This window comes from uncultured Streptomyces sp., assembly GCF_947488945.1.
GTDB lineage: Bacteria > Actinomycetota > Actinomycetes > Streptomycetales > Streptomycetaceae > Streptomyces.
The window spans coordinates 1-57,671 of record NZ_CANLBS010000030.1; the positions used below are offsets into that span (position 1 = coordinate 1).

At 71.6% G+C, this 57,671-nt stretch carries 44 protein-coding genes and 1 pseudogene (1 of these 45 running past the window's edge); 22 read left to right on the plus strand and 23 right to left on the minus strand.

The window, feature by feature from the left end:
- Positions 1–120: 120 nt before the first annotated feature.
- Positions 121–825: pseudogene (locus Q0994_RS30975) on the plus strand (IS5 family transposase); the annotation flags it as partial.
- 82 nt (positions 826–907) lie between these two features.
- Here Q0994_RS30975 and Q0994_RS30980 read toward each other — a convergent pair.
- Positions 908–1,612, minus strand: coding sequence for a hypothetical protein (locus Q0994_RS30980; RefSeq protein ID WP_299541431.1), 705 nt, complete (start codon positions 1,610–1,612; stop codon positions 908–910).
- A 304-nt stretch (positions 1,613–1,916) separates the two neighbouring features.
- On the opposite strand from Q0994_RS30980, the gene Q0994_RS30985 reads away from it, so the two are divergent.
- The 3 genes from Q0994_RS30985 (at position 1,917) to Q0994_RS30995 (ending at position 7,080) form a co-directional block, all read left to right on the plus strand.
- The gene (locus Q0994_RS30985) at positions 1,917–3,770 is read left to right on the plus strand and encodes a sensor histidine kinase (protein ID WP_299541433.1); all 1,854 of its coding nucleotides are present in this window, start codon (positions 1,917–1,919) and stop codon (positions 3,768–3,770) included.
- A 104-nt stretch (positions 3,771–3,874) separates the two neighbouring features.
- Complete coding sequence (locus tag Q0994_RS30990; protein WP_299541435.1) at positions 3,875–4,552, plus strand: response regulator transcription factor; 678 nt, start codon at positions 3,875–3,877, stop codon at positions 4,550–4,552.
- Between the two features lie 1,256 nt (positions 4,553–5,808).
- On the plus strand, positions 5,809–7,080 hold the full coding sequence (locus Q0994_RS30995; RefSeq protein ID WP_299541437.1) for a prolyl oligopeptidase family serine peptidase: 1,272 nt from the start codon (positions 5,809–5,811) through the stop codon (positions 7,078–7,080).
- Positions 7,081–7,423: 343 nt separating this feature from the next.
- Here the strand turns inward: Q0994_RS30995 and Q0994_RS31000 are convergent, their stop codons facing one another.
- The 10 genes from Q0994_RS31000 to Q0994_RS31045 form a co-directional block, all read right to left on the minus strand.
- Positions 7,424–8,215 carry an alpha/beta fold hydrolase gene (locus tag Q0994_RS31000; RefSeq protein ID WP_299541439.1) on the minus strand — a complete coding sequence of 264 codons (792 nt, stop codon included), beginning with the start codon at positions 8,213–8,215 and terminating at the stop codon, positions 7,424–7,426.
- Between the two features lie 328 nt (positions 8,216–8,543).
- Entirely contained in the window at positions 8,544–9,557 is a 1,014-nt protein-coding gene (gene dmpG, locus Q0994_RS31005) for a 4-hydroxy-2-oxovalerate aldolase (protein WP_299541441.1), read from the minus strand.
- Positions 9,554–10,498: an acetaldehyde dehydrogenase (acetylating) gene (locus Q0994_RS31010; RefSeq protein WP_299541443.1), complete on the minus strand. Its 945-nt coding sequence runs from the start codon at positions 10,496–10,498 to the stop codon at positions 9,554–9,556. Before Q0994_RS31010 ends, dmpG begins: the two co-directional genes overlap by 4 nt.
- On the minus strand, positions 10,495–11,301 hold the full coding sequence (locus Q0994_RS31015) for a 2-keto-4-pentenoate hydratase (protein WP_299541445.1): 807 nt from the start codon (positions 11,299–11,301) through the stop codon (positions 10,495–10,497). Before Q0994_RS31015 ends, Q0994_RS31010 begins: the two co-directional genes overlap by 4 nt.
- Entirely contained in the window at positions 11,298–11,618 is a 321-nt protein-coding gene (fdxA, locus tag Q0994_RS31020) for a ferredoxin (RefSeq protein WP_299541447.1), read from the minus strand. Before fdxA ends, Q0994_RS31015 begins: the two co-directional genes overlap by 4 nt.
- A gap of 7 nt (positions 11,619–11,625) precedes the next feature.
- Positions 11,626–12,630, minus strand: a complete 1,005-nt coding sequence (locus tag Q0994_RS31025) for an NAD(P)/FAD-dependent oxidoreductase (RefSeq protein WP_299541449.1) — start codon at positions 12,628–12,630, stop codon at positions 11,626–11,628.
- A gap of 176 nt (positions 12,631–12,806) precedes the next feature.
- The gene (locus Q0994_RS31030; RefSeq protein WP_299541451.1) at positions 12,807–13,532 is read right to left on the minus strand and encodes an IclR family transcriptional regulator; all 726 of its coding nucleotides are present in this window, start codon (positions 13,530–13,532) and stop codon (positions 12,807–12,809) included.
- 140 nt (positions 13,533–13,672) lie between these two features.
- Positions 13,673–14,632, minus strand: a complete 960-nt coding sequence (locus Q0994_RS31035) for a catechol 1,2-dioxygenase (protein WP_299541453.1) — start codon at positions 14,630–14,632, stop codon at positions 13,673–13,675.
- Positions 14,629–16,014 (minus strand): M20 family metallopeptidase, encoded by a 1,386-nt coding sequence (locus Q0994_RS31040; RefSeq protein WP_299541455.1) that lies wholly within the window; start codon positions 16,012–16,014, stop codon positions 14,629–14,631. Before Q0994_RS31040 ends, Q0994_RS31035 begins: the two co-directional genes overlap by 4 nt.
- 115 nt (positions 16,015–16,129) lie before the next feature.
- The gene (locus Q0994_RS31045; RefSeq protein ID WP_299541457.1) at positions 16,130–17,377 is read right to left on the minus strand and encodes a Rieske 2Fe-2S domain-containing protein; all 1,248 of its coding nucleotides are present in this window, start codon (positions 17,375–17,377) and stop codon (positions 16,130–16,132) included.
- Positions 17,378–17,538: 161 nt separating this feature from the next.
- On the opposite strand from Q0994_RS31045, the gene Q0994_RS31050 reads away from it, so the two are divergent.
- Entirely contained in the window at positions 17,539–19,032 is a 1,494-nt protein-coding gene (locus Q0994_RS31050; protein ID WP_299541459.1) for an AMP-binding protein, read from the plus strand.
- A gap of 105 nt (positions 19,033–19,137) precedes the next feature.
- On the opposite strand, the gene Q0994_RS31055 is transcribed toward Q0994_RS31050, so the two are convergent.
- The 8 genes from Q0994_RS31055 to Q0994_RS31090 form a co-directional block, all read right to left on the minus strand.
- Positions 19,138–20,085, minus strand: coding sequence for an alcohol dehydrogenase catalytic domain-containing protein (locus Q0994_RS31055; protein ID WP_299541461.1), 948 nt, complete (start codon positions 20,083–20,085; stop codon positions 19,138–19,140).
- Complete coding sequence (locus Q0994_RS31060; protein ID WP_299541463.1) at positions 20,085–20,939, minus strand: alpha/beta fold hydrolase; 855 nt, start codon at positions 20,937–20,939, stop codon at positions 20,085–20,087. Before Q0994_RS31060 ends, Q0994_RS31055 begins: the two co-directional genes overlap by 1 nt.
- A gap of 38 nt (positions 20,940–20,977) precedes the next feature.
- Positions 20,978–21,826 (minus strand): alpha/beta fold hydrolase, encoded by an 849-nt coding sequence (locus tag Q0994_RS31065; protein ID WP_299541465.1) that lies wholly within the window; start codon positions 21,824–21,826, stop codon positions 20,978–20,980.
- Positions 21,827–21,933: 107 nt separating this feature from the next.
- Positions 21,934–22,713, minus strand: a complete 780-nt coding sequence (locus tag Q0994_RS31070) for an SDR family NAD(P)-dependent oxidoreductase (protein ID WP_299541467.1) — start codon at positions 22,711–22,713, stop codon at positions 21,934–21,936.
- Positions 22,714–22,791: 78 nt separating this feature from the next.
- A complete protein-coding gene (locus tag Q0994_RS31075) occupies positions 22,792–23,589 on the minus strand; it encodes an enoyl-CoA hydratase/isomerase family protein (RefSeq protein WP_299541469.1) in 798 nt (265 codons plus the stop codon).
- Entirely contained in the window at positions 23,586–25,901 is a 2,316-nt protein-coding gene (locus Q0994_RS31080) for a CoA transferase (protein ID WP_299541471.1), read from the minus strand. The genes Q0994_RS31075 and Q0994_RS31080 overlap by 4 nt, the downstream gene beginning before the upstream one ends.
- 112 nt (positions 25,902–26,013) lie before the next feature.
- On the minus strand, positions 26,014–26,853 hold the full coding sequence (locus tag Q0994_RS31085) for an IclR family transcriptional regulator (RefSeq protein ID WP_299541473.1): 840 nt from the start codon (positions 26,851–26,853) through the stop codon (positions 26,014–26,016).
- An 87-nt stretch (positions 26,854–26,940) separates the two neighbouring features.
- Entirely contained in the window at positions 26,941–28,290 is a 1,350-nt protein-coding gene (locus Q0994_RS31090; RefSeq protein ID WP_299541475.1) for an MFS transporter, read from the minus strand.
- 164 nt (positions 28,291–28,454) lie between these two features.
- Between Q0994_RS31090 and Q0994_RS31095 the strand changes: the two genes are divergently transcribed.
- The 5 genes from Q0994_RS31095 (at position 28,455) to Q0994_RS31115 (ending at position 33,352) form a co-directional block, all read left to right on the plus strand.
- Complete coding sequence (locus Q0994_RS31095) at positions 28,455–29,432, plus strand: ABC transporter substrate-binding protein (RefSeq protein ID WP_299541477.1); 978 nt, start codon at positions 28,455–28,457, stop codon at positions 29,430–29,432.
- Between the two features lie 143 nt (positions 29,433–29,575).
- A complete protein-coding gene (locus Q0994_RS31100) occupies positions 29,576–30,589 on the plus strand; it encodes an ABC transporter substrate-binding protein (protein WP_299541479.1) in 1,014 nt (337 codons plus the stop codon).
- A complete protein-coding gene (locus tag Q0994_RS31105; protein WP_299541481.1) occupies positions 30,586–31,491 on the plus strand; it encodes an ABC transporter ATP-binding protein in 906 nt (301 codons plus the stop codon). Before Q0994_RS31100 ends, Q0994_RS31105 begins: the two co-directional genes overlap by 4 nt.
- A complete protein-coding gene (locus tag Q0994_RS31110; RefSeq protein ID WP_299541483.1) occupies positions 31,488–32,315 on the plus strand; it encodes an ABC transporter permease in 828 nt (275 codons plus the stop codon). The genes Q0994_RS31105 and Q0994_RS31110 overlap by 4 nt, the downstream gene beginning before the upstream one ends.
- Before the next feature lie 65 nt (positions 32,316–32,380).
- Entirely contained in the window at positions 32,381–33,352 is a 972-nt protein-coding gene (locus Q0994_RS31115) for a zinc-binding alcohol dehydrogenase family protein (protein WP_299541485.1), read from the plus strand.
- A 693-nt stretch (positions 33,353–34,045) separates the two neighbouring features.
- Here Q0994_RS31115 and Q0994_RS31120 read toward each other — a convergent pair.
- From Q0994_RS31120 to Q0994_RS31135, 4 genes are all read right to left on the minus strand, one after another.
- Positions 34,046–35,680, minus strand: coding sequence for a carboxylesterase/lipase family protein (locus Q0994_RS31120; RefSeq protein WP_299541487.1), 1,635 nt, complete (start codon positions 35,678–35,680; stop codon positions 34,046–34,048).
- Between the two features lie 506 nt (positions 35,681–36,186).
- The gene (locus Q0994_RS31125) at positions 36,187–37,716 is read right to left on the minus strand and encodes a UDP-N-acetylglucosamine 1-carboxyvinyltransferase (RefSeq protein WP_299541489.1); all 1,530 of its coding nucleotides are present in this window, start codon (positions 37,714–37,716) and stop codon (positions 36,187–36,189) included.
- Positions 37,717–37,862: 146 nt separating this feature from the next.
- Positions 37,863–38,060 (minus strand): DUF4236 domain-containing protein, encoded by a 198-nt coding sequence (locus Q0994_RS31130; RefSeq protein ID WP_299541491.1) that lies wholly within the window; start codon positions 38,058–38,060, stop codon positions 37,863–37,865.
- Positions 38,061–38,302: 242 nt separating this feature from the next.
- Positions 38,303–39,949, minus strand: a complete 1,647-nt coding sequence (locus tag Q0994_RS31135) for a PucR family transcriptional regulator (RefSeq protein ID WP_299541493.1) — start codon at positions 39,947–39,949, stop codon at positions 38,303–38,305.
- Positions 39,950–40,344: 395 nt separating this feature from the next.
- Here Q0994_RS31135 and Q0994_RS31140 point away from each other — a divergent pair, with 395 nt between their 5' ends.
- The 12 genes from Q0994_RS31140 to Q0994_RS31195 all read left to right on the plus strand — a co-directional run.
- Complete coding sequence (locus Q0994_RS31140; RefSeq protein ID WP_299541495.1) at positions 40,345–41,769, plus strand: cytosine permease; 1,425 nt, start codon at positions 40,345–40,347, stop codon at positions 41,767–41,769.
- 303 nt (positions 41,770–42,072) lie between these two features.
- Positions 42,073–42,582, plus strand: coding sequence for a nucleoside deaminase (locus Q0994_RS31145; RefSeq protein ID WP_299541497.1), 510 nt, complete (start codon positions 42,073–42,075; stop codon positions 42,580–42,582).
- A complete protein-coding gene (locus Q0994_RS31150; RefSeq protein WP_299541499.1) occupies positions 42,579–43,922 on the plus strand; it encodes an amidohydrolase in 1,344 nt (447 codons plus the stop codon). The genes Q0994_RS31145 and Q0994_RS31150 overlap by 4 nt, the downstream gene beginning before the upstream one ends.
- A 445-nt stretch (positions 43,923–44,367) precedes the next feature.
- Positions 44,368–47,112 (plus strand): aconitate hydratase AcnA, encoded by a 2,745-nt coding sequence (gene acnA / locus Q0994_RS31155; RefSeq protein ID WP_299541501.1) that lies wholly within the window; start codon positions 44,368–44,370, stop codon positions 47,110–47,112.
- A 117-nt stretch (positions 47,113–47,229) separates the two neighbouring features.
- Positions 47,230–48,459, plus strand: a complete 1,230-nt coding sequence (locus Q0994_RS31160) for an ROK family protein (protein WP_299541503.1) — start codon at positions 47,230–47,232, stop codon at positions 48,457–48,459.
- Between the two features lie 312 nt (positions 48,460–48,771).
- Complete coding sequence (locus Q0994_RS31165; protein ID WP_299541505.1) at positions 48,772–49,572, plus strand: CoA transferase subunit A; 801 nt, start codon at positions 48,772–48,774, stop codon at positions 49,570–49,572.
- Positions 49,556–50,209, plus strand: coding sequence for a CoA transferase subunit B (locus Q0994_RS31170; protein WP_299541507.1), 654 nt, complete (start codon positions 49,556–49,558; stop codon positions 50,207–50,209). Before Q0994_RS31165 ends, Q0994_RS31170 begins: the two co-directional genes overlap by 17 nt.
- Positions 50,210–50,509: 300 nt before the next feature.
- Complete coding sequence (locus Q0994_RS31175) at positions 50,510–51,928, plus strand: PHB depolymerase family esterase (protein ID WP_363325592.1); 1,419 nt, start codon at positions 50,510–50,512, stop codon at positions 51,926–51,928.
- 319 nt (positions 51,929–52,247) lie between these two features.
- The gene (locus Q0994_RS31180) at positions 52,248–53,597 is read left to right on the plus strand and encodes a tannase/feruloyl esterase family alpha/beta hydrolase (RefSeq protein WP_299541523.1); all 1,350 of its coding nucleotides are present in this window, start codon (positions 52,248–52,250) and stop codon (positions 53,595–53,597) included.
- 153 nt (positions 53,598–53,750) lie between these two features.
- Entirely contained in the window at positions 53,751–54,548 is a 798-nt protein-coding gene (locus tag Q0994_RS31185; RefSeq protein WP_299541509.1) for a 3-hydroxybutyrate dehydrogenase, read from the plus strand.
- Between the two features lie 82 nt (positions 54,549–54,630).
- Positions 54,631–56,019 (plus strand): MFS transporter, encoded by a 1,389-nt coding sequence (locus Q0994_RS31190; protein ID WP_299541511.1) that lies wholly within the window; start codon positions 54,631–54,633, stop codon positions 56,017–56,019.
- 171 nt (positions 56,020–56,190) lie between these two features.
- On the plus strand, positions 56,191–57,671 hold the 5' portion of the coding sequence (locus Q0994_RS31195; protein WP_299541525.1) for a GAF domain-containing protein. The gene runs 436 nt beyond the window's last position; the window shows 1,481 of its 1,917 coding nt (coding positions 1–1,481); it begins with the start codon at positions 56,191–56,193; the stop codon falls past the right edge of the window.

Genomic DNA, 57,671 nt, shown 5'->3' on the forward strand with positions numbered 1-57,671 from the left:
CTCGATCCGCGCCCACTGCGCGTCAGTCAACGGCACAACCAGACCAACGATCGGATGATCTGAACGAAACGGCCTAGTCGTGTCTTCGATTGAGCTTGAGTGGTGGTTCATGGGCGCTTGATACGTCGCCATGAACTGTCCGATGAGGAAGAGGAGTTCGTCCGGCCGCTGCTGCCTGCGTCCTTGCGGGGGCGGAAGCCGTGGGACGATCGAAGGGTGCTCAACGGGATCGTGTGCAAGTTCCGCACAGGCACGGCCTTGCCGGACGTGCCTGAGCGGTATGGGCCGTGGTAGACGCTGCCACCCGGTTTCGCCGGTGGGCCCTGGACGGCCCCTTCGAGCGGATGCTCCGGGCCGCGCAGGCCCGGGTGGACGCGGCCGGGGACGCCGCAGCCCATGCCTCGGACGCTCGCGGGGTGGCCTGACCAGCAAGATTCACCTGGCCTGTGACGCTTTCGGGCGTCCGCTCGCCTTCGCTCTCACGGGCGGGAACACCAACGACTGCACGCAGTTCACCGCCGTGATGGAAGCGATCCGGGTGCCCCGCCCCGGGCCGGGGCGGCCCCGGGTGCGGCCGGCTCACGTGCTGGGCGACAAGGGCTACAGCTCCCGTGGGATACGAACCTGGCTCAGGCGTCGCTGCATCGGCCATACCGTCCCCGAGCGGGCCGACCAGGTCCGCAACCGGCTCCGGCGCGGCAGCCGGGGCGGACGCCCGCCAAGCTTCGACAAGCAGCTCCACAAGCGGCGCGACGTCGTGGAACGGTGCTTCAACCGGCTCAAGCAGTGGCGCGGCATCGCGACCCGCTACAAGACCGCCGAGCCCGTGGCGTGTCGGCAACACGACGCGCAACGGCTGTCCGTGGCGTACCTGACTTGTATCGCCGTAGCGGGAGTGATGTACGTGTCAGTCCACTTCCAGGGCGTCCAGAGCCAGCGTGTGGGCTATGGCGAGGCGGCGGTCGATGTCGGGCGCGAGGATCTCAAGTACGTACCGGGTGTGCAGCCCCAGCTTCTTGGTGACGGTCATCAGCGGCTTGCCGCTCTCGGTGTACTCGAAGCGGTACGGCCACATGAACGGTACGTATTCGAGATACGGCACGAACTCCCAGATGAACCGGACGAAGGCCACCACCCGGCTGTGCTCGCGGCCGGTCAGTTTCATCGTCCCCGGCTGGCGCACCTGCCATGTCCTGCGGAGGAAGGACGCGCCCGCGTCCTCGTAGAACGACCCCAAGGACTGGCCCGAAGCGTCCCGCACGTCGTACATGTAGCCCACTTCGTGGTCGCGGCCCTTGAAGGCGGCGAGAACGGACTTCCTGGACGCGTCCGTATAGACGGTCACCTGTCCCCTGAGCGACAGCCGCTTCTCGCGTGCGTATGCGACGGGCTGGCCCTCGGAGCCGTCCGGCCGGGCCACGCTCACCACGTACTCGCCGGCCGTGAGGCTCAGTGTCTTCTTGATGACGAAGGTGTCGTGGGACTGGATGTCCGGTGCTTCCGCAGTGGTGGGGGCCGGGACTGGGGCGGGGGTGGCCTTGGTGAGGCTGGCGGCGGCCCTGTCCTTCTCCGCGCCCGTTCCTGCACTCGACTCCGTGCCCGTGCTGTCCATGTGGCGTCTCCCGTTGTCCGCGTGGCCCCGATTCGGTCCGTCCATCGTCGGCCGCACGACCGGCCCGGCGCAGTCTCCGGAAGTCGCGATCCTGGGCGACGAAAGGTGTCAACTTTCGTCGTACGGTGGCACGACGCTCGGCCGATGCACGCGTTCTTCCGGGGGTCCTACCGTCGGTCCGGTGTATGCGGACAGGGAAGTGGATGTGGATGTGGATGTGAGGGCAGGTACGGATGTGGGAGATCGACGGGTACGTTCCGCCGGGCTCGCCGTTCGCGGCCTCCGGCGGCGGTTGAGCGGCGGTGTGCTCTGGAGCCCCGCCCGTATCGTCGGGGAGGCGGTGCTCGCCGTCACCCTCGCCGGGCTCGCCACGGGCATCGGCGCGTGGGTGGACACGCTCGACGCGCGGACCGTCCCCCTCGCCGGGGCGATGGCCCTGCTGGCGCCCGCGCGCCACGCGCTGCCCGCGACCGTCCTCATCCTCTCCGCCCCGCTGGCCGGGGGGTGGAGCGTCATGGCCTCCGTGCTGCTGGTCTGCGCCGCCTGGTCGGCGGGGCGGCGGATCACGGAACCCTGGCGGGTGGCCGCCGCGTTCGGGGCCGCGTGTGTGCTCCACACCGTCCCGGGCGTGTACCACGACATCACCTCGGGGGCCGCGCCCGTGCTGCCCGTCACCCTCGGGTGGAACGTCGTGACATTCCTGACCCTGGCCGTGGTGCCGGCCCTCGTCGGCCGCTACCGGGACCAACGGCGGCGACTGCTCGACGCGTTGTGGCAGAACAATCAGCAACTCAGGCGCGAGCAGGCGATGGTGGCCCGTGAGGCGCGGTTGCTGGAGCGCAACCGCATCGCCCATGACATGCACGACAGCCTCGGCCATCAGCTCGCCCTGATCTCCGTGCACGCGGGCGCCCTCCAGGTCGACCCGGAGCTGACCGGGAACCAGCGGGAGGCCGTACGGATCCTCCGGGGCGCCTCCGTCACCGCGATGGCGGAGTTGCGGGCGGCGGTGGGGGTGCTCCACGACGAGGCGGAGTATGGGGAGCAACAGAACGAGCAGCAGTACCAGGGGCATCAGTCTCACCAGGGGAACCAGGGGGAGATTTCCTACCGGGAGTACGGGGAGCACCGGGAACACCAGGGGCGCCAGCGGCAGCCGGTGGGCGACGGCGCCTCGGTGCCGTACGCGCCCCGTACCACCGCCGCCATCGACGGCCTGGTCGAGTCGTCCAGGGGCGCGGGCACGGCGGTGTCGCTGGACCGGAGCGGTGTCCGGAGGCCGTTGGCGCCCGCCGCTGACCACGAGGCGTACCGCATCGTCCAGGAGGGGCTGACCAACGCTCACAAGCACGCGCCGGGTGCGCCGATACGCCTTGCCCTGCGGTACGAACCGGACAGCCTGGTCGTGGAGGTCACCAACGGGCCCGTGCCGGGCGGAGCGCCCGAGGTGCCGCCGGAGATCAGCGGCGGCCAAGGGCTGAAAGGGCTGCACGAGCGGGTCGGCCGGGTCGGCGGCATGGTGCACACCGGGCCCACCGAGGACGGCGGCTTCCGGATCGCGGGGATGCTGCCGTACGGGGAGGAGAGCAGGGCGGGAAGCGGGGCGGAGGGCCGGGCGGGGCACCTCGGGGGACACGGGGCGGGGAACGGTGCCCGGGCCGCGGGGCCGTACGGCGCGACCTCCGTCGTACCGGCTCGCGACGTTCGAGGGCAGCTGGGTCCGGGGGCGGTGGACGACGGTGGAACGGTCATCAACGGGGCCGATCCACAGAGGGAGTTCACCGCCATTATGAGTACCAGGAAGAGCGTCGCCATCGGCTGCGCCGTCACCGCCGTCGTCCTCGTCGCGGGCGTCATCGGCCTGGGCGTCTGGGGGATCGGCGTCATGACGGAAGAGGTGAAGAAGGCGGACATCTCGCCGGGCGTCTACGAGGAAGCGAAGGTCGGGGACGCCGAGGCGGACATCCGGGCCAGGCTCCCCGAAGAGGACTCGTGGCTCACCTCGGACCTGGCGGACCAGGGGCCCAGGCTGCCCGACGGAGCGACATGCCGACACTTCACCTCCGAGGACGACCAGGGGGTCGACTTCCTCACCGTCTTCCGGTTCTGCTTCCAGGACGGGAAGTTGGTCTCCAAGGAGACGTACAAGGCGACGTGATGCGGGGCTCCGTGCGGCGGGTCGGCCCGTACAGGGCATGATGGCGGGGCCACTCCGTCCGTTCTCCTTGACCATGTCATGATCGGCACCGCGCAGGAGGTTGTGTGATCCGGGTCCTCGTCGCCGACGACGAGCCGCTCATCAGGGCCGGCATCAGAATGATCCTCACCTCGGCCGACGACATCGACGTGGTCGCCGAGGCCGGGGACGGCCGCGAGGCGGTGGAGAAGGCCCGGGGCGGCGGGGTCAACGTGGCGCTGCTGGACATCCAGATGCCGGTGATGGACGGGCTGACGGCGCTGGTCGAGCTCGGCCGCGCCGCGCCGAAGGTACGGGTCCTGATCCTCACCACCTTCGGCGAGCGGGACAACGTACTGCGGACGCTCGGCCACGGCGGTGCGGGGTTCCTGCTGAAGGACTCCGCGCCCGACGAGCTGATCCAGGCGGTGCGGGCCGCGGCGGCGGGCAACGCGTATCTCTCACCCGCGGCCACCCGGCATGTGGCGGACGTGCTCTCCGCCACTGGGGCCACCACGCGCGGGGAGGCCGCGCGGCGCCGGCTCGACGGGCTCACCACCCGGGAGCGCGAGGTGCTGGCGCTGCTCGGGGAGGGGCTCTCCAACGCGGACGCGGGGCGGCGGCTGCATATGAGCGAGGCCACGGTGAAGACGTACGTCAGCCGCATCCTCGCCAAGCTCGACTGCGACAACCGCGTCCAGGCCGCCCTCTTCGCCCGCGACGCCGGGCTTCAGCCGGGGGGACTTCAGCCGGGCGGGCACTGACCGGGCGGAGCGTCACTTCCGTACGGCCTGACCTCTGTACGGGGGCGCGGCGTCCGTACGTGCCCCTTCCGGCCCGGTGGGCCGAGACACGCGGATCCGCCCGACCGTATCCGTACGGTCGTATCGCACCGCCAGGCCTGAGCGGTCGGGTCCCCGCTCGTCGGAGCCTCCCCCGAGGACACGAGGGAGAGCTCTTCCGGACGGACCGAAACGGGCCTCTGCCCCCTGACCGTGCTGCTCCGGTTCAGGGCCGACTTCTACGACTGCCGGACACGCCCCGGGGGGCGAAGCTCGCAGGCCCGTGTCCTCGGACACATCGTGATGCGCGTCGCGATGGTCCTCCAGTGGTGGCGCGTCACTGGACGCCGGTTCCGAGGCGGCTGGGCGAATGTTCGCCCGGTACGTGTAGAGGTCCGGGCCGAAACTGGTCGAAGTCGACTCCGACTTGCAGGAACGCCAGTGGCAGCGTCGGTGCGGGCCTTGCGAGGCCCCTCCGGCGAGCACTGTCCGTGAAAGGTGACGGGCTATCGGGCGTTCCTGATACGTCGTCACCCATTGGAGATCATCTTGCACACGCGTTGCACAAGGTGATGAAGAACAGCGGTGATCAATGGAAGGCCGAGAAGGGTATAGCCACCGGTCGTCGCGTGTTGAGGGGTGCCGTGCCCCGTGTCCCCAAGGGGCACGACACCCCGCCCCTCAGATGTCCCGGAAGAGACCAGTCGCTCAGCTGACCTGCGGGAACGTTCGACCACTAGCCTTTGACCTGGGGAAATGACCTTTCGGTTGTTTCACGCCTGTGCCCCTTGATGCGGCTGAAAGTCCCAGGAAAGTCCCAGAGGGCTCCCAAGGAGACCAGGCGTTCTTTCCAGGTCATGCGGGCTGTGCCGCGCGGCGTCTGCCGGCGTGGCGGGCGCAGCAGACAGCGGCGGCAGGAAGACCTGCCGGAGATTCGTTTTTCCCGCGCCGCGGTCCGCTGAGCGGAACACAAGCGTCGCGCCCCTGTCGAGCGAGTCACATGATGACTCCCTCGTCGCTCCGGCCTCTCAGGAAGTTCAGCACGATCCGCTGTCGGGCAGCGCATTTCCTGCCTGACGAACCCTGGTTCGAGCACCCCTCTGTCAGCTGCTCCCGCTTGAGCTGTTCTCGCCTCAGCTCCGGGCGGACGAGGCCGACCCTTCTCCCACTCGACGGCGGCCGCGCTCGGTTCGGCACACAGGCCGCGACAGAGCCTTCGCACCCCTTGAGGAGTTCGCATGGCAACACACATCAGCCGTCGCACCATCCTGGCCGCCGGCGCCGGTGCCGGCATGCTGTCTTTGCCCGGCGTCGCCGCGTACGCCGTCGACCGTGCGCCCACCAGCGTGAGATTCACCCTGAACGCCCAGGTGCTCGATGGTGGCGAACAAGTCACCTCGATCACCCTCGAGACCGCCCGGCTCGGCCCGATCGACCCGGCCGGTCTGACCACCGGCACGTTCGGCGTGCACGCCAAGGCCACCCGCCCGTTCGCCCTCACCCCCGACGACAGCAGGCTCGCGTACGACCTCGACCGCACGGTGACCGCTGTGCGGCTCGACCGCGAGGGCAACCTCGTGCTCGAACTGGCTCATGGCGAAGGCCAGTCAGGGGCGAGCACGCTCGGCTACCTCGCGAGCGAGGGCCGCAACGTGATGCTCGACCTCGTCTACACCCTCACGCAGCGGGCCCCGATCGCCCTGCGCAATCACCGGTCGATCACCATCGGCACCTTCGTGCAGAACCCTCAGCTCTCGGACCCCGAAGTGGACGCGTTCAGCTCCCACATATCCGGCTCGGGGATGAAGTACCGGCTGTACTCGCCCGCCGATTCCCGCTACTCGCGACGCGGCAAGCGCCCGCTGATCGTCTGGCTGCACGGCGGGGGTGAGGGCGCCTCACTGCCGAACAACTACTACGACAACGAAGTCACGCTGCGAGCCAACCGCGGCGCCCTGGGCTTCGCCACCCCCGAGGCGCAGCGCATTTTCGAGGGCGCCTATGTCGTGGCCCCGCAAAGCACCTCCTATTGGATGGAGGACGGCCCCCGCTTCGCCCCTCTCATTCACGAGATCATCAGCGACGTCACGCGCGCGAACCACATCGACCGCGACCGGATCTACGTAGCCGGCTGCAGCAACGGTGGCTACATGAGCATGAAAATGACCACCGTCCATCCCCATCTGTTCGCCGCCTCCGTGCCGATCTGCGGCATCGTCACGTCCTTCCCGCCCGGGAGCGCCCCGCTGCTCCCCGACAGCGAGCTGGCGCAGATCACCACGCCCAGCTGGCTTGTCGCCTCCAACGACGACCTCACCGTGGACCCGCAGGCCAACACCGCCCACGCGCACCATGTGATCCCCGGCTCGCTGATGACGCTCTACGACCACGTCGACTGGAACGGCTACCGGTTCGTCGGCCACTGGTCGTGGATCTATGTCGCCCGCAATGACCCCAGTACCGAGGGAACCCACATCTGGCAGTGGATGGCCGCCCAGCGTCGGCACTGAAGGCGGACCTCCCCGGGCAGAACCACCGCCGGCCGGCACCATTCATGGAGGTATTGATGAGCGAAGTAGATGATCCGGTTACTTTCCGGGCGTTATTGTCGCGGGATCCTCGCTCTCTGCGGGCGTCGCCGGATCGGCGCTGCTGATCACCCCGGAACTGCTCGCGACGCCGGCCGCCGCGGCCACGGAGCCCTGAGGGCCCACGGCACGGCTTCCCTCGCTCCTTCGCGAACGCGTCGCTCGTGCTCCGGGGCCGCCGCCGTGGTGGCGACGACCCTCGCGATCAGCAGGCCTGCGGGGAAATGCGGCGTCCCCTCCGCTGGGGCGCGCTCGTCCTGCCAGGTCAGCCGCGGCCGGCCCACTCCAGGACGGTAGCGGCGAACTCCTGCGGCACCTGCTCCGGTGCCGCCGCGTGTCCGGCGGACAGCACTCGGGTCGGACAGCCGATCGCCGCCGCGAACTTCGCCAGGGATGGCATGGAGTATTCGTCGTCGGGGGCGCAGACCGCGAGCGTGCGCGCGGTGATCTTCGGCAGGCGGGGTTCCATGGCGTAGCGGCGTACCGCCTGGTGGCCCTCCTCGACACGGTCGAGGACGGTCAGCGCGTCGATGACGTACCGGCCCAGGGCCGCCTCCTCGCCCGGCTGGTAGAAGCCGCGCCGGTTGTCCCACAGCTGCCGCAGGTGCGTGCCGTCCGGCGCGGGGTCGACGTGGTCGACGCGCCCGCCGGAGCCCCGCTTCTCGTCGTCGACGAACGACGTCGCCGAAAGGAGGAGGCTTGCCACGCGGTCCTGGAATCGGGCTGCCACCTCGACGGCGACCACCCCGCCGGTGTGGTGCCCGACCAGGTGGAAGTGGTGCAGGCCGAGCGCCTCGATCAGGTCGCCGACGCCGTCCGCGAAGCGTTCGATGGTGTGCTGCCCCTCGGGCTTCGCGGACGCCCCGTAGCCCAGGGTGTCCATCGCGATCGCCCGGTACCGGGCACCGACCAGGGGGAGCACGTCGAGGTACTCCGTCCAGGAGCGGGGCGTCTGGTGGAGCAGCAGTACGGGCTCGCCGTCGCCGGTCTCCGCGTAGTGCAACTGGCCGAATCGGCTGGGCACATAGCCCTTCCGCAGCGTGTTCGTTTCCGTCATGCGGGAGTCGCTTTCGTCACAGGACCGGCAGCACCGAGGCGCCGACGGATTCGATGAGGTCGGTGGGCGGGGCGTACGAGCGACGTGCTGCAGGAACACCCCCTGCACGCACGCCGTCGGCGTGCAGGGGGACGGTCCGCTCCCGGCTGCGCGACCCGCAGCCCGCGGTGCCGCTGCACATGGTGGTGAGCGGGCCACGCAATCTCCGGCTCGCCGGTGAGGCTGTCGAATCCGAGTGTCTCCGCCCTGCGCACCGTCGCCACGATCCGGTCGGCGCGGTCGCAGGGCGGGATACGGACGCCGGCCTTCAACCGGGTTGCCGAGTAGCTCACTTGGCTTCTCGCGCCGTCAGGTCGAGCGCGATGTCCGTGATCATGTCCTCCTGGCCGCCCACCATGCCGCGGCGGCCGACCTCGACGAGGATGGTGCGGGTGTCCAGGCCGTAGCGGGCGGCTGCCGCCTCCGCGTGGCGCAGGAAGCTGGAGTAGACGCCCGCGTAGCCGAGGCTCAGCGTCTCCCGGTCCACGCGCACTTCGCGGTCCTGGAGGGGGCGGACGAGGTCGTCTGCGGCGTCCATCAGCGGGAAGAGGTCGCAGTGGTGCTTCCAGCCAAGGAGGTCCGCGACCGCGACGAAGGCTTCGAGGGGGCAGTTGCCCGCGCCCGCGCCCTGGCCGGCGAGGGAGGCGTCGACGCGGGTGACGCCCTCCTCCACGGCCACGACCGTGTTGGCGACACCGAGGGCGAGATTGTGGTGGGCGTGAATGCCCAGCTCGGTTGCGGGATCGAGGACTTCGCGGTAGGCGCGGAACCGGTCGCGTACACCGTCCATGGTGAGGCGGCCGCCGGAGTCGGTGACGTAGACGCAGTGCGCGCCGTAGGACTCCATCAGCTTGGCCTGGCGGGCGAGCTCGGTGGGCTCGGCCATGTGGGACATCATCAGGAATCCGGCGACGTCCATGCCCAGCTCCCGCGCGGCGGCGATGTGCTGGGCGGCGATGTCGGCCTCGGTGCAGTGCGTGGCGACGCGCACCGAGCGGATGCCGAGCGCGTGGGCCTGCTTGAGGTCGTGGATGGTGCCGATGCCGGGGAGGAGGAGCGTGGTGGGGACGGCCGTGGTGGTGGCGTCGACGACGGCCTCGATCCACTCCCAGTCGGTGTGCGCGCCGACGCCGTAGTTGACGCTGGAGCCCGCGAGGCCGTCGCCGTGCGCGATCTCGACGGCGGCGACCCCGGCGGCGTCGAGGGCGGCCGCGATGGAGCGTGCCTGGTCGGTGGTGTAGCGGTGGCGGACGGCGTGCATGCCGTCCCGCAGGGTGACGTCCTGGACGTAGAGACTGGTCACTTGGCGGCCTCCGTCGCGTGGTGCGCGGCCATGCGCTCGGCGGTGCGCAGCGCGGCCGAGGTCATGATGTCGAGGTTCCCGGCGTAGGCGGGCAAGTAGTGCGCGGCGCCCTTGACTTCGAGGAAGACGGACACCTTCAGCGCCTCGCCGGTGCCGGAGGGGGCGAGGGAATGCAGTGGGTCACCGGGGCGGACCGTCTCGTACTGCACTTTCTGCTTGAGGCGGTAGCCGGGTACGTATGCCTGGACGCGGCCGACCATCTCCTCGACCGACGCCGTGACGGCCTCCTCGGCGCAGGCGGAGACGACACAGTGCACGGTGTCCCGCATGATCAACGGGGGCTCGGCCGGGTTGAGGACGATGATCGCCTTGCCGCGGGCGGCGCCGCCGACCTGTTCGATGGCGGAGGAGGTCGTCTCCGTGAACTCGTCGATGTTGGCGCGGGTGCCGGGGCCGGCCGAGCGCGAGGAGATCGAGGCGACGATCTCGCCGTAGTGGACCGTGGTGACCGCGTCGACCGCGGCGACGATCGGGATGGTGGCCTGGCCGCCGCAGGTGACCATGTTGACGTTCGGGGCAGCCAGGTGGGCGTCGCCGTTCACCGGTGGGACGACGTACGGGCCGAAGGCCGCCGGGGTCAGGTCGATGAGGGTGCGGCCGAGGGGGCGGAGAACGTCCTCGTGGTGGCGGTGGGCTCCGGCGGAGGTCGCGTCGAAGACGTACTCCACGTCCGCGAACTCCGCCATCTTCATGAGGCCCTCGACGCCCTCGTGGGTGGTGGCGACCTTCAGACGGCGGGCGCGGGCCAGACCGTCGGAGTCCGGGTCGATGCCGGCCATCGCCGCGATCTCCAGCGTCTCGGACAGCCGGAGGATCTTGATCATCAGGTCGGTTCCGATGTTTCCGGAGCCGATGACGGCGACCTTGGTGCGGGTACTCATGCGGTGTGTCCCTCCTTTGCGAGCTGCACGCTGATACGGCCCAGTTGACTGATCCGGGCCTCGAAACGGTCGCCGGGCGAGGCGGCGGCCATCGGGCCGAGCGCCCCGGTGAGCACCACGTCACCGGCCCGCAGCGGGTCGCCCGCCGCGGCCAGCGTCGAGGCGAGCCAGGCGGCGGCGTTGAGCGGGGAGCCGAGGCAGTCCGCGCCCGTGCCCGTGGAGACCGGTTCCGCGGCACCCTCGCGCGTCATCGTCATCCGTACGGCGCGCAGGTCCAGGCCCGACAGCGGCACGGGGGTGCCGCCGAGCACGTACAGGCCGCTGGAGGCGTTGTCAGCGACGGTGTCGACGATGGTGATGTCCCAGTCGGCGTTGCGGCTGTCGACGATCTCCAAGGCGGCGAGTGCGAAGTCGGTCGCCCGGATCACGTCCGCCACCGTGCACTCCCGGTGCGGCAGGTCTGATTTGAGTACGAGAGCGACCTCCGCCTCGACCTTGGGCTGGATGAGTCGCCCGGCCGCGACGGTGCCGCCGTCGGGTACGGCCATGTCGGCGAAGAGCGTTCCGAAGTCCGGCTGGTCCACACCGAGCTGTGCCTGCACGGCGGGGGAGGTCAGTCCGATCTTGCGACCGGCGATGCGGCGACCCGCTGACAGGCCGCGCTCGACGTTGAGGCGCTGAACTCTGTAGGCAGTGTCGATGTCGCTCTCGGGGAGCAGGGACCGTACGGGGGGACAGGGCTCACCCGCACGCTCGGCCGTCAACAGCGCGTCGGCTGCCTTCGCCACGTCCGCGGCGCTCACCGGGCGCTCACCAGCGGTGTGTCGACGCCGACCGGGCCGAGCGGCGTCGCTCCGCCGGGGGAGCCGAGGGCGGTGTCGCGGCCGGGGAGGATATCCGTGAAGAAGCGCCTGTTGTCCTCGCGGAAGTCGGGATCGGCCTTGCGGTCCACCGTGATCGCCTGCTCGGGGCAGGCGACTTCGCAGGCGCCGCAGTCGATGCACTCCACCGGGTTGATGTAGAGCTTGCGCTCGCCCTCGTAGATGCAGTCGACCGGGCACTCCTCCATGCAGGACCGGTCCATGATGTCGACGCAGGATGCGCCGATGACGTACGCCATGGTGTGTTCAGTGCTCCTTCTCGGTGGAGTGCCCGGGGAACAGGGCCGCCTCCGGATCGATGACGGTGGCAGCGTTGTTGACGGCGGTGGCCGCCTCGCCGAAGCCGACCGAGATGAGACGGACCTTGCCCGGGTAGTCGGTGATGTCGCCCGCCGCGAAGACCCGCGGCAGATTGGTCGCCATACGGGTGTCGACGGCGATCTTCCGCGCCCGGAGGTCCATTCCCCAGTGCTGCAGGGGGCCGAGGTCGGCGAGGAAGCCGAGCGAGGCGACGACGGTGCCGGCCGGGACGAGGCGGATCTCCTTGGTCGTGCGGTGCCGGATCTCGGCCTGCTCCACCCGGTCGGCGCCGGTGAGCCGGCTCACCTCGCTGTCGGTGACGATCTCCACGCCGAGGGTGCGGACCTTCCCGACGGACGCCGCGTGGGCGCGGAAGCGGGCGGTGCGGTGCACGAGGGTGACCGAGCGGGCGATCGGCGCGAGGAGGGCCGCCCAGTCGAAGGCGCTGTCACCGCCGCCCACGACCACCACATCCTGGTCCGCGTGCACGGACGGGTCCGGCACGAAGTACTCCAGTCCGCGCCCGAGGAACTCCTCTCCGGCGGGCAGCGCCCGCGGCGTGAACGTCCCCACGCCGCCCGTGATGACGACGGCCCCGGCCCGCACCGTCGCCCTTTGGTCGCTGCGGACGACCGGCATGCCGTCGGCGTCGTGCGTCAGCTTCGCGGCCCGGTGGCCGAGGAGATAGCGCGGGGAGTACGGCTCGGCCTGGGCGACGAGACCGTCCACCAGGTCGCGGCCTCGCACGGACAGGAAGCCGGCGATGTCGAAGATCGGCTTCTCGGGGTACATCGCGCTGATCTGCCCGCCGAGCTGCGGCAGAGCGTCCATGACGGTGACGGTCAGGCCGCGGAACCCGGCGCAGTACGCGCCGTAGAGGCCCGCCGGACCGGCGCCGATGATCAGGACGTCGGTGGTGAGGACGTCGGTGTCGTCGGTGAGTTGGCTCATGGGGTGAGCGTAGGAACGAAGGGGCGGTTCCCCCTACGGATCCGTTCCGGTGAGCAGGACGGCCGCTTGGAACGGTGTGGGGCAGGGAGTGCGCTCACGTGACACGGCGAGGGGCCCGCCGTCAGACGGACCCCTTCGTGAACCCGAGGGCCGGCGAGCGCACATCCCGGGTGCGCTCAGGCCAGTGAACGGCCGATGCCCAGCGCAGCGGTCCGTAGTGCGGTCGCGTGCCCGGCCGCGTCCATCCGGTAGGTGGGGGCCGTGATGGACAGCGCGCCCACCAGTGTGGTGCCCCCGGCGAACACCGGCACGGCCAGGCTCGCGTATCCGAGTCTGATCTCCTCGGACTCCAGGGCGATGCCCTGATCCCGGATCTGGTCCAGCTGGGCGCGGAGTCGCCCCGGTGAGATCACCGTGTGCCGGGTGAGCGGCTTGAGACCGTTGCGGACCACGTCGACGAAGAGTGACGGCGGCGAGTGCGCGAGGATCGCCTTGCCGGTGCCCGTGCAGTACAGCGGCAGCCGCCCTGCGACCCGGGACTCGGCATTCAGTCCCCGGTGCGGGAAGATCTTGTCCAGGTAGACGACGTCCAGGCTGTCGTGGATGGCGAAGTGGATGGTCTCCCGGGTGATCAGCAGCAGGTCCTCCATGTACGGCTGCACGGCCTCGCGCAGGATCCGCTGTCGATGGACCCGTTGCCCGAGCTCGAACAGACGCAGGCCGAGCCGGTAGTCGCACCCTTCCCGTTCCAGAAGCCCCCAGGTGACGAGTTCCTGGGCCAGCCGGTGCACGGTGGCCTTGGCCGCTCCCGACCGGCGCACCAGCTCGGCGAGCGAGAGCGCGGCGTCGTCGGAGGTGAAGGCCTCCAGGATCGGACGGACCTTGCCCAGTACGGAGTTCATGGGGTCGGTACCGACCGACTCGGCTTCCTCCGTATCGGTCGCGGATCTCGACGCCGCGTGGTGCGCCGACAACGAGCAATCGTCGGGCGTTGGGCCGGCGGGGGAGTGGTTACCGGCCGTCGCCACGTCGGCCGGCGCTTTCATGCCGGATGCTCCGCGTCCACGTCCGCCGGGTCGATGACCGCGACGCCCATCCCGGTGAGCCACTCGGGCATCGGCTCGTACGCCAGACGCCGTGCGGGCGCGTGGCCGAGGGCCGCGGCCATCAGCAGCCACGTTCGCAGTTCCTGTGCGCCGTTGCCCGCGGCCTTCTCCAGTTCCTCGCTCGTCCAGCCGGTGAGGCGGTGCGCCTCGCCGCGCTCGAGAAGGGCGAGGAACTCGTTGTCGAACTCCGGGGTGAGGGAAGCCTCGGCGGCCCGGATGATCTCGCGGCGGCGGGCGTCGTAGTCCTGCCAGTTCTCGCGGCCGTTGAGCCATGCTCCGACCATGAACTCCTCGTCCTCGCCGTGCGGTTCGCGCCAGTCCGGCCAGGGCAGACGGTGGGAGAGTCCACCCGAGCCGACCACGGCGACGCGCCGGTCGCCCGGGAAGGCGAGGACGGCGTCACGAATGGCGCGGCCCAACTGGTCGCACCGCTCAAGGGTCGGCAGCGGATGGGCGAAGACGTTCACCACCAACGGAACGATCTGCACGTCCAGCCCGTCCAGCAGGTACTGGATGGCGTGGGTTTGTCCGTGGTCGATCTGAAGCCGGGCGGAGAACGCCGGATCGAACCGCCCGCTCTCCACCAGTGAGTCGGCGATGTGCTGAGCCAGGGGCACGTCCACCTGCTGGGGCCCCTTGGGAGTGCCGGACTCGCCGCTGGCGATGCATTCCCCCACGCCGAGCGTGAACGGCGGGATCAGATCGAGCCAGAAACCGCGGAAGTGGTTCGAGCCGATGAGGACGACTGTGTCGGGACGGGTGCGGGCCAGTTCGTCGCGGGCCGCGCGGAGCGCGTCGCGGAAGCGTTCGGCGCGGTCCTTGTGGAGGGTTTCTTCCCAATGGGTGTTCATCAGCGTGCTGTGGGAGGCCCCCACGCCGAGCACGATCTCGCTCATGCCGATACTCCTTCCGGCTCCACGTCGGGCCCCGGCCTCGTGGCGGAGTCGCACTCCGCCTGTGAACGGGTGACGGTGTCGACCGCCGTGCGGATCAGGTGGCGGGTCAGTTTCTGCATCTCCCGTACGGAGACGGTGTTCATGCCGCGGGCGAAGTCGATGTCGAAGGGCGCATGGGCGACCTTCGGCATGCCGACACGGACCGTCGGGACGCCACGCCCGCGGAGGATGTTGGCATCGGTCGCGCCGCTGTTGCCGTTCACCACCTCGTGCGGGCGCCCTTCGAGGGCCTCCCATGCGGCGACCGCGCTGCGGAAGACCCAGCTCTCCCGGCTGGTGCTGGTCCCCGGGATGGCGAGGATCATCTCGACCGTGGCGTCGAGCCCCGGCATCGCGCGCTTCAGGTCCGCCACGGCCGCGATGAACTCACGCTTCGCCTGCACGGGCGTCGTCTCCGGGGCGATCCGCAGGTCGACCCGCAAGGTGCAGACCGCCGTGGTCACGGCGGCCATACGTGGCCAGCCGCCCCGCACCGACGACACGATGCCCTGCGGCGCGACCGTGCCGGTGGTGTGCCGCTTCGCGTACTCGGCGAACCACCGCTCCAGGTGCCGTACGACGTCGCCGGCGCGACTGATCGCGTTGTCGTACGGCAGCCGGTGGCGCGAGCCCACGTAGGTGTGGGTGCCGTGCACCGTCACCTCGAACCAGACCAGACCGACCTCCTCCCACGACACGGTCCACCCCGGCTTGGCGATGATCGCGTAGTCGGTGTGGAGTCCCTGCTCCAGAAGAAACGAACAGCCCGCTCCCTGGCCGGTGTTGAGCCGGGCGCCCCCCGGCCGGGCGTTGGTCGGCATCCCACCGGCGCCGAACGCGGCGACCAGATCCCCGGTCAACGGCACGCCGGCCAGCGCGATCGCCTCCGCGGCCATCATGACGCAGGCCGCGTGTCCTTTGGGGTTGGAGGCGCCGAGGCCGGTCACCAGGTCGTCGTAGACGGTGGCCTCGGGGCGCATGTCCTCCCGCAGCTTCGGCCCGATCCACGGAACGTCCTCGCTCTCCTCACCCACGGTGAGGGTGTCGATGGGCGCGTACAGCATCAGATCGGGCCCGGTGCCGTCGCCTTCGAGCCGCGCCCACGCGTTCGCCTGGCGTGCGTCGATCGGTTGGCAGCCCGCGCGCAGACCCACCGATGCGAGGCTTTCCACGATGTGTTCGGCGAGGGCGCGTTCGTCGCCGGTCGGGCTCGGGACGCCGACCAGTCCGACGATCAGCTCACGCAGCCGCTCCTCGGTGACATGTCGCCATGCCTCCGTCACCCAGGCGCGACGCCGGTCGCCGAGCCCGGAGAGCCCGTCGGGCTCGTTGCCGCCGCTCACTGGTTGACCCGGTGGACCTGGGTCATCGTCGTCCGGGCGAAGCGCCTCTTCGCGCGGGGGACTGCCACCGCGACGGCGACACCGAAGAGGATCTTCAACAGAGTGCGGGCCATGATCAGGCTTCCCTTTCCGTGGTGTCCGTGGCGGGGCCGGTGACGCCGGCGGCAGCGAGCTTCTTGCCGTACTCCTCCTCGCTGAGGTTGCGCCAGGAGGTCAGGGACACGTCCGGGCGATAGAGCTTCTCCGGGGGCGCGTCGGTCACGTCGACCATCCAGGCGTCCTGGCCGGAGAACTGGCCGTGGAACAGCCAGCGGACGGCGCCCAGGTACTTGGCGTAGAAGCGGAGCGTGTCCCAGCCCTGGGTGAAGTTGACCATCACGCCGACGTACTGGTGGTTGTCGGCGTCGACCGGAACGTAGAACTCGTAGTGGATGAACTTGGGGTAGGCGATTCGCAGCACGCCCGGCATCGACAGGGACGCGAAGCCCGGGAACTCCTGCGCCTCGATCACCGGGTCGACGGCGTCGGTCTTGCCGGTGTTGCCGAGGTTGAACGTCTCCTCGGGCGGCTGCTTCTTCCACCACCGCTTGTTGGACCAGCGGCCCACGCCCGGGAAGTCGGCCTCCCAGTAGACCTCGTCCTGGACGCGGTAGATCCAGCGGCCCTTCGGCACGATCCGGGTGATGTTCCACGTCGGCATCGGTTTGAACAGCCGCCACAGGGCCGTCCGGTGGAGGTACTTGGCGTGTCCCTCGTCGAAGCCGTTCTCGCAGGCGAAGCGCCAGTTGCCACCACGCGGCTCGATGCGGCCGCCCATCACGAAGGCGTTCGACACCAGCTCCTCGGGAAGCTGCTCGTCGATCGGGTGCGGTTCCTCCTCGGCGACCGGCATGTACACCCAGACCATGCCGAGGCGCTCCTCGACGGCGTACGTGCGCACACCCAGCTTGCCCGTGAGACGGCAGCCGGGACCGTCGGTGATGACCGCGGACAGTTTGCCCGTGGGCAGGTCGAAGGTCCAGCCGTGGTACGGGCAGCTGACAGTGCCGGGGAACTGCTGGTCGCCCTCGGACAGCGGGACACCGCGGTGCGGGCAGCGATCGTGCAGCGCGTACACCTTTCCGCTGTCGCGGATCAGCGTGATCTTCTCGCCGCACAGCGTGAACGGCTTCGGGTCGCCGGTGATGTGGCTCGCCCAGGTGACCGGGTACCAGTAGCCGCGGAAGCCTGACGCCGCCGCGTCGTAGTGGGGCCAGGACGACCAGTCCTGGCGGCCGATCTTGTCGGCGGATCCGCGGCGCGCCGGGGTGGACTCTCTCGCGGCGGTCTTCTTCACCGCGGGGGGACGTTCGCTCGTCGTCATCTCGTCGTGACCTCCAGCTCCAGTGGGTCTGCGGCACGAGCATCCGGCGAGACGCTGCGCCTGCCTATGAACCTGTTCCGGTGAGCGGACCGTGGCGGCGGCGGACCGGTCAGCGAACCACTGCTCTTGATCACCCGAAGGCAGGCGAACAGCATCCGTTCATGAACCGCATGACAATTCCCGGCCTGGTCGACGCGGCGGCCGCAGACCACGGCGAGCGGGCCTTCCTCACCGTCGACGGCGTCCGTCGCACCTACGCGCAGACGCGAACGGCCGCAGCCACGATGGCCGGCGCGCTGGCGGACCGAGGCTGTCGGCCGGGGGACCGGGTCGCCACGCTGCTCTCCAATCGCGTCGAACTCGTCGATGTGGTGCTCGGATGCGCCTGGCTCGGTGCGGTCGTGGTCCCGCTCAACACGGCACTGCATGGCCGGCTGCTGCGGCACGCACTGGACGAGTCGGAAGCGCGGTTCCTTTACGTGGAGGAGGACCTGGCCGCGCGTGTGGGCGAGGTGGGATACGCGGGACAGGTATGGGTGGCGGGTTCGTCGTCGGCGCCCGTCCACGGCGTCGCGCGTGCGCTCGACCCCTACCCCTCCCGTCCCGGTGACACGGCCGCCATCCTCTTCACCTCCGGCACCACCGGTCCCTCCCGCGGCGTGCGCTGCCCGCACGCCCAGTTCGTCTGGTGGGGCCGGAACGTGGCCGACTCACTGCGGCTGAACACCGACGACACCCTCTACACGTGCCTGCCCCTGTTCCACACCAACGCCCTCCACGCGCTGGCACAGGCGGTGACCGTGGGGGCCTCGGTGGTCGTGGATCGCCGGTTCTCCGCGTCCAGGTACTGGGCGCGTGCCGCCGGGGCTCGGGCCACCTGCGTGTATGTGCTGGGCGCCATGGTGCCGATGCTGCTCGCGCAGCCGCCCGGGCCCGACGACCGGGCGCACCGGGCCTGGCGCGGGCTCGGCCCCGGCACGCCCGGCGCGCTGTGGGACGTGTTCCGAGAGCGGTTCGGCGTGACCCTCGTCGACGGGTTCGGTTCCACGGAGACCAACCTGGTCATCGGCTCCGTACCCGAGGACTGCCGCCCCGGTTACATGGGCACGGTGCGCGAAGGCTTCGAGGCGCGGGTCGTCGACGCGGAGCTCTCGTGCGTGCCGGACGGAACGCCCGGGGAGCTCGTCGTCCGCACCGACCAGGAACATGCCTTCGCCACGGGCTACCTGGGCTATGCGGCCCCGGCTCCGGGCGCGTGGCGCCGCACCGGGGACCGTGTGGTGCGCGAGCCCGACGGCTGGTTCCGCTTCGTCGACCGCGTCAAGGACTGCATCCGGCGCCGCGGCGAGAACATCTCGTCCTACGAGGTCGAGGTCGCGCTGCAGGCGCATCCCGACATCGCCGAGGCGGCCGCGTTCCCGGTCCCGTCCGAACTCGCCGAGGACGAGGTGATGGTGGCGGTCGTCCCGCGCGCCGGCCGCGCGCTCGACCCGGCGCAGGTGGCGAGACATTGCGCGACGGAGCTCCCCGCGTTCGCGGTGCCACGGTATGTGGACGTGGTCGCGGCGTTGCCGCTCACAGAGACGGGAAAGGTACGCAAGTCCGTGCTGCGGGGGCGGGGGGTGACCGGGGAGACGTGGGACCGGTGCGGGTAGAGCGCGTACCGGCAGGGTGCGGGTCATGGGCATGTTGCGGGGGCGTGGGAACCCCGACCGGCTCCCACGCCCCCTCACCCGGGCGACGACGCACAGCCCGAGCTTTCACCCGGGCAGCAGCACCGCCCGCCCCCGCACCCGACCGCCGCGCAGGGCGTCGAGTGCCGTGGAAGCGTCCGCCAGTGCGAACTCCTCGACAGCCACGTGCAGTTCACCCTCAGCGAGCCGCCGGACCAGGTCACCGGAAACCTCGCGGGCCCGGCGCTCCTGGCGGATCATGTTCACCGGCACCAGCGCCACCTCGTCGAGCAGCCAGCTCGGCAGATCAAGCTCCACGCCCGGGCCCGCCACGTACCCGATGACCACGGCGCGTCCGCCCTGCCGCACCCACCGGCTGCGGCCGACAAGGCCGGCGCCGCCGAGCGTGTCGACGAGCAGCGAGGCCGACCGGTCCCGGGCGAGACCCGCCGCGTCCTCCAGCGTCACGGCCTCCGCGCCCTTCGGCACGTCGGCCAGCTGGTCCTCCCGGCCGACCACACCGGTCACCCGCGCGCCCGCGGCCAGCGCCTGCTGCGCCACCATCGCGCCCACCGCGCCGGCGGCGCCGACCACGACGACGTCCTCGTCCGGGCCGATCCGGGCGACGTCGTGCAGAGCCACGTACGCGGTCGTGGCGGGGACGAAGAAGCTCGCTGCCACGGAGGGGGCGAGTGGAGCCGCGAGCGGGGTGACGGCCTTGCGCTTGACGCTGACCCGCTCCGCCCACGTGCCGTCGCGCAGGAGGCCCAGGCCGCCACCGCGCAGCACGACCTGCGTGCCCGGTGCGAGGCCGGAGTCGGCGTCGGCCTCCAGGACCGTGCCCGCCCCCTCGACACCGCCGACGTACGGCAGTGCGGGCTTCAGCTCGAAGTCGCCGGTGGCGACGGTGACGTCGAGGTGCGAGACGCCGCCCGCCGTGACCTGGACGAGGACCTCGCCCGGTGCGCGAACGGGCTCCGGGACCTCGTCGAGGACCGGTGCGGCGCCCCACGCGTGGAACCGTACGGCCCGCATCAGCCGGCCGCCTTGGCGATGAACTCGAGGCTGATGGGGTTGTAGCGTTCGGCCTGCTCGTGCTGCGGCCAGTGCCCGCAGTCCTCGAACAGTTCAAGGCGTGAACCGCGGATGCCCTCGTGCAGCGCTGTCGCCTCGGGGGTGTCGCCGAACGGGTTCTGTCGTCCCCACACCACCAGCGTCGGCTGGGTGATCCGGGCCAGGTGCTCGGGGCGCAGCAGGTTGCGCTGACGGCGTTCCATGTCCTGGAGGGAGAGGAGGTTGTCGACGCCCGCGACGAACTCCGGGGTGTGGTAGATCGCGTGCCGGACCTCGACCAGTTCCTCGGTCGCGGAGGCGTCGTCGGCCATGAGCAGCCGCATCCGCTTGCGGGTCAGGTCGATGTCGTCGGAGGTGACGGCCTTCTTGGTGCTGGTGCGGATGCGGTCCATGACCTCCGGGTTGGCCACGGTGCCGCCGGAGCAGAGGAGCTGGAGGCTGCGCACCCGCTCGGGGTGTTCGATGGCGGCGCGGGCGCCGACCCAGCCGCCCAGGGACTCGCCGACGATGTGGGCGCTGTCGACGCCGACGGCGTCCAGGTAGTCGAAGAGGTGCGTGACGTAGTCGGCGATCTCGTACGGCTTGTCGGGCTTACCGGTGTAGCCGTGGCCGAGCATGTCGATGGCGTGCAGGTCGTAGGCGGCGTGCGCGGTGATGTTGCGCGCGAAGGCCTCCAGGTGGCCGCTGGTGCCGTGCAGGAAGACGACGGCCTGGGCGTCCGGGTCGCCGGCGCGCAGGGTGCGCGTGGGGACGCCGGCGGCGTCGACGTACTCGACGCGGAAAGGGGTGGGGCTGATCTCGGTCCAGATGGACATGTGCACTCCGTAAGACGGTCGGGGAGGGTGGGAAAGCTTCAGTTCCAGGAGTCGAGGAAGCCGCTGACCACCGAGTGGTAGGCCTCGGGGCGTTCCTCCTGGAGGTGGTGGGAGGCGTGGTCCATCACGTGGAGGCTCCCGCCGGGCACCATGCGAGCGAGCATCAGCGGGTAGTCCGGGGTGAGGAACGCGTCCTGCATGCCCCACATGAACAGGGTCGGAGCCTTGATCCGGCCCAGCTCCTCGGTGAGGTCCTGCCAGTCGCCGCGCGGCGAGTCGGACATGGCCGCGAGCGCGCGCTCGCCCTCGTCGAGGCTCTGCTCGTAGCGCAGCGTCAGTGTCTCCTCGGGGAGCTTCGCGCCGTCGTACCACTCCAGTTTCGTGATGAGCTGCCGCATTTTCTCGCGGGTCGGGCCCTCGCCGCCGTAGTAGACGTCCCGGGCCGTTCGGCCGCGGTGACCGTTCTCGGGCAGCGGCGCGAGCGGGCCGTAGAAGACGGGCATGCTGCCGGTGATGACGAGGGAGCGGACACGGTCCGGGTACTTCGCCGCGAGGTTGAGGGCGATGGTGCCGCCCCACGAGTTGCACACGAAGTCGGCGCGGTCGACGCCCAGCGTGTCGAGCAGACCGACCGTCCTCGCCGCGTGGTGGTCCCACATCGGGCCCTCGATGCGGGACTTCTCCGATTTGCCGTACTGGTGGATGTCGACGAGCAGACAGCGCCGGTCGGCTGCGAACAGGGGCGCGACGGGCCCGAAGTCGCTCCACGCGGTGCATCCGGGGCCTCCACCGTGCAGGAACACCGTGTCGGGACCCGATCCGAGGTCGTGGTAGTGGTAACGGATGCCCGCGCCGTCCGCGTAGCGGCTCTCCGGTGCTGGTGACATGCGAGTCCTTCCGTACGAATGCGGGGGGTACGGTCCCGAGCCCATCACCGCACCGGGCGCGGACCCAGCTCAGCGGTCCGCTCAGCGAACCCCTCCCGCCAGGCGGCTCACTGGGCGGTGTATCCGCCGTCCACGTGCATCACCGCACCGGTGGTGAAGGCCGATCCGGCGGCGAGCAGGGGGAGCACCGCGTGCGCGATGTCCTCGGGCCTGCCCCACCGGCCCAGCGGCACCTTGGTGGTGAAGGCGGCCTGGGCGGCGGCATCGCTGGTGGTGTCGCCCTCGTTCATGGGCGTACGCACGGGGCCGGGGGCGACGCAGTTCACGGTGACGCCGGTTCCGGCGACCTCAAGGGCCACCGACCGGGTGAGCGCGGCGACCGCGCCCTTGGTGGCGGCGTATCCGCTGCGCTCGGGGGCGCCGGTCGAACCGAGCACGGAGCCGATCGTGACGATGCGCCCGTGACCGGCGTCGAGCATGCCGGGCAGGACCGCGCGGATCGCCAGCCACGTCCCCATGACGTTGGTGTCGAGAGCGGCTCGGAAGTCGTCAGGCGTCAGGGCGAGCACCGAGCCGCGCGCCAGGCGTCCGGCTGCCGTCACCAGGCCGGTGACCGGCCCCCAACGGTCCGTCGCCAGGCCCACGGCCTCGGCCAGCGCCTCCGGCTCCGTGGTGTCCGCGACGAGCGCCAGGTGCGTGTTCCCGTGAGTACGCCCGAGCCGGTGCCCCGCCGTGCGGCACCGTTCCGCTGAACGCCCGGTGACCACGACGGGCCTCCCGGCGCGGGCTACGGCCTCGGCGACCGCGAGGCCGATCCCGCTCGTGCCGCCCGTGACGAGCACGGGCCCGGCCTGTGCGGCTTCCTCGATGTGGTGTGCGCATATCATCCGGTGAGCATGCGGAACGGCCGGGGACACGCCAACGCGGGTGGTCCGGCCACCGGACCACCCGCGTCGGGCCTGTCGTCACCGCCCGGTGAACACCGGCGCCCGCTTGTCGAGGAATGCCTGAAGCCCTTCCGCCGCGTCGGCCGTCCCGGTCAGGTCGGCGACGCCTCTCTCCTCGCGTTCCAGGGCCTGCTCGACGGGTAGCCCGAACCCCTCGTCGACGACCCGTTTGAGCAGCCCGATGGCGGCCGTGGGCTGCGCGGCGAGCCGACGGGCCCGTTCGGCCACCACCGTGTCGAACTCGGCCTGCTCCACGACGAGATCGACAAGCCCGAGTTCCAAGGCCCGCTGCGGTCTCAGACCCTCCCCCTCGATCATCAGCCGCTTCGCCACGTGCGGGCCGACCAACCGGGGGAGGCGCTGACTGCCGCCGGCCCCGGGGAACAGCCCGAGCCGCATCTCCGGGAAGCCGAACGTGGCCTCCGACGCCAGGACCCGCAGATCGCAGGCGAGTGCCAACTCGGCCCCTCCGCCGAGCGCGTGGCCGTTCATCGCCGCCACGACCGGCTTGGGTGCCTGCTCGATCACCCGCTGCACGTCGATCCAGCGGCGCATCTTCGCCTGGTTCGCCACGGAGAGGTCCCGCATCACGGCGATGTCGGCGCCCGCGATGAAGAACCGGCCCGTGCCGGTGATGACGACGCACCGCACGTCAGGGTCGGCGGCGAGGGGCCGCAGGACCGTGAGGAACTCCTCGATCATGGCCGGGTTCACGGCGTTCGCCTTGGGCCGGTCCACGCGGATCGTAGCGACGGCGCCGTCACGCGTCACGTGCAGTACGGAGGGTTTCTCCTGGGACATCCTGGCCTCGCTCATTCGGTCACTCCCTCGGCGGCCAACGCCGCAAGTTGTTCGTCGTTCAGGCCCAGCAGTTCGCGCAGCACCTCGTGCGTGTGCTCACCGAGGAGAGGCGCGGGACGGTCGAGAGCACCGGGCGTCGCGGCAAGCCGCGCGACGATCCCCTCGTGCCGGACCGGGCCGGCCAAGGGGTGGTCCAGTACGGGATAGAAGCCGCGAGCGGCGAGCTGTTCGTCGGCCTCGACGAGGTCCTGCCCGGTTGCCACGACCGCCGCCGCCACCCCCTCGGCCTGGAGCAGTTCGGCCAGCTTGTGGCCGTCCTGCCCACTCGTCCAGGCGGCGAGGGCCGCGTCGATCTCGTCCTCGTGCGTCCGCCTGGCCTCCACATCGCCCTCGGCACAGGGGAGATCGACGAGGCGTGACAAGGCGCGCCACTGCGCTTCGTCCGTCACCGACACCGCCACCCACCGGTCGTCCCCGGCCGCCGGATACACGCCATGGGGCACGGCATACGGTGAACGGTTCGGGTGTGCGGCAGTCCGGGGATCGGTCGCACCGGCGCCGAGGACGGGTTCCAGGGCCGCCGGACCCATCGTCGCGGCCATCGCCTCCAGCTGCGACAGGTCCACGTGCCCGCCGCCGCCCCGCGCCAGCAGGTCGAGCGTGGCGAGCACCGCGGAATTGGCCGCGATCATGTCGCCGAGTCCGAACGTCAGGCCCTGTGGCGGGCCGCCCGGATCGCGGGTCTCACTGGAAAGGCCGGACATCGCGGCGAGCGTGTCGGCGAACGTCACGGCGTTGCGCCAGGGCCCGGTCTGCCCGACTCCGGCCATCGACACCAGGATGACGTCCGCGTTCAGTTCGCGCAGCGAGGCGTAGTCCATCCCCCACCGGGCGAGCACGCCGGGGCTGAAGTTCTCCACGACGACGTCGCAGTGCGGGACCAGTTCGCGCAGCAGCCGCCTGCCCTCCTCGGTCCGCAGGTTCAGGGCGACACCGCGCTTGTTGCGGTTGAAGTTGAGGAAGTAGCCACTGTCGTCGGGGTCCGAGCCCGGCCTCAGATGCATCGACGGCGCGAACCGCGTGGGGTCCTGACGGTGCCGCGATTCGATCTTGACGATGTCCGCACCGTGCTCACCGAGCTGCTTGGTCACGTACGGTCCGGCCAGCACCCAGGTCAGATCGAGGATCCTGACCCCTTCCAGAGCCTTGGACCGCGGCTGCCCGTCACGTCCGCGCGCCTTCCCCGGCCGCGTCGTGGGCCATGGCGCTTCGCCCGGAGCGACCTCCCGGAGCGCGGGCAGAGCGACCGGCCGGGGCAGCGCCGCCCACGGGAACCCGACGTCCTCGACGCCGCCGTCCGGCAGCCCAGCGCCCGTGATGGTGACCAGAGACGCGCGATCGCGCAGTTGCGGGTTGGCGGTCAGCCGCTCGGGCGGCGCCACCTCCGCCCACGGCAAGGCACGCTCCCGCGCCTCGGCGGCCAGCGCGGCCGCCGGGCGCCGCGCCGCGAACCGCTGCACGAGAGCGTCCACGTGAGCGCGCCGCCGCCATCGGAACGCGGCGTCCTGCCAGTGCTCGTCGAGCAGATCATCCGCCTCTCCTCCCTCGGCCATCCATGCCAGCAGGTCGGTCCACATCCGGTCGCTACCCGAGTAACCCCCGGCCACGTAACCGTCCGCCGCCTCGAAGATCCGGTGCGCGACGTGCTCGTACACCCCTCCGTTGCGTACGGGGAATCGTCCGGCGTGGATCCACGCGAGCGCGCCGGTCTCCAGCGTGGCGGCGGTGGCCTCCTGCACGGAGACGTCAACCAGCTGAGGGGTGCCCGACACGACGGCCAGGAGCGCCCCGATCGCGGCGTGAGCGCCTGCGGTCTGCAGTGCCTGCTCCCGCGGCGGCGGCTTGGGCTGCCCGTCAGGGCGCCCTCCGAGCCAGGTCATGCCGCCGGCCGAGGCCAGAACCAGGTCGTCGCCGGTCCAGTCGCGGTGCGGCCCGGTCAGCCCGAAGGGCGTCACGACCACGTGCACGGCGTGCGGCCAGCGGGAGGAGCCGTCCTGTCGCAGTCCCCGCAGCCGTGCCACGGGTCCGCTCTCCAGAACGATGTCGGCAGCCGCCGCCAACGCGTCCAGTTCCACCGCGTCGCGTACCGGTGTCCAGCGCTTGCCCGCGTGCCAGTGGGCGCGGGCCGCCGGACCAAGATCCGCACCCGACTCGGTCCTTACGACGTGGGTTCCGATCCCCACGAGCAGCCGGGCACCCTGGAAGGCGAGTTCATCGGTCAGATCGAGCACGCGCAGCGGCGACGGGTCCGGTTCTGTTCGCACCACGGCTCCTCCTCACATGTCCGCAGCCTTTGCGGGCACCTCACGATCACCGCGGGAGGAGAGGCGGGCCACCACCTCGTTCTGCTGACCGGACTGGGACCGCTGCCGCGCGTCGTCAGCTCGCGACGACCCGCACGGCGGTCGGGCTCGGTTTCGGTGCGCGCGCCGCGTGAGCCGTGTCGTAAGACGTCTTCTGCGCCACACCGCGCGCGATGCTCTCCGCCGTGGCCTGGACCGCCGCCAGGTACCGGTCCGCCGACACCTGCGCCACCGGCGCGGTGACCGAGAGCGCCGCGTACTGCGACCCGGGCAGCGCCACCGGTACGGCGAGACTGGCGTACCCGGCTCTGACCCCCTCGATCTCGAGCGCGTATCCCTGGAGTGCCGCCCTGGCCAGCCGCTGGGCCAGCACCCCGGGGTCCGTCACGGAGCGGGCGGCCAGCACCGGGAACCCGGCACTGGCGATGGCCGCGACCCTTTCGGGCCCGTCCGGGGCCAGGGAGAGCAGCAGCTGACCGGTCGCCGTGCAGGAGGCGGGCAGCCTGCCGCCGACGTACGAGTGTGTGAGCACGTTGGCCTCACCGGCGATCTTCTCCAGGAACAGCACATGCGTGCCGTCGAGGACCGCCAGGTGCACGGCCGTACGGGTCCGGGTGAACAGGTCGGTCATCAGCGGGCGGGCCACGCTGCGCAGCACGGCGGACGCGGGCACGCGCTGTCCGAGATGAAAGAGCCTGATGCCGAGTTCGTAGGTGTCACCGTGCCGGTCGAGAAGTCCCCACCGCACCAGTTCCTGGGCGAGGCGGTACGCCGACGCCTTGGGCACGCCCGATCGGCGGCTCAGCTCGCTCAGCCGCAGCCGGTCCGCCCCCGACTCGAACGCGGCGAGGAGCAGCTGAGCCTTGCCCAGGACGGAATTCGGCAGCAGGACGTCCTCGTCGGCGTACGATTCCATCAGCGTCCCCTTACTTTGTCGCATGGCGGTACAGGCCATTTGAAGTGCAGCAACGCCATGTTGCATAGAGGGGCGGGGATGTGAACATCAGGCAACAGGCGTGGTGACGTTCTCCTTCCGGGGCCGGTCGGCGCCCTGCGGGGGTTGCTGCCCGGGGTCGTCCGGGATGTGCGCGAAGAAGACCAGCGCCACCAGTGTGACGAGTGCCATTCCCATGGTCAGCAGCGCGACCGGCAGGAAGTGCCCCGTGGCGGCCAGCAGCGCCGTCGCCACCAACGGCGACAGACCGCCGGCGATCGCCGAAGACAGCTCGTGGCCCAGCGCCATCCCGGAGTACCTGGTGCTGGTCGAGAACAGCTCCGAGAAGTAGGAGGGCTGGACGCCGATCATCGCGGCGATGGCGACGTGGCCGACGATGAACGCCACCCACACCGCGGCGGGCCTCCCCGTGTCCATGAGGAGGAAGAACGGCGCCGCCCACAGCAGCATGCCGATCGCCCCGCCCAGGTAGACGGGGCGCCTGCCCACCCTGTCGGAGAGCCGGCCGAAGACGACCATCATCGCCGAGTCCACCAGCATCCCGACGATCCCGGCCCACAGCAGCACGGTCGAGGAGATCCCCACGTACGCCCCGTACACGAGGGAGAAGGACATGAAGATGTAGCTGGCGCCGCTGTCGGCGAAGCGCAGCGCCATCGCGAACAGCACCTGGCGCGGATGCCGATGCAGCACTTCCCGCAGCGGCGAATGAGGCGCGCTCCCGGCTTCGGTGGACTCCGCCTCGAAGTGGTCGGTCTCGCCGAGATTGCGGCGGATGTAGATTCCCACCACGAAGATCACCGCACTGGCCAGGAACGGGAGCCGCCATCCCCAGGCGAGGAAGCCGTCCCCGGACACCTGCTGGGCGAGCCACAGCGCCAGAGCCGACAGGACGAAGCCCAGGCCCATGCCGCAGGAGCTGAACGAGGCGAGGAACCCACGGCGCTCGGCCGGGACGTTCTCGGTGATGATGAGGACGCCGCCGCCCCACTCGCCACCGGCCGCAGCTCCCTGGAGCACCCGTAGCAGTAGCAGAAGCAGCGGGGAGAGCAGACCCGCCGTGGAGTACGACGGCAGCAGCCCCATGCAGAAGGTGGCGACGCCCATCAGCGAGAGCGTTCCCATCAGCGCGGCCTTGCGCCCCCGCCGGTCACCGATGTGTCCGAAGACCAGACCCCCGATGGGCCGGGCGGCGAACCCCACGGCATGGCCGGCCAGGGCCGCGATGGTGCCGAGCAGCGGATGCCCACCGGAGGGGAAGAAGACCGTGCCGAGGACCAGTGCGGCAGCGGTGGTGTAGAGGAAGAAGTCGTACCACTCCATCATGTTGCCGGCGACGGACGCGATGACCACGCGTCGCGTCGTGGACGCGCCCTCGGTCGTGCTCTTGCGGGGCATGTGTGCTCCTTGCCGTTCGAGCCTGGGATCGGTGGAGCGTACGAAGCGGTACATGCTGTCTCAATCGTCTCGGTCCGCCAGGTGGGACACCGCGCTTTCCGTCGGTCTTCCGGGGTGCCAGGTTTCCGCCACCTCGACAGCACTCCGACCGGAGGTCGTTTGCGATGTTCCGTCTCCACCGCACGGCAGGGCGCCCGGCTGCCGCCCTGCTCGCACTCCTCCTCGCCACTGCCTGCGGCGCCGGCACCACCGACTCGGCGGGTTCCGCGGGCGGCGGGAGCCAGACCGTCCGGATCGCCCTCGGCGTCGATGCCTCGTACGCCCCGCTGTATCTCGCCGCCGAGCGTGGCATGTTCAAAAAGGCCGGCCTCGACGTACAACTGATGAAGGTGGAGGGCGGCCCCGCCGCCGCCCAGGCGGTCACGGCCGGTTCCGCACAGATCTCCGCCAACGCCGACTCCACCGCGCTGCCGCAGATGGTGAGCAACCCGCGGCTGCGCGCCCTGGGCGTCTTCCAGTCCTCGGGCCGCTACCTCAAGGTCGTGCTGCGCAAAGGCGTCACCTCGCCGCGCCAGATCAAGAGGATGGGCTCGATCCAGGGCCTCGGCCTGTACGCGACGCACGAGTACCTGCGGCACCACAGCATCGACCCGGACTCCGTGAAGATCCAGCAGAGCGCGCCGCAGGAGATCCCCACCATGCTCCAGCGTGGCGACATCGACGGCTACATCCTCTTCGACCCCTGGGTGACCAAGGGCGTCGAGGCGGGGGGACACATCGCCGGCTCCATCGGCGACTTCGGCGTGACGTACAGGCAGTGGCTTCTCGCGGACGACAAGTGGCTGAAGGACAACCAGGTACTCGCCGGGAAGGTCTTCAAGGTGGTCGCCGAGGCCGACCGGCTGGTGGCGAAGGACCCGCACGCGGCAGCCCTGGCAGCGCACGAGCAGGCCCAGCTGCCGGTCGCGGGAACAGAGAAGGCGCTCGGCGAGATCTCGTTCGAGTCCCGGGCTCTGACGACGGCCGATGTCGCGTCCTCGCGCCGGATCGTGGACTTCCTCCTGGAGCAGCACCTCGTCAGAAGCGCTCCTGAACTCGACACGGTACTTCTGCGCGGTTGGTACGACAGGTATGCCGGATGACCGGCTCAGACGAATCATTCCCCGGCCGGTCCGCTGAGCGGACCTCCGTGCATGCACCTGCCCTCCGACCGGCAGTAGCGTGCGCCAACTCCCCAGCCAGTAACTCGATGACCTGCCGAAAAGCGTCCCGATCCGAGGTGGCCATGAAGACCGCGTCTCACCCGAACACCCGCCCGACAGGGCGCATCACCGGCTCCGCTCTCCTGACCGCCGCACTGTTCGCGGCAACCGCGTGCGGCGCGGGCACCACCGACGCGGGGGCCGGTTCGGGCTCCGGCGGGGCGGGTGAGCACCTTCGCATCGCGGTCGGTGTCGACGCCTCGTACGCGCCGTTCTTCGTCGCCGGTGCCGAGGGTCTGTGGGCCAAGCACGGGGTGGATGTCGACCTCGTACAGTTCGCCAAAGGCGGGGAAGGCGTCGACGCCCTCAGTGCCGGACAGGTCCAGATGGCGGGGAACTCCGACGCCACCACCATCGGGCTGCTCGGACAGAACCCGGACCTGCGCTCACTCCTCGTGTACGAGGACTCCGGGCGTTACCTCAAAGTCGTTCTGGCGCCCGAGGTGAAGTCACCGTCCGAGATTCACAAGATGGCCGTGGTGCCGGGCCTGTCCGAACTGGCCGCCACGCGTTTCCTGGAATCGAAGGGCATCAAGCCGGGCTCGGTCGAATTCGTCACGGCCGACCCCGCCGAGATACCGGCCCTCACCAAGAAGGGCGATGTGGACGCTTACGTCCTGTGGGAGCCGTGGCCGGCCAAGGGAGCGGAACTGGGCTTGCGAATCAAGGAGACCACGGGCGACTACGGCCTCAGCTACCAGCACTGGCTGCTCTCGACCTCTTCCTGGCTCGAGGACCACAAGGACGTCGCCGCCCAGGTGGCCGCGGCCCTCGCGGAAGCGGCCCGGAAGACCGAGAGCGATCCACAGGCCGCCGCACAGGCCACCCAGGACGCCGCGAAGATCCCCACCGCTCAGACCGTGAACGCGGTGAAGGAGATCGACTTCGCCGTCCGCGACTTCACGGCCGAGGACCTGAAGGGCTATGAGGACACCGCCCGCTTCTACTCGGACACCGGCAAACTCAAGGCCCGCCCCGACGTGACCCGCACCGTCCAACGAGGCTGGCTTCCCGCCAACACAGAGGTGTCCCGATGACCGAGGCGACCAAGGGGATCGATAAAGAGACGGCACCGGCGACCGGCGTCGGAGCCACAACCAGGACCGGCCCCCGCAGTGAAGGGGCGGCCGGACGTGGCGCGGCCTTGCGCGTCGAAGGAGCGGGCATCTCCTTCGGTGACTTCCGGGCCGTCCAGGGCATCGATCTGGACATTCCGGCCGGCGAGTTCCTCTGCCTGCTCGGCCCGAGCGGCTGCGGCAAGTCGACGCTGCTGTCTTCCATGGCCGGCTTCGTCCAGCTCAGCGAGGGGTCTCTCACCGCGAACGGCGTCCCCGTCAGCGGCCCCGACCCGGAACTCGGCATGGTCTTCCAGAGCAGCGAGGCCCTCTTCGACTGGATGACGGTGCACCAGAACGTCACCTTCGGGCCCCGTATGCGCGGTCGAAGCCGCACAGAACAGAACCGGGTGGCCGACGAGTTCCTCGGCCTGGTCGGCCTGCGCCACTGCGCGGACCGCTACCCCGGCCAGCTCAGCGGCGGCATGCGCCAGCGCGTCCAGATCGCACGGGTCCTCGCCAACGAACCGGGCGTCGTCCTCATGGACGAGCCCTTCGGCGCGCTCGACGCGCAGACCCGGCAGGTGCTGCAACAGGAGACGGCCCGCATCTGGCGGGCGTCCGGCTGCACCGTCGTCTTCGTCACGCACGACATCGACGAGGCGATCCTCCTCGCCGACCGGGTAGCCGTCATGACGGCGGGCCCGGCGGCCTCGATCAAGTCCCTGTACACGGTCGACCTGCCCCGTCCCCGCGACGAGTCCGACCCCGTCGCCCGGCGCCTGCGCGACCGGTTGCGCGAGGACATCGGAGAAGAGGTCCGCAAGGCCATGCGCGACCAAGGACTCGACGACCGACTCGACCGAGAGGCGACGGGCGCATGACGATCACCACAACCGAGGCTTCGGCCCCGCCCCGCACACGCCCGCGCCGCATCCCTGAGGTGGGCGGCGGGCAAGGGCTGCGCATCCTCGGCCTGTACGCCCTCGCCGTACTCGTCGGCCTGAGTGTCTGGCAACTCGTCGCCATGAAGTACGGCCCTTCCCTGGTCGCCTCGCCGCGGGAGACCCTGTCGGCCGCCGGTGAACTGGCGTCCGACGGCACCCTGGGCAACTCGGTCATCGCCTCCAGCCGACGCATCCTGATCGGCTGGGGCCTCGGCGTCGTGGTGGGCGCCCCGGTCGGCCTGCTCATCGGCCAGATCAGGATCGTCCGCCAGTTCCTGGAGCCGTACATCGAGTTCTTCCGCTTCATCCCGCCCGTCGCCTTCGTGACCCTGGCCGTGGTGTGGCTGGGCATCGGCGAGACGTCGAAGGTGGTCCTGATCTTCTACACGGCCGTCTTCATCGTCACCCTCAACACCAGCGCGGGCGTGATGGCCGTCAACGAGTCCAAGCTGCGGGCGGCGGCCAGCCTCGGAGCGAGCCGCAGCCAGGTCCTGCGGCGCATCGTGTTGCCGTCCACCGTCCCGTACATCCTCACGGGCGCCCGCCTGGCCATGGGCAACAGCTTCCTGACGATCGTCTCCGCCGAGATCGTCGCCGCCCAGGTGGGCCTCGGCTCCCTGATCTGGACCTCCCGCAACTACGGCCGCATCGACTGGGTCTTCGTCGGCATCATCACCCTCGGCCTCCTGGGCCTCGTCTACGACCGTGTGCTGCGCCTGATCGCGATGCGTGTACTGCGCAAGTATGGAGTTAACGTGTAAAGGGGGCATGGTGACCAACGGGGGAAGCGCAGCGACCAACGGGGGAAGAACGGAGAACTCAGCACGTGAGCACGTCCTCGACCACATCGCGCACCCTGTTCCTCGAGGAGTTCGGCACCCTGCCGCGGCTCCGGGAGCGGGCCGTGCCGGAGCCGCAGCCCGGGCACACCCTGGTCCGGGTGGCAGCGGCCACCGTCGCCCATCTGGACCTGAACATCCTCGACGGACGGTTCGGCATCCTGCCCCAGTTGCCGTTCGTCCCCGGCACCCAGGGCAGCGGCTACGTCGTCGCCTCGGGCACGCACCCCGAGGGCGCCCTGGTCCGGCTGCGCGGCGAAGGGCTGGGCCTCAGCCGCGACGGCGCCTGGTCCGAGCACGCGCTCGTTCCGGACGCCGCCGTGGAGCCCATGCCCGAGGGCACCGATCCCGCCCTTGCCTGCATCTACTTCTCGCCGGTCGGCACCGCCTGGGCGACCGTCCACTCGATTGCCCAGGTGCGTCCGGGGGAGCGGGTGCTGGTCACCGGCGCGTCCGGCGCGGTCGGCGCCATGGCCGTGCAGCTCGCGGCGCGCGCCGGCGCGGAGGTGATCGGCGCGGTCGGGCGCCCCGCGAAGCTGCCGCACGTACCGGGGGTCGCCAAGGCACTGCTCGCCTCGGACCTCTCCGAGGAAGCGATGGGCGGCAAGGCCGACGTACTGATCGACACGGTCGGCGGCTCGATCCTGCGCCACGCCCTCACCCTGGTCCGCCCGCGAGGCCGAGCCGCTCTCCTCGGCTACACGGCCGGCCGAGAGCTCACGCTGGACCTCGCGGACTTCTTCCTCGCCGACGTCTCGTTGCTGCCGGTGAACATGATCTCCCGCGGGGCAGAGGTCGCCCCCGACGTGTTGCGCCTGCTGCCCGACCTGTCGACGGGCGCCTTGTCGCTGCCCTACGAGAGCTACGCGATGGATGCCCTCGGTGAGGCGGTGGGGCGGCTGCGCACGGGTGCGGCGGTCGGGAAGATCGTGCTCCAGATGGGGAACGCCGGACACTGAATTCTCCCCGAGCGGGAGGGTTCGCGGCGAGCACGGGGCCCGGCCGGTGAAGTCCGGCCGGGCCTCGAGCGTTCGGCGCCGACTGGATCCCCCGGTTTCCCGTGCTCATGGGCCCGCCCACTCACGCACCCGGGTTTCAGCGGTCGTCGCAACATCTCAGATGAAGGGTGCGACGGACTTCGAGATCCGGAGGCGCCGCCTTCGTTGAGTCTGTCCCGTTGTCCGGGTGAGGCCGGCCGCATCCCCATCGCCGCCCGGCTACGGGAGAAGGCCGGCGTCCGCGCAATCGCCGCGGAGTTGGGCAGCAGCCCTCCACCATCAGCCGCGATATCCGCCGCAACCGGCACCCACCCAGTGGCCGATGCCGGTCTTGCGCCGCCAGGCCCGCGCCGATGTCCGCAGACCTGGCCCCGAGCAGATCTGCCAGGATCGGCGGTCCCGGGTTTCCGACCGGCCGGAGATGCACGCGGCCCCCGAGACGACTACCAGGCCCTCCGACCTGTCCACCCCACCCACGAAGGTGCACAACTGACCGCCGTCCCCGCCGAACTCGACGGCCATCCAAGCAAAACGCTCGGCTGGGAAACCCAGCCGAGCGCCTGCCCTGAATTCCTCGCGGCCTGATCAGCACGGCCACGTGTTGCGACGATCCTCAAGTACCGCCCGCGAGACGGGCCCGTGGCGCCGCCGGTCTCAGGACTGGGAAACACCGGCCTGCGCAGCAAGTTGGTCCGGGTTGACGGGAAGCCAGTCGTAGCCGAGGGTATTCCAGAAGGCGCACTGGCGACGCGCCTCGAAGACATCGGTCTTCAGTGCCCGGCTGGCGCCACCCGGCAGCAGGGACATGTACTTCCCGGCCCGCAACGAAGGCCAGGCGGCGAGTCCCGGAGCTGCGGGATTCCCGTGCTTCACGAACGAGCCCCAGTAGCGCACCATCTCCCTCGACAGCTGCTGCTGCCCGGGAGACAGCAGCTTCGAGGCCGCCGAGGGCAGCAGGTACGGCATCTCGCTGGCATGCGAGGCCCCGGGGTCGAAGCCCGGCGGCAGGGTGCCGAGGACGGGCGGGTGCGGGTCGTCGAACTCGTAGAAGTATGTGCGTGGTTGCAGACCGGCGAACTGGCCCGCGAGATGCTGGTACTGGCAGCCGCCGAGCCCGTAGAAGACGCTGCTGTCGCCCCAGAGCGCGGCGAAGGCGTACGTCCCGGTGTACGCGTCACCGTAGGCGTCGAACGGGTAGTGCGCGAGTACGGCGGGGGCCTTGGCCCCGAACTCGATGCGGACCGCCTGCTCGTACTGTGCCTTCGTGGCGTGTGCGAACGGCAGCGCCCAGGGGCGCACTTCGTCACGCGTGCTTCCGATGAGGAGGGGGACGTTCGCGGCTCGGCCGGTGCGCACGGCCTCGCTCGGCGGGAGGGGAAGCTCGGGCCCTCCGGACACGGGCAGCGGCCCGCTCAGGACGCCGCCCACGAAACCACCGCTGGTGGACAGCAGTTCTCCGGCCGGCTTGGCCCGCAGGCAGGAGAGGGGGGCCGGGGAGGCCGAGCAGCCGGCTGCCGCGGCGTACTTGTTGCCGCGGGCGACTGCCTGGGCGGTGGTGTGGCTGGGGCAGCCGCCGCTCTGGATGATCGCTCCCGAGAAGAGACCCCGGGCCGGCGGCGAGGCGAGGAGTGCGCAGACGGAGTGGCCACCGGCGGATTCACCAGCGATGGTCACGCGGCTTGCGTCCCCGCCGAAGGCGCCGATATTGCGCTGCGTCCACCGCAGGGCCGCCTCCTGGTCGAGTAGACCGTAGTTGCCCGCGCCCTGCCTGCTCAGCCCGGGCAGGTCGAGGAATCCGAACACGCCGAGGCGGTAGTTGATCGTGACAACCACGACGTCGTTGGCCTCGGCGATCTGCGAGCCGTCCTCGGAGTTGCCCGAACCGAAGGAGAAGCCGCCGCCGTGGATCCAGAACATGACCGGCAGTGGCCGCGCTGTCCGGTGGGCCGGGGTGTACACGTTCAGGTACAGGCAGTCCTCACTCATCCCCGGCCCGCCGTCACCGCCGAACTGCAGGCAGCGGGGGCCGCTGGTCATCGCAGGCCGGGTGCCTGTCCAGGAGGAGGCGGGAGCGGGAGGCTGCCAGCGTCCAGGGCCGACCGGTGGCGCGGCGTACGGGATACCGAGGAAGCGGTCGACTTCCTCGGCCGACGTCCCTGCCACCGCTCCCCTGTCGGTGGAGATGGTCAAGGAGTGTGGGAGGGCTGACGCGGGGACAGCCGCTATGAACGTCAGCAGGGCGAACAGGCTTGTCAAGCCGGCCAGCCCTCTTCGAACAGTAGCGCGCACGGAGTCTCCTGAGATGCTGGAGCAATGGGGCAGCCATGATGGGGCTCGTGCAGCAGGTGGACGACGTTCCCGTTCCGTTCAACGGACCCTCGGCGGTCGCCGCCGGTGCTTCTGCTGTCGGAAGTCGCGGGGCGACCTGGGCGGCGCGGCCAGAAGGACGGGATCGGGGCTCCGCGGCTCGGGCGCCGACGGGGAGCGAGCGCTACCTCAGGACCCGGGCCGCTGGAGCGCATCTCCACGTCGACCCTTTCCCGGTGCCGTCCGGCCATGACGCTCCGGGCCCCGAGGTGTCACCCCGATCGGAAAGAATGCCCCGACCAGCGGTTCCTGCTGGCCCGCTCCCCGCGCCGTCTTTTCGATGACTCATCACGTGAAGATCGCGGTGCACGGAAGTCGTCGCTCCTGGTCCAAAGTCCCAGAAAAGTCCCAGGGACTCCGCCACACCCCGCCTCAACTTGCATTTGTGCAGGTCAGAAGGGGTGTGACGGGGCCATTTTTGCGGGCTTTCAGATGTCCCGGAAGATCTCGATCTGCGCGCCCACCGAGTTCAGCCGTTCCGCGAGGTCCTCGTAGCCGCGGTTGATGACGTAGACGTTGCGCAGGACCGAGGTGCCCTCGGCGGCCATCATGGCCAGCAGGACGACGACCGCGGGGCGCAGGGCCGGCGGGCACATCATCTCGGCGGCCCGCCAGCGGGTGGGGCCCTCGACCAGGACGCGGTGCGGGTCGAGGAGTTGGAGTCGGCCACCGAGGCGGTTGAGGTCGGTGAGGTAGATCGCCCGGTTGTCGTAGACCCAGTCGTGGATGAGGGTCTGGCCGTGCGCCGAAGCCGCGATGGCCGCGAAGAACGGGACGTTGTCGATGTTCAGGCCGGGGAACGGCATCGGGTGGATCTTGTCGATCGGCGCCTCCAGTTTGGAGGGGCGGACGGTCAGGTCCACGAGCCGGGTGCGGCCGTTGTCGGCCGCGTACTCCGGTGTGCGGGCGCAGTCGACGCCCATCTCCTCCAGCACCGCCAGCTCGATCTCCAGGAACTCGATCGGGACCCGGCGGATCGTCAGCTCGGACTCCGTCACGACGGCGGCGGCCAGCAGGCTCATCGCCTCGACCGGGTCCTCGGAGGGGAAGTAGTCGACGTCCACGTCGATGTGCGGCACGCCGTGCACGGTGAGGGTGGTGGTGCCGACGCCGTCCACCCGCACGCCGAGCGCCTCCAGGAAGAAGCAGAGGTCCTGGACCATGTAGTTGGAGGAGGCGTTGCGGATGACGGTGGTGCCGTCGTGGCGGGCGGCGGCCAGGAGGGCGTTCTCGGTCACGGTGTCGCCGCGCTCGGTCAGCACGATCGGGCGGTCCGGGGTGACCGAGTGGTCGATGGTGGCGTGGTAGAGCCCCTCGGTCGCGGCGATCTCCAGGCCGAACCTGCGGAGCGCGATCATGTGCGGCTCGATGGTGCGGGTGCCCAGGTCGCAGCCGCCCGCGTACGGGAGCTTGAACTGGTCCATGCGGTGCAGCAGCGGGCCGAGGAACATGATGATGGAGCGGGTGCGACGGGCGGCGTCGGCGTCGATCGCCTCCATGTCGATCTGCGCGGGCGGCACGATCTCCAGGTCCACCCCGTCGTTGATCCAGCGGGTGCGCACCCCGACGGAGTTGAGGACCTCCAGCAGGCGGAAGACCTCCTCGATGCGGGCGACGCGGCGCAGTACGGTGCGGCCCTTGTTGAGGAGCGAGGCGCAGAGCAGCGCCACACAGGCGTTCTTGCTGGTCTTCACGTCGATCGCGCCGGAGAGGCGGCGGCCGCCGACGACCCGCAGGTGCATGGGTCCGGCGTAGCCGAGGGACACGATCTCGCTGTCGAGCGCTTCGCCGATGCGGGCGATCATCTCAAGGCTGATGTTCTGGTTGCCGCGCTCGATGCGATTGACGGCGCTCTGACTGGTGGCGAGCGCCTCGGCGAGCTGGGTCTGTGTCCAGCCCCGATGCTGACGGGCGTCACGGATGAGCTTGCCGATGCGTGCGAGGTAGTCGTCTTCCATGCCTGCACGCTATCTCAGATATGAGATGAAGATCGCGGCAGGGTGGGCCAAGTGGGTGAACGGGCGTGGCGCACCGGGGCGGAGGGGCTTCTCCACGGTGCGTCACGCCCGGCGGTGGTGCGTCGGGGGCGCGGCCATCCGGGGGATCAGCCCCGTCGCGACGTCCGGGTCTTGCGCCAGCCGAACGGGCCCGGCAGGTCCATGGAAGTGGTGCGCCGTCCGGTGCTGCTGTGGGTCTGCTTCGGCCCGTGCTTGCCGCCCGTCGTCACGGACCAGGAGCGCTTGTTGATGTTCAGGCGGACGCCGGGCAGGATCTGGAAGCTCTTGCGGAAAGTGAGCGGCATCGCTGTCTCCTTCGGTCGGGATCGGGTCGCGTGGGTTCCGTCACCGACCGTGTGTCCCGAACTCGCCCCTTCATGCGCGGAGTTCGCGGAGTTCGCCGGTGACCGCCGAGCCCGTGGTGTCTGCCGAGTGCGCGGTGCCTGCCGAGTTCGCGGCACCGGGCGAGCCCGCGGGGGAGTGCCGATGTGCGAGATGCGTCGGACTGCGGAATCCGGGGGCGTGCCGCGGGACCCCGCGGCACGCCTCAGCCGATGCCGAGGGCCAGGCAGAAGTCCACCCGGTCGTGCAGGGTGGCCAGGCTGTGGCCGGTGAGTTGCTCCACCCGCTTGAGGCGGTAGCGCAGGGTGTTGACGTGGACGTGCAGCAGGTCCGCGCACCGCTGCCACGATCCCGACGCGTCGAGGAAGGTCCTGAGCGTCCCGACCAGATCGCTGCGGTGCTCGGCGTCGTACCGCTCCAGTACGCCGATCAGCCGGTCCCGGTACATCTGGCGTACGTCGTCCGGGACGGCGGCCAGCAGCATCAGGTGGGAGGAGAACGCCTCGGTGCCCGCCACGCGTACGGTCCCGGGGGCGAGCCGCGCGACCTGCTGGGCGTGGAGTGCCTCGTCCAGCGCCCGCCGCAGCCCCGCCGCGCCCGCGGTGGGTCCGGAGACGCCGATCGCGGCCCAGCCGTGCGCGAGAAACGGTTCGAGCCGACGGGCGGCCTCCTCCAGGAGACCGGAGAGCCCGCCCCCGGTCCCGCCCCCGGCCCCGCCCCCGGCCCCGTCGCCGGTCCCGACGGCGCCGCCGGTCCGGCCCCCCGTCCCGCCGCCGGTCCCCGTCCCGGTTCCGTCGGCGCGGGCGGCGCCGTCGGCCGGGACGAACATCAGGTGGCCGCCGGTGGTGGCGAACGGCGCCGAGCAGCCCGGTATCTGGTCGTGCACGTCCTCCAGTACGACGGCGGCCAGTTCCGGGCCGTAGGGGCGGCCGGTGGTCGTCACGTAACCGACGGCCAGCGGGAGGTCCGGGTCCAGGCCGACGCTGCGCAGCCGCCCCGCGGCCGCCTCGGCGTGGCCCTCCCGCAGGAGGTCGACGGACTCGCGCAGCAGCCGTTCCTCGATGCGCCGCCGCTCCTGCCGCCCCACTCCGTCCAGGGCGAGCAGCGCACACACCTCGGCCGCGGCGTCCGCCACCCCCGGCGCCCAGTCGCGGTGGTCGCCCGAAGCCGCCAGGTACCCGGCCGGCGGGCGGTGGGCGACGGGGGACTGGATCGGCAGGAAGGTGATGCGTCCGCCGCCCGGCAGAGGCTGCACGGAGGGGAAGGCGCCGCCCGCGAAAGCCGTCCGCAGGCACCGGCGCAGATGGTGGGTGGAGACCTCGGGCACCGCGCCGGCCACCGGTCGTCCCACCGCGGACAGTGCCTGGCAGTGCAGCCCGGTGGACCGGGCCAGCACCTCCACCAAACCTCCCGCGCCGGCGCCCGAGGCCATGCTCGCCACCAGGCCGCGGTGGAGGCCCGCGCCCGGAGAGCGCCCGACGGGGCCGGCGAGCGCGGCCAGCACCGTCTCGGTCAGCGCGGCGTACGACACGTCGTCCCCGACCGTGAGCAGCGGCAGTCCGTGCCGGTCGCAGGCGTCGGTGAGGGCGTCGGGCAGGTCGCCGAGGGCGGCGGACCCGGCCACCAGGGCGCACGCGCCGGCCGAGGCGAGCGCCGCGACGAACACGTCGGCGTCGCGGGGCTCCCGGTACCAGGTGGTCGAGGTGAGGACGAGCTCCCCGCCGTCCAGGTAGCGGCCCGGGTCGGGCAGATCGGTGGTGCAGACGCCCGTCACCCGGCGCTCCCGTGTGCCGGAGGGGAGCAGCGGGGTGAGCCCGAGGCCGGGTATCGCGAGGAGTTCGGTCAGCAGCACCGGGTTTCCTGACTGACGGTCCGTCGCGGTGCCCGGCCGGCGGAGCCGGCACGGCGGGGGACTCCGCGGGCGGAGTGTTACGGGCGTGCGCACCGGCGGGCACGGGTTTGGAGCATGGTACGGGACCGGCCGCTCCCCGGGGCCGCCCGTCCGTAGGGCCGTCCAGGTCCGCCCGTCGTCCCGCACGGGTTCACTGAGGGCATCACGGGGCACGGCGGCGGTCCGTTCGCAGCCCGCCCCGCGTTCCCGCGCCGGACCTCCGGATCCGGGGCCCCGTCACCGTCGACGGTCTCCCTCGCACCCCCGCCCGGCCCGCGCGCCCCCACGTGCCGGCCCGGTGCCCGGCGTCACTTCCGGCTCCCCGTATCACCCCCATGCCGCCCCGAGGAGATCCCGTGCGTGCCGAACCACTGCCCGCCGCCCCGCCGTCCGTCGACCGGGGCGTGCCGTCCCGTCCCGTTGCCCCGACACCGCCTCTCGGGATCGAGCGGGCGGGTGCCGAGCCTGTTCCCCCGGACCGCCGGCACGGCAGGCCGCGGTCGCTGTTCACCCTGTGGTTCGGGGCGAACGTGCAGTTCGCCACCGTGAGCGTGGGGGCCCTGGCCACCTCCGTGTTCGGTCTCGACCTGCTGCCCGCGGTGCTGGCGATCGCCCTCGGAACCCTGCTGAGCGCGGCCCTGGTGGGCCTCCTCTCCACCCGTGGGCCCGTCACCGGTGTGCTGCAACTCATCCAGACCCGCGGTCCGTTCGGCCGGCTCGGCAGCCTGCCGTCCGCGGCGTTCACCCTCGTCAACGGGGTCGGCTGGTGCGTCGTGGACACCTTGCTCGGCATGTTCATCCTGCGCGACCTCACCGGACTGGGGTTCACCCCCGCCCTGCTGCTGATGGCGGCGGCCCAGCTCACCGTGGCGGTGTTCGGCTACCGCATGATCCACGCGGTGGAACGCGGGCTGGCGCTGGTTCTCGTCGTCGTCTTCGCGGTGGTGTCGGTGTACGGCTTCGGCGACGCCCGTGCGGCCGCGCCCGTCGCGCCTTCCGACGGCTCGACCGCAGCCTTTCTGCTGGTGGTCGCCGTCACCGCCGCCCGGGGGCTGGGCTGGGCGGGTTACGCCTCCGACTACAGCCGCTACCTGCCGGCGGACGCCCCGGCCCGGCGGGTCTTCCTGGCGGCCGCCGGCGGCAGCGCGGTGGCCGGGGTGTGGATCGGCTCGCTCGGCGCGGCCATCGGCACCGCCGCCGCGGTGGACGACCCGAGCACGATGGTGAGCGGCCTGCTTCCGGACGCCCTCGGCGCCGTCGTGCTGGTCGCCCTGCTGGTCTCCACCCTGGCCTCCACGGTCATCGACCTGTACTCCGGCGCGATGGCGGCGCTGGTGGCCGGATTCGCCGTACCCCGCTGGGTCTCCGTCCTGGCGGTCGGCGGCCTGGGCACGGTGCTGTCCTGGTACGCCGGACACGGGGACTTCGCCTCCCGCCTCCAGGACTTCCTGCTGATGACCGGGTACTGGCTGGCGCCCTGGGCCGCGGTGCTGGTCACCGCGTACTGGTGGCGCGAGCGCGGGGTGCACGACACGGCACGGCTCTACGACGCGCGGCACCGCTTCGGCTGGGGGCTGCCCGCCGTCCTGGTGGCCCTGCTCGCCGAACTCCCCTTCATGAACCAGTCCTTCTACACCGGCCCGCTGGCGGCCGCCCACCCGGGCGTGGGACCGTTCGGCCTGCTCGTCGGGTTCGCCGTGTCGGCCGCCCTGTACGCCGCGCTGACCGCCTGGCGCCCCACCCCGCCCGCCGGCCTTCCGGCCCCCGCACCGGCCGGGTGACCCGGCCCGTCGTCCGGTCCCGGGTGACGCCCGCGGCCCGGCCCGTGACGACGCCGCCCGTGACGACCCGGCCCGTGACGACCCCGCCCGTGGTCCGGCCCGGTGATCCGCCCCGCGACCCGGTCCCCGACCCGCCGCCCCGCCGGCCGGCACCGTCACGATCGACCCGCACCGGACGACGTACCGCGACCTGCGCACGTACCGACCCACCGACCCACCGACCGCCGACCGCCGACCCGCCGACCACCGACCCACCGCGCACGCACACCCGCACCCGCGCCCCCACCCGCACCGAGGAGACCCGTGAACACCCCGAATCCTTCCGCCCCGCTCACCGCCGACGAGGAGAGGTTCCTCCTCGCCGCCGTCGAACTGGCGGCCCGCGCCCGGCAGGGCGGCAACCACCCCTTCGGCTCGCTGCTCGTCCTGGACGGCGCCGTCGTCCTGGAGGCCGGCAACACCGTGACCACCGGCAAGGACGTCACCGGTCACGCGGAGACCAACCTGATCCGGCTGGCGACCGTCGCGTACACCCGTGCCGAACTCGCCCGCGCCACGCTCTACACCAGCACCGAGCCGTGCGCGATGTGCGCGGGAGCCGTCTACTGGAGCGGCGTCGGCCGGGTCGTCTACGCGCTGGGGGAGGACGAACTCCTGGAACTGACGGGCGCGGACGAGGAGAACCCCACCATGGCGCTGCCCTGCCGCACCGTCTTCGCGGCCGGTCAGCGCCCGGTCCTGGTGTCGGGCCCGCACCTGAGGGAACGCGCCGCCGCCGTCCACGCGGGATTCTGGACCGGGGCCGACGCGTGACGGGCCGGCACCCCCGCACCCTCGTGCGCAACGGGATCGTCCTGCCCTGCGAGGGGCGCCGGACCGTCCACGACCCCGGTTCGGTGCTGATCGAGAACGGCAGGATCACCGCCGTCGGGCCGGTGGCCGAACTGGACGCGGCGGCGGCCGACGCGGTCGTGGTCGACGCCACCGGCCACGCCGTCCTCCCCGGCCTGCACAACACCCACCTGCACTCCGGGCTGTTGCGCGGCACCGCCGAGTCCAAGGCACTGTGGGACTGGCTGCGCGACTACGTCGACCCCGCCCACCGGGCCCTCACCCCCGAGATCGCCGAGGCCGCCTCGCTGCTCTGCTACACCGAGTCGCTGCGCGCCGGCACCACCTCGGTGATGGACATGTGGCGGCACATGGAGGGGTCGGCGCACGCGGCGGAACGGGTCGGCATCCGCGCCACCCTCGTGCCGTACGTGGCCGACCTGCCCGGCTACGACTACTTCGAGACCCTGGACACCAACCGGCGGCTCCTCACCGAGTACCGGACCCACGCGCGCGGCCGGGTCCGCTCCTGGGTCGGCCTGGAACACCTCTTCTACTGCTCCGAGGAGGCGTTCGCGGGGGCGGCGGCGCTGGCCGCCGAGTTCGACACCGGCCTGCACACCCATTCATCCGAGACCACCTGGGAGGTCGAGGAGTCGCTGCGCCGGACCGGCCGCCGCCCGATCGAGGAGTTCCACCACCGGGGCATCCTCGGGCCGCGCACGGTCGTCGCCCACTGTGTCTGGCTCGACGACCATGAGCTGGACCTGCTGGCGGACACCGGGACGGCCGTCGCCCACTGCCCCTGCTCCAACATGAAGCTGTCCTCGGGACCGGCCCGGATCGTCGACATGCGGCGACGGGGCATCACGGTGGGCCTCGGCAGCGACGGCGAGAAGGAGAACAACAACCTCGACCTGCTGGAGGAGATGAAGTTCGCCTCGCTCCTGCAGAAGCTCACCACGCTGGACCCCACGACCGGCGACCCCTGGGACATCCTCGCCATGGCCACCCTGGACGGCGCCCGCGCCCTCGGTCTGGACGCGGAGACGGGCTCGCTGGAGCCCGGGAAGAAGGCCGACGTCATCACCGTCGACCTGCGCCGGCTGCACACCACCCCGCTGCTGCACGGCGCGGACTCCAACGCCGCCGCTCATCTGGTGTTCTCGGCCGGCTCCGCCGACGTGTCCGACGTCTGGGTGGACGGCCACCGCCTGGTGGAGGAGGGCCGGGTCCGCAGCGTGGACCCGGAGACGGTCCGCGTACGGGCGCAGAGCGCGGCCGAGGACCTTTTCCGCCGCCGGGCCGCGCTGCCCCGCTGAGGACCCGGGCCGGCGACCTCCGGGGCACCGGCCCCCGGAGGTCACCGTGCGTGTCCGGTCCGAACGCGACCGGGCGCCGGACGGTCGGCGTCCGACCCCGGCGCGTCGTACACCGCCGCCCACGGGGTACACGCATCACGTGTCCCCGTCCCCGCGTGCCCGTGCCGCCCGTGTGCGTACCTCCCGTGCACGGACGACACGGGCGGACGCGGGCGGGCACGGGCGGGGAACGGATCGACGGACACCCGCCCCTGGGCATGACCGGACAGCGGCGATGTACTAGAGTTATCTCGACATCGAGATATCTGCCGAGGCGTCCCGCAGCCGCCGCTCGGTAAGGGTTACCTAACTAAGCCTTACCTTAGCGGATGGCCCGCGCAGCCGTAGGCGGCACCACACGGCGCCCGCCGTGAGTGGGGCGCGGCGCGGAGTTACGCGCACATTGATGAAGGAGACTGTCGTGTCGGCGAACAGCTTCGACGCCCGCAGCACGCTGCGCGTGGGCGACGAGTCGTACGAGATCTTCCGGCTGGACAAGGTGGAAGGCGCGGCGCGCCTCCCTTACAGCCTGAAGGTGCTGCTGGAGAACCTTCTCCGCACCGAGGACGGCGCGAACATCACCGCCGACCACATCCGCGCCCTGGGCGGCTGGGACTCGCAGGCGCAGCCCAGCCAGGAGATCCAGTTCACGCCGGCCCGCGTGATCATGCAGGACTTCACCGGCGTGCCCTGCGTGGTGGACCTCGCCACCATGCGTGAGGCCGTCAAGGAGCTCGGCGGCGACCCGGCGAAGATCAACCCGCTGGCCCCGGCCGAGCTGGTCATCGACCACTCCGTCATCGCCGACAAGTTCGGCACCAACGACGCGTTCGCCCAGAACGTCGAGCTGGAGTACGGCCGCAACAAGGAGCGCTACCAGTTCCTGCGCTGGGGCCAGACCGCCTTCGACGAGTTCAAGGTCGTCCCCCCGGGCACCGGCATCGTCCACCAGGTCAACATCGAGCACCTGGCCCGCACGGTCATGGTCCGCGGCGGCCAGGCGTACCCCGACACCCTCGTCGGCACCGACTCGCACACCACGATGGTCAACGGCCTCGGTGTGCTGGGCTGGGGCGTCGGCGGCATCGAGGCCGAGGCCGCGATGCTCGGCCAGCCGGTCTCGATGCTCATCCCGCGCGTCGTCGGCTTCAAGCTGACCGGCGAGCTGCCGGCCGGCACCACCGCCACCGACCTCGTGCTCACCATCACCGAGATGCTGCGCAAGCACGGCGTCGTCGGCAAGTTCGTCGAGTTCTACGGTGAGGGCGTCGCCGCCACCTCCCTCGCGAACCGCGCCACCATCGGCAACATGTCGCCGGAGTTCGGCTCCACCGCCGCGATCTTCCCGATCGACGACGAGACCCTGAAGTACCTGCGCCTGACCGGCCGCGACGCCCAGCAGGTCGCGCTGGTCGAGGCGTACGCCAAGGAGCAGGGCCTCTGGCTCGACCCGGCCGCCGAGCCCGACTTCTCCGAGAAGCTGGAGCTCGACCTCGCCACGGTCGTCCCCTCGATCGCCGGCCCCAAGCGCCCGCAGGACCGCATCGTCCTCGCCGACGCCAAGGCCAAGTTCGCCGAGGACGTGCGCAACTACGTCACCGACGACATGGAGGCGAGCAAGGAGTCCTTCCCGGCCTCCGACGCCCCCGCCGTGTCGCCCGACGGCGTCCCGTCCAACCCGGTCACCGTGACCGCCCCCGACGGCACCACGTACGAGCTGGACCACGGCGCCGTCACCGTCGCCGCGATCACCTCCTGCACCAACACCTCGAACCCCTACGTGATGGTCGCCGCCGCGCTCGTCGCGAAGAAGGCCGTCGAGAAGGGCCTGACCCGCAAGCCGTGGGTCAAGACCACCCTCGCGCCGGGCTCGAAGGTCGTCACCGACTACTTCGACAAGGCGGGCCTGACCCCGTACCTCGACAAGGTCGGCTTCAACCTCGTCGGTTACGGCTGCACCACCTGCATCGGCAACTCCGGCCCGCTGCCGGAGGAGGTCTCCAAGGCGGTCAACGAGCACGACCTGGCCGTGACCTCGGTGCTCTCCGGCAACCGCAACTTCGAGGGCCGGATCAACCCGGACGTCAAGATGAACTACCTGGCGTCCCCGCCGCTGGTCGTCGCGTACGCCCTCGCCGGTTCGATGAAGGTCGACATCACCAAGGACGCCCTCGGCGTCGACCAGGACGGCAAGCCCGTCTTCCTCCAGGACATCTGGCCCTCCGAGGCCGAGGTCAACGACGTCGTGGCCAACGCCATCGGCGAGGACATGTTCAACAAGTCCTACCAGGACGTGTTCGCGGGCGACGCCCAGTGGCAGGCCCTGCCGATCCCGACCGGCAACACCTTCGAGTGGGACGCCGAGTCCACCTACGTGCGCAAGCCCCCGTACTTCGAGGGCATGACGATGGAGACGACCCCGGTCGAGGACATCACCGGCGCCCGGGTGCTCGCCAAGCTGGGCGACTCGGTCACCACCGACCACATCTCCCCGGCCGGTGCCATCAAGGCCGACACCCCGGCCGGCAAGTACCTCACCGAGCACGGCATCGAGCGTCGTGACTTCAACTCCTACGGCTCGCGCCGGGGCAACCACGAGGTCATGATCCGCGGCACGTTCGCCAACATCCGCCTGCGCAACCAGATCGCGCCGGGCACCGAGGGCGGCTTCACCCGCGACTTCACCCAGGCTGCGACCGCTGACGCGGCCCCCGTGTCGTTCATCTACGACGCCTCCCAGAACTACCAGGCCGCCGGCATCCCGCTGGTCATCCTGGCGGGCAAGGAGTACGGCTCCGGCTCGTCCCGCGACTGGGCCGCCAAGGGCACCGCGCTGCTCGGCGTCCGCGCCGTCATCGCCGAGTCCTACGAGCGCATCCACCGCTCGAACCTCATCGGCATGGGCGTCCTGCCGCTCCAGTTCCCGGAGGGCCAGACCGCCCAGTCCCTCGGCCTCACCGGCGAGGAGACCTTCTCCTTCACCGGCGTGACCGAGCTGAACGACGGCACCACCCCGCGCACGGTCAAGGTCACCACCGACACCGGCGTGGAGTTCGACGGCGTCGTGCGCATCGACACCCCCGGCGAGGCGGACTACTACCGCAACGGCGGCATCCTGCAGTACGTGCTCCGCAGCCTGATCCGCAAGTAAGCGGCGGCGGCACACCAGCGTGAGGGCCGCACCGGCCGGGTCCCGACCCGGCCGGTGCGGCCCGTTGCCGTCCGGTCCGCGGGGACCGCAACCAGAGACTCTAAGGTCGGTGGTCTGATGAAGAACAATCTGACCTGGCCCGCGGCCAAGGCCGGCCACGAGTCGGTGCGGCGCCACAACCTCAGCCTGGTGCTCCGGACCGTGCACGAGGAGGGCGAGGTCACCCGCGCCCGGGTGGCGACCCTCGTCGGCCTCACCCGCGCCGCCGTCTCCTCCCTCGTGGAGGAGCTGATGGAGCTGGGCTGCCTCACCGAGTCCGGCAAGACGTCCAGCGGGTCCGCCGGACGCCCCGGCACCGTGCTGCGGCTCGCGAGGACCGGCCCCGCCGGGCTCGGCGTGGAGATCAACATCGACTACGTCTCGGTGTGCGCCGTCGACCTCACCGGCACCGACCGGGTACGCGTCACCGAGCACACCGACCACCGCGGCGTCCCGCCCGCCGACGTCCTCGCCCACGCCGCCCGGCTCACCGACCGGGTCGTGCAGTCCACCCGCGAGCAGGAACTGCGCGTCGTCGGCGTCGAGCTGGCGCTGCCCGGCCTGGTCTCCGGCGGCGTGGTCCGCCAGGCCCCGAACCTCGGCTGGAACCGGGTGGCGGCCGAGGGCATCTTCGGACAGGCCCTCAGCTCCCTGCGCCCCGCCGGGCGGGCCCTGGCCGTCGGCTCCGACAACGAGGCGAACCTCGCGGCCCTCGCCGAACTCCGGTTCGGCGGGCTCGGATCCGTACGCACCTTCCTCTACCTCACCGGTGAGATCGGCGTCGGCGGGGCTCTCGTCCTCAACGGCGAGATGCTGCGCGGCGCGCACGGCTTCGCGGGCGAGATCGGGCACGTCGTCGTCGACCCGCAGGGCCCGCTCTGCCGGTGCGGGGCGCGCGGCTGCCTCGAGCAGTACGCGGGCCGGGCCGCGCTGCTGGAGGCGGCGGGCATCGACCCCGCCGCCGGTGTGCCCGGCATCGGCGAGCTGGCCCGCAGGGCGGCCGCCGGCGACCCGCGGGCGGTGGACTCCCTGTGGGAGGCGGGGGACCGGATGGGCGTGGTGCTGGCCGGCGTGGTGAACCTCTTCGACCCCGAGGCGGTCGTCCTCGGCGGCATCTACCGCACCCTGATGCCCTGGCTGGAGAAGGCCGCCGACGCCCAGCTCACCACCCGGGTCGTGTCGGGCCGGTGGCACGAGAACGGCAGCCGGCTGCGCGCCTCCTCCGTCTCCGGCGACGCGGCCCGCGGCGCGGCGGCCCGCGTGGTGCAGGACGTCCTCGACAACCCGGCGGCGTACGCGCACCGTTGAGCGAACGGGCCGGGCCCCGGTCCCGTGCGCCCGCCCGACCGGTGCGCGCCGACCGATGCGTCCCGGCCGTCAGGCACACGCGTGGCGTGTCCGCGTGGCGCCGCGCGCCGTCCCTGACCGCCCCCGCGCCCCGGACCGCACGGGCTCCGCACTCGCTCCCGCCTGGTGCCCGACCACATTCCGGCGGGCCGAACGGTGGCGGTGCACGCCGTACCGGCGGGCCGGACGGCGTACGTACCGTTCTCGGGTCGGTGCGGACCAACGCGCGGGCGGCACGGGTTCCGGCCGCCACGCCCGGGGCGGAGGAGCGGTATGGGGCTGGACAAGACGGTCGGCAGTACGCACGAGGCGGTGGCGGACATCCCTGACGGGGCGTCGCTCGCCGTCGGCGGGTTCGGCCTGTGCGGCATCCCGTCGGCGCTGATCGCCGCGCTGCTGCGGCGCGGCACGGGCGGCCTGGAGGTGGTGTCCAACAACTGCGGGGTGGACGACTGGGGGCTCGGCCTGTTGCTCCGGGCCGGCCGCATCGCCCGGATGACCAGCTCGTACGTCGGGGAGAACAAGGAGTTCGCCCGGCAGTACCTCAGCGGCGAACTGGAGGTGGAGCTGGTGCCCCAGGGGACGCTCGCCGAACGGCTGCGGGCGGGCGGGTCCGGCATTCCGGCGTTCTACACGCCCGCCGGGGCCGGGACACAGATCGCCCGGGGCGGACTGCCCTGGCGCCACACCCCGGACGGGCGGGTGGCGGTGGCCTCCCCGCCGAAGGAGGTCCGGGTCTTCGCCGGCCGGGAGCACCTGCTGGAGGAGAGCATCACCACCGACTACGCGCTGGTGCGGGCCGCGGTGGGGGACCGGCACGGCAACCTGGTGTTCCACGCCTCGGCCCGCAACTTCAACCCCCAGGCCGCGATGGCCGGCCGGATCACCGTCGCCGAGGTCGAGCGGCTGGTGGAGCCCGGCGAACTCGACCCGGACGCGGTGCACCTGCCGGGGGTCTTCGTGCAGCGGGTGGTGCGGGTCTCCCCGGACGACCCGGCCGCCGAACGGCGGGTCGAGCGACGGTGTGTGCGGATCGAAGAGGAAGGCGGGGCCCGTCGTGGCGCTGACGCGTGAGCAGATGGCGGCCAGGGCCGCCCGGGAGCTGGTGGACGGCACCTGCGTCAACCTCGGCATCGGCCTGCCCACCCTGATCCCCGGTCATCTGCCGCCCGGCGTCGAGGTGGTGCTGCAGTCGGAGAACGGCATTCTCGGCACCGGCCCGTACCCGACGGAGGAGCAGATCGACCCCGATCTGGTCAACGCGGGCAAGGAGACGGTGACGGTGCTGCCGGGCGCCTCGTACTTCGACTCGGCGTTGTCCTTCGGGATGATCCGCGGCGGACACGTCGACACCGCCGTGCTGGGCGCCATGCAGGTCTCGCAGGACGGGGACCTGGCGAACTGGATGATCCCCGGCAAGAGGGTGAAAGGCATGGGCGGGGCGATGGACCTGGTGCACGGCGCGCGCCGGGTGATCGTGCTGATGGAGCACACCGCCAGGGACGGCACCCCCAAACTCGTGCGGCGGTGCGGCCTGCCGCTCACCGGAGCCGGGGTGGTCCATCGCGTCGTCACCGACCTCGCCGTCCTTGACGTGACCCCGGACGGTTTCGCGCTGGCCGAGCTGGCGCCGGGTGTCACGCTCGCCCGGGTGCGGGCCGCGACGGAGGCGGAACTACGGGTACCGGCAGGTCTCCTGGCGGCCCCATAGGCCCTGGGCGCGGTTGCCGCAACAGGCCGCGCACCACGTCGTCCGACGGCCGGTTGTGGTGGGCGACGCCATATCGGCGCGCACCGGGCGGCTTCTACGGTGCCGGTCAGCGGGCGGCTCTCCCGAAGAACGGGTCGGGGGACCCGCCCGGTGCACCCCCACACCACCGAAGGAGCCGCCATGACGCCGTCACCACTCCGGGGAGTTCTCCGCCTCCGGCGCCCAGTGCCGCCCCGACCGTTTCCCGCCCGAAGCCGGCGCGGGCGGTTCGCGGCGGTCATCGCCCTCGTGCTGGGCGCCCTGCTGGCCGGCCCCGCCCCGGCCGCGCAGGCGATCGGCGCCGCACCGGCCGCGGAGGCCGCCGTCGCCCTGACCCGGGTCGCCGACTACGGTGCCAATCCCGGGCAGTTGAACATGTACGTCTACCGGCCCGCCACCCTGGCCGCCCGCCCCGCCGTGGTGCTGGCGCTGCACGGCTGCACCCAAAGCGCCCAGGGGTACGCGGACAACTCCGGGCTGCCCGAACTCGCCGACCGGCACGGCTTTCTGGTGGTGTTCGCCGAGACCACGTCCGCGAACAACCTGAACAAGTGCTTCAACTGGTTCCAGACCGCCGACGTCCGCCGGGGCCAGGGCGAAGCCGCCTCCCTGCGGCAGATGGCCGCGCACACCGTCTCCGCGTACGGGGCCGACGCCGGGCGCACCTACGTCACCGGGCTCTCCGCCGGGGGCGCCATGACCTCGGCGATGCTCGCCGCCTATCCGGACGTCTTCCGGGCCGGCGCCGTGGTCGCCGGACTTCCCCACGGCTGCGCCTCCGACGTCTCCGGCGCCTACGGCTGCATGAACCCGGGGGTCGACCTCACCCCCGCCCAGTGGGCGCAGCGGGTCCGTGACGGCTTCCCGTCCTGGACCGGGCCCTGGCCGCGGGTCGCCGTCTGGCAAGGGGACCGGGACACCACGGTCGTGCCGCGCAACGCCGACGAACTCCGCGACCAGTGGACCGGGTTGCACGGTCTGTCCCAGACGCCGGCCCGCACCTCCGTGATCGGCCCGAACGCGACCCGGCACGAGGAGTATCCGGCCGCGGACGGCTCGGTCGCCGTCGAGGTGAACCGCGTTCCGGGCATCGCGCACGGCACTCCGGTCGATCCCGGCAGCGGTGCCGAGAGTTGCGGCTCCACCGGTGCCGCCTACTTCCTCGACTCGATCTGCTCCAGCTACTGGATCACCCGCTTCTTCGGACTGGCGGACTCCGCGCCGCAGCCCGGCACGCTGCCCGCCCCCACGGGCCTGGCCGCCATTGGCCGCACCGACACCACCATCGGCCTGAGCTGGACGGCTGTCTCCGGAGCCGCCGGGTACGTGGTCCGGCGCGACGGTGTCCAGGTCGGAGCCCCCGACTCGGCCGCGTACACGGACACGGGGCTGACGGCGGGGTCTTCGCACACCTATACGGTCGCCGCCCGGAACGCCGACGGACAGCCGGGCGCCTTCTCCGGCGCGCTCACCGCCGCCACCACCGGGGGCGTCGCCCCCGTCTGCTGGACGTCGAGCAACTACGCCCACGTGCAGGCCGGCCGCGCCACCACCGGCGGCGGCTACACCTACGCCAAGGGTTCGCTCCAGAACATGGGCCTCTACAACACCTTCGTCACCCACACCTTGCGGGAATCGCCCGTCGGCCACTACACGCTGGCCGACGGGTCCTGCTCCTGACGGGGCCCCCGACTTGCCCCGACCTGCCACCTGTCCGAGGGCCCTGACCTGCCCGAGGGCCCTGGCGGTACGTCGACAGGCATGTCCCGTAACCCCGACGAGGCCGCCCGGTCCCCGCTGCCGGCGGCCTCGTCGGGGCGGGCGCAGCACCCGCCCGCCCCCGCACACCGCCCTGCCCCGTTGCGTTCTCTTCCGCCCCGTCACGGAGGTCCCCGTGCCCCAGCCGCCCCACCCGCCCCGTCCGACCGTCCCGGCCCGTCGTCCCCGCCCAGGTGGACGCGCCGCGCTGGGCGTACTGGCTCTCGCCCTCGCCGCGGCGCTGCTTCCGTCCGCCGCGACCGCGCGCACCGGACCCGACCGTGCCACCGGCCATTGCGCGAACCTCGACCGGCTCCGGGTGCCGGGTGCCGCGCACCAGCGGGCCGACTGCCTCGACGGCCTCACCACGGCCGCCACCGTGGCGTCCGGCCACACCGACCCGGCCGACTGGGCCGGGCTGACCCCCAAGAACCTCCCCGTCCCGGCCGGTGTGCCGGGCATCCAGATCGACGGCTACTTCCCCGACACCTCGGCCACCAACACCAACCACGGCTGGAACCACGACGCCCAGTTCGTCGTACGGCTCCCCGACCGGTGGAACGGCGGACTCGTCGTGGCCGGCACCCCCGGCAACCGTGAGCAGTACGCCAACGACCGGGCCATCGCCGACGAGGTGCTGGCCCGCGGCTACGCCTACGCCGCCACCGACAAGGGGAACACCGGCCCCGCCTTCCACCGGGACGGCTCCCGCCCCGGTGACGCCCTCGCCGAGTGGAACACCCGGCTGACCCAGCTCACCCGCGCCGCGAAGGCCGTCGTCGCCGGGCGCTACCACCGCCCGCCCGCCCGGACCCTGGTCACCGGCATGTCCAACGGCGGCTACCTGGTGCGCTGGCAACTGGAGAACCATCCCGAGCTGTACGACGGGGGAGTCGACTGGGAAGGCACTCTCTGGAGCGAACGCGAGCCGCACCTGCTCACCTTCCTGCCCCCGGCGCTGCGGGCCTACCCCGCCGTCGCGGCGGGCGGACCCGACGCGGACCGGGCCCGCGAGCAGATGTACGCGGCGGGCTTCCCGCCCGGCTCGGAATTCCTCTGGCCCTCCCACCACCAGGTCTACTGGGACCTCACCCAGCGCGTGTACCGCGAGGAGCTCGACCCCGGCTTCGACGGTGACACCGAGGCCGGCACACCGTACTGCGCCCCGGGCACGGTCCCCGGCTGCGACGCCGACTACGACTGGGCCGACCGCCCGGAGGAGGTCCGGCGAGCGGTCGGACGCATCGCGCTGACCGGCCGGATCGGCAAGCCGCTGATCACGGTCCACGGCACCCTCGACGTCCTGCTGCCCATCGCCCGGGACTCGGACGTGTACGCCCGCATGGTCCGTGAGGCGGGGCGCGGCCGGCTGCACCGCTACTACCGGATCGAGGGCGGTACCCACACCGACTCCCTGGTGGACGCCTTCCCCGACCGGCTGCGGCCCCTCGTGCCGTGCCACCGCGCCGCCCTGACCGCCCTGGAGGCCTGGCTCGGCGGCGGGCACCGGCCGCCGCCGAGCCGCACGGTCGGCGGGCCGACCGGCGCGACGCCCGCCGAACTCCTCACGCTCTGCCCGCTCGGCCGGTGACCCCGCCGCGCCGCCGGCCGTCCCACCGGCCCCCGTCGGTCCCCGGACGGCCGGGCCGAGCCCCGACATGGTCGCGGCCACCACCGGACCCGCCCGCAATGTGTGCGCCGGATCCATAGGTGCGAAGGGGCCGTGTCCCTAGTGTTTCCGGCCATGACGAGTGAAGTTCCTCCTCCCGCCCCGCGTCCGGCACCCGCCGCGTCCGGTGTGCGGCTGGCCTCCCGGGCCGCCCTGGTCACCGGCGGCGGCAGCGGCATCGGCAAGGCCTGCGCCGCGGCGCTGGCGGCGGCGGGCGCCACCGTGCACGTGGTGGACCGGGACGCGGAGGCGGCCGGGAAGGTGGCGGCCGCGATCGGCGGTGTCGTCCATGTCGCCGACCTCTCCGACCCGGCCGTCATCGACACCCTGCCCTCCGGTATCGACATCCTGGTCAACAACGCCGGCCTCCAGCACGTCGCCCCGCTGACCGAGTTCCCGCCCGAGCGGTTCGCCCACATCCAGCAGGTGATGGTGGCGGCACCCTTCCTGCTGATGCGGCGGTGTCTGCCGCACATGTACGAGCGAGGCTGGGGCCGGATCATCAACATCTCCAGCGTCCACGGTCTGCGCGCCAGCCCCTACAAGGCGGCGTACGTCGCCGCCAAGCACGCCTTGGAGGGCCTGAGCAAGGTGGCCGCCCTGGAGGGCGCCCCGCACGGAGTGACCAGCAACTGCGTCAACCCCGGTTATGTCCGGACCCCGTTGGTGGAGAACCAGATCCGTGACCAGGCCGCCGCCCACGGGATCAGCCCCGAGGACGTGCTGGCCGACGTGCTGCTGACCCGCTCACCCATCAAGCGGCTGCTGGAGGCCGAGGAGGTCGCCTCCGCCGCGCTCTGGCTCTGCTCCGACCACAGCAGCTACGTCACCGGCGTCTCCCTCCCGCTCGACGGCGGGTGGCAAGCCAACTGACCCCCGCACGCCCCCACGCCCGCACCGCACGCATCCCGCTCGTGTCCCGCACGTCCCGTCCCCCCGAGAAGCCGGTGAACCCATGACAACCGAGACCAGCAGCACCGCCCGGCCACCCGCCGCACCCTCCGGCATAGCCCGGATCGTCAGCGCCAGTCTGATCGGCACCACCATCGAGTGGTACGACTTCTTCCTCTACGGCTCCGCGGCCGCGCTGGTGTTCAACACCCTGTTCTTCCCCACCGGCGACCCCCTGGTGGGCACCCTGATCGCGTTCGTCACCTACGCCATCGGCTTCGCCGCCCGGCCCATCGGCGGCCTGGTCTTCGGACACTTCGGCGACCGCATCGGCCGAAAGAAGCTCCTGGTCCTCAGCTTGATGATGATGGGCGGCGCGACCTTCGCGATGGGCCTGCTGCCCACCTACGACACCATCGGCGTCGGCGCCCCCATCCTGCTCACCGTGCTGCGCCTGGTGCAGGGCTTCGCACTGGGCGGCGAATGGGGCGGTGCGGTGCTGATCGTCTCCGAGCACGGCGGCCCCGAACACCGCGGCTTCTGGGCGTCCTGGCCGCAGGCCGGTGCGCCCGGTGGGAACCTGCTGGCCACCGGGGTGCTGGCGCTGCTGGCCGCCGTCCAGTCGGAGGAGGCGTTCCTCTCCTGGGGCTGGCGCATCCCGTTCCTGCTGTCCGGGGTCCTGGTCGTGATCGGCCTCTGGATCCGTGTCTCGCTCTCCGAGTCCCCGGTCTTCCTCGCGGCCCGCGCCGAGGCCGAGGCCGAAGCCGCCCGCGGGGCCAAGGACGCGCCACCGGTCGTGGAGGTCTTCCGCCACAGCTGGCGCGAGGTGCTCGGCGCCATCGGCACCCGGTTCGGCGAGAACATCTCCTACTACCTGCTGACCTCGTTCGTGCTGGTCTACGTCACCACGCACCTGGGGCTGCCCAAGAGCACCGCGCTGAACGCCGTGCTCATCGGCTCGGCCGTCCACTTCGTCACCATCCCGATGTGGGGCGCCCTCTCCGACCGGCTCGGCCGCCGGCCCGTGACGCTGATCGGTTCGACCGGCATGGCCCTGTGGGCCTTCGCCTTCTTCGCCCTGGTCGACTCGGAGTCGTTCGCCGTCATCACCCTGGCGGTCACCGTCGGACTGCTCTTCCACGGGGCGATGTACGGGCCGCAGGCGGCCTTCATCTCCGAGATGTTCGACACCAGGGTCCGCTACTCCGGGGCCTCCATGGGCTCCCAGCTCGCCTCCATCCTGGCGGGAGCCCTTGCCCCGATCATCGCCGTGGAGCTTCTCAGGAACTACGATTCCGGCACGCCCGTCGCCCTGTACCTCTGCGCCGCCACAGTGGTCACCACCCTCACGGTCATCGTGATCAGGGAGACCAGGGGCCGGGACCTGGCCCGCTCCGCGGCAGCCGGTGAGCCGCGCGCACAGGACGTGCCGCTCGCCGCCGATCGGGCCTGATCCGCCCGGACCACCCCGCGGCCCGCCCCCGCCCGCCGGGCGCGGGCGGGCCGCGGCCCCGTATCCGCCCCGACCGATCGCGGGCCGGCCCCGCGGCCGGCCGGGAAGGACGCCACCGTGACCACCGCGCACACGGACGCCACCGCGCCCCCGGACACCGGCACGTCGGCGGTGGAGGCGGCCCAGCGGGAGTTGCTCGACCTGCTCGCCGCCGACGCGTCCGCCGAGCAGCTCGCCGGTCCCGCCGCCAGGGCCCGCGCCGCCCGGGTCCACCCGCGCGACCAGGAGGCGATCGACGACGCGACCCGGACCGCGATGGAGGTCCACCGGACCCAGACCCAGCGCCGCAGGCGCGAGGCCGAACTCGCCGCCCTCTTCGACACCGCGGGCGACCTGGCCGCCCTGCGCGACCCGGACGCCGTGCTGCGGGCCATCGTCCACCGGGCCCGCACCCTGCTGGGTACCGACGTCGCCTATCTCACCCTCAACGACCCCGCCGCCGGCGACACGTTCATGCGGGTCACGGCCGGTTCGGTCTCCGCCACCTTCCAGCAACTGCGCCTCGGCATGGGCGAAGGGCTCGGCGGCCTCGTCGCCCAGACCGCCCGCCCGTACGCCAGCGCCGACTACCGCACCGACCGCCGCTTCAAGCACACTGGGGCCATCGACGCGGGCGTCGGCGAAGAAGGGCTCGTCGGCATCCTCGGGGTGCCGCTGCGCGTCGGGCGGCGGGTGATCGGCGTGCTGTTCGCGGCGGACCGCACCTCCCGCGACTTCGCCCCCGAGGCCATCGCCCTGCTCTCCTCCCTCGCCGACCACGCCGCCGTCGCCATCGACGGGGCGCGGCTGCTGGAGGAGACGCGGACCGCGCTCGTGGAACTCAACGCGGCCAACGAGACCGCCCGTGCCCACAGCGAGGCCCTGCGCCGCGCGGCGGACGCCCACGACCGGCTCACCGACCTGGTGCTGCGCGGCGGCGGCGTCGACGACGTCGCACGCGAGATCGCCGCGCTGCTCGGCGGCAACCTCGCGGTCCACGACGCGGACGGCACCGAACTGGCCCGGCTGGGCACCGGCCCCGCCGTCCCGCCCGAGCAGGGCATCGAAGCCTCGCGCCGGGGCGGCCGGGCCGTGCCCGTCGACGGCAGCTGGGTCTGCGCGGTGCTGGCCGGTCCGGAACTCCTCGGCAGCCTCGTGCTCACCGGGAGGGCCGGACTCACCGCCGCCGACCAGCGGTTGTTCGAGCGCGCCGCCCTGGTCGCCGCGCTGCTCCTGCTGCTGCGCAGGTCGGTCGCGGAGGCCGAGAACCGGGTGCGCGGCGAGCTGTTGGACGACCTGCTCACCGCCCATGCGCCGGGGACGGGGCGGGACACCGGGAGCATGACGCTGCGGGCCAGGAAGCTGGACGTCCACCTGTCGCGCCCGCACGCGGTCCTCGTCCTCGGTTGCGAGCCCGGCCAGCGCCCGCGGCTGCTGGCCGAGGCGGCCCGCCGGGCCCGGCTGCTGGGCGGACTGGCCGGGGTGCGCGACGGCTGGCCGGTCCTGCTCGTGCCCACCGCGGAACCGGGTCCGCTGGCACGCGAGTTGGCCCAGGAACTCGGCCGCGCGCTCGGCACCCCGGTCACCGCGGGGGCCGCGGGCCCCACCACCGG

Coding starts and splice junctions, on each gene's coding strand:
- Q0994_RS31125 (WP_299541489.1), bottom strand. CDS start 37,716: ATGGAAGACGACTACCTCGCACGCATCGGCAAGCTCATCCGTGACGCC.
- Q0994_RS31060 (WP_299541463.1), bottom strand. CDS start 20,939: ATGTCCATCTGGACCGAGATCAGCCCCACCCCTTTCCGCGTCGAGTAC.
- acnA (WP_299541501.1), top strand. CDS start 44,368: ATGAAGGAGACTGTCGTGTCGGCGAACAGCTTCGACGCCCGCAGCACG.
- Q0994_RS31025 (WP_299541449.1), bottom strand. CDS start 12,630: ATGAGCCAACTCACCGACGACACCGACGTCCTCACCACCGACGTCCTG.
- Q0994_RS31130 (WP_299541491.1), bottom strand. CDS start 38,060: ATGCCGCTCACTTTCCGCAAGAGCTTCCAGATCCTGCCCGGCGTCCGC.
- Q0994_RS31050 (WP_299541459.1), top strand. CDS start 17,539: ATGAACCGCATGACAATTCCCGGCCTGGTCGACGCGGCGGCCGCAGAC.
- Q0994_RS31065 (WP_299541465.1), bottom strand. CDS start 21,826: ATGTCACCAGCACCGGAGAGCCGCTACGCGGACGGCGCGGGCATCCGT.
- Q0994_RS31070 (WP_299541467.1), bottom strand. CDS start 22,713: ATGATATGCGCACACCACATCGAGGAAGCCGCACAGGCCGGGCCCGTG.
- Q0994_RS31035 (WP_299541453.1), bottom strand. CDS start 14,632: ATGAGCGAGATCGTGCTCGGCGTGGGGGCCTCCCACAGCACGCTGATG.
- Q0994_RS30995 (WP_299541437.1), top strand. CDS start 5,809: ATGGCAACACACATCAGCCGTCGCACCATCCTGGCCGCCGGCGCCGGT.
- Q0994_RS31085 (WP_299541473.1), bottom strand. CDS start 26,853: ATGGAATCGTACGCCGACGAGGACGTCCTGCTGCCGAATTCCGTCCTG.
- Q0994_RS31100 (WP_299541479.1), top strand. CDS start 29,576: ATGAAGACCGCGTCTCACCCGAACACCCGCCCGACAGGGCGCATCACC.
- Q0994_RS31090 (WP_299541475.1), bottom strand. CDS start 28,290: ATGCCCCGCAAGAGCACGACCGAGGGCGCGTCCACGACGCGACGCGTG.
- Q0994_RS31110 (WP_299541483.1), top strand. CDS start 31,488: ATGACGATCACCACAACCGAGGCTTCGGCCCCGCCCCGCACACGCCCG.
- fdxA (WP_299541447.1), bottom strand. CDS start 11,618: ATGGCGTACGTCATCGGCGCATCCTGCGTCGACATCATGGACCGGTCC.
- Q0994_RS31030 (WP_299541451.1), bottom strand. CDS start 13,532: ATGAACTCCGTACTGGGCAAGGTCCGTCCGATCCTGGAGGCCTTCACC.
- Q0994_RS31010 (WP_299541443.1), bottom strand. CDS start 10,498: ATGAGTACCCGCACCAAGGTCGCCGTCATCGGCTCCGGAAACATCGGA.
- Q0994_RS31185 (WP_299541509.1), top strand. CDS start 53,751: ATGACGAGTGAAGTTCCTCCTCCCGCCCCGCGTCCGGCACCCGCCGCG.
- Q0994_RS31190 (WP_299541511.1), top strand. CDS start 54,631: ATGACAACCGAGACCAGCAGCACCGCCCGGCCACCCGCCGCACCCTCC.
- Q0994_RS31160 (WP_299541503.1), top strand. CDS start 47,230: ATGAAGAACAATCTGACCTGGCCCGCGGCCAAGGCCGGCCACGAGTCG.
- Q0994_RS31105 (WP_299541481.1), top strand. CDS start 30,586: ATGACCGAGGCGACCAAGGGGATCGATAAAGAGACGGCACCGGCGACC.
- Q0994_RS31165 (WP_299541505.1), top strand. CDS start 48,772: ATGGGGCTGGACAAGACGGTCGGCAGTACGCACGAGGCGGTGGCGGAC.
- Q0994_RS31055 (WP_299541461.1), bottom strand. CDS start 20,085: ATGCGGGCCGTACGGTTCCACGCGTGGGGCGCCGCACCGGTCCTCGAC.
- Q0994_RS31000 (WP_299541439.1), bottom strand. CDS start 8,215: ATGACGGAAACGAACACGCTGCGGAAGGGCTATGTGCCCAGCCGATTC.
- Q0994_RS30980 (WP_299541431.1), bottom strand. CDS start 1,612: ATGGACAGCACGGGCACGGAGTCGAGTGCAGGAACGGGCGCGGAGAAG.
- Q0994_RS31095 (WP_299541477.1), top strand. CDS start 28,455: ATGTTCCGTCTCCACCGCACGGCAGGGCGCCCGGCTGCCGCCCTGCTC.
- Q0994_RS31045 (WP_299541457.1), bottom strand. CDS start 17,377: ATGACGACGAGCGAACGTCCCCCCGCGGTGAAGAAGACCGCCGCGAGA.
- Q0994_RS31075 (WP_299541469.1), bottom strand. CDS start 23,589: ATGAGCGAGGCCAGGATGTCCCAGGAGAAACCCTCCGTACTGCACGTG.